The organism is Lentzea sp. JNUCC 0626 (assembly GCF_043632865.1).
Taxonomy (GTDB): Bacteria; Actinomycetota; Actinomycetes; order Mycobacteriales; family Pseudonocardiaceae; genus Lentzea.
Window position 1 is genome coordinate 9,000,816 of record NZ_CP171635.1, and the last position, 56,167, is coordinate 9,056,982.

56 protein-coding genes and 1 riboswitch (2 of these 57 only partly in view) are annotated in these 56,167 nt (G+C 68.9%); of the genes, 35 read left to right on the forward strand and 21 right to left on the reverse strand.

What is annotated here, in order from left to right:
* The 5 genes from ispG to map all read left to right on the forward strand — a co-directional run.
* On the forward strand, positions 1-680 hold the 3' portion of the coding sequence (gene ispG, locus JNUCC0626_RS42210; protein ID WP_189154492.1) for a flavodoxin-dependent (E)-4-hydroxy-3-methylbut-2-enyl-diphosphate synthase. Its footprint begins 451 nt before the window's first position; 680 of the gene's 1,131 nt are visible here — the last part of the coding sequence; its start codon lies beyond the left edge, outside the window; the stop codon is at positions 678-680.
* A gap of 481 nt (positions 681-1,161) precedes the next feature.
* On the forward strand, positions 1,162-2,013 hold the full coding sequence (locus tag JNUCC0626_RS42215; protein WP_394616229.1) for a GNAT family N-acetyltransferase: 852 nt from the start codon (positions 1,162-1,164) through the stop codon (positions 2,011-2,013).
* 18 nt (positions 2,014-2,031) lie between these two features.
* Entirely contained in the window at positions 2,032-3,822 is a 1,791-nt protein-coding gene (locus JNUCC0626_RS42220; RefSeq protein WP_394616230.1) for a penicillin-binding transpeptidase domain-containing protein, read from the forward strand.
* Positions 3,822-3,950: a hypothetical protein gene (locus tag JNUCC0626_RS42225; RefSeq protein ID WP_394616231.1), complete on the forward strand. Its 129-nt coding sequence runs from the start codon at positions 3,822-3,824 to the stop codon at positions 3,948-3,950. The genes JNUCC0626_RS42220 and JNUCC0626_RS42225 overlap by 1 nt, the downstream gene beginning before the upstream one ends.
* Positions 3,951-3,960: 10 nt before the next feature.
* A complete protein-coding gene (gene map, locus JNUCC0626_RS42230) occupies positions 3,961-4,818 on the forward strand; it encodes a type I methionyl aminopeptidase (protein ID WP_394616232.1) in 858 nt (285 codons plus the stop codon).
* On the opposite strand, the gene JNUCC0626_RS42235 is transcribed toward map, so the two are convergent.
* Positions 4,805-5,485, reverse strand: a complete 681-nt coding sequence (locus JNUCC0626_RS42235) for an alpha/beta fold hydrolase (RefSeq protein ID WP_394616233.1) — start codon at positions 5,483-5,485, stop codon at positions 4,805-4,807. The two genes, map and JNUCC0626_RS42235, sit on opposite strands and share 14 nt — an antisense overlap.
* A gap of 28 nt (positions 5,486-5,513) precedes the next feature.
* Between JNUCC0626_RS42235 and JNUCC0626_RS42240 the strand changes: the two genes are divergently transcribed.
* On the forward strand, positions 5,514-7,016 hold the full coding sequence (locus JNUCC0626_RS42240) for a cobyric acid synthase (RefSeq protein ID WP_394622219.1): 1,503 nt from the start codon (positions 5,514-5,516) through the stop codon (positions 7,014-7,016).
* Here JNUCC0626_RS42240 and JNUCC0626_RS42245 read toward each other — a convergent pair.
* Positions 6,940-7,833, reverse strand: coding sequence for an EamA family transporter (locus tag JNUCC0626_RS42245; protein ID WP_394616234.1), 894 nt, complete (start codon positions 7,831-7,833; stop codon positions 6,940-6,942). The two genes, JNUCC0626_RS42240 and JNUCC0626_RS42245, sit on opposite strands and share 77 nt — an antisense overlap.
* A gap of 73 nt (positions 7,834-7,906) precedes the next feature.
* On the opposite strand from JNUCC0626_RS42245, the gene JNUCC0626_RS42250 reads away from it, so the two are divergent.
* A complete protein-coding gene (locus JNUCC0626_RS42250) occupies positions 7,907-8,794 on the forward strand; it encodes a LysR family transcriptional regulator (RefSeq protein WP_394616235.1) in 888 nt (295 codons plus the stop codon).
* Here the strand turns inward: JNUCC0626_RS42250 and JNUCC0626_RS42255 are convergent.
* From JNUCC0626_RS42255 to JNUCC0626_RS42265, 3 genes are read right to left on the reverse strand one after another with little or no spacing between them, the layout of a single operon-like run.
* Positions 8,791-9,882 (reverse strand): winged helix DNA-binding domain-containing protein, encoded by a 1,092-nt coding sequence (locus tag JNUCC0626_RS42255; RefSeq protein ID WP_394616236.1) that lies wholly within the window; start codon positions 9,880-9,882, stop codon positions 8,791-8,793. The genes JNUCC0626_RS42250 and JNUCC0626_RS42255 overlap by 4 nt on opposite strands.
* Positions 9,879-10,982: an epoxide hydrolase family protein gene (locus JNUCC0626_RS42260; protein ID WP_394616237.1), complete on the reverse strand. Its 1,104-nt coding sequence runs from the start codon at positions 10,980-10,982 to the stop codon at positions 9,879-9,881. Before JNUCC0626_RS42260 ends, JNUCC0626_RS42255 begins: the two co-directional genes overlap by 4 nt.
* 52 nt (positions 10,983-11,034) lie before the next feature.
* Entirely contained in the window at positions 11,035-11,706 is a 672-nt protein-coding gene (locus JNUCC0626_RS42265) for a FadR/GntR family transcriptional regulator (RefSeq protein ID WP_394616238.1), read from the reverse strand.
* Positions 11,707-11,823: 117 nt separating this feature from the next.
* Here JNUCC0626_RS42265 and JNUCC0626_RS42270 point away from each other — a divergent pair, with 117 nt between their 5' ends.
* Together JNUCC0626_RS42270 and JNUCC0626_RS42275 are read left to right on the forward strand one after the other, a co-directional pair.
* The gene (locus tag JNUCC0626_RS42270; RefSeq protein ID WP_394616239.1) at positions 11,824-12,999 is read left to right on the forward strand and encodes a CynX/NimT family MFS transporter; all 1,176 of its coding nucleotides are present in this window, start codon (positions 11,824-11,826) and stop codon (positions 12,997-12,999) included.
* A gap of 55 nt (positions 13,000-13,054) precedes the next feature.
* Positions 13,055-13,459 (forward strand): VOC family protein, encoded by a 405-nt coding sequence (locus JNUCC0626_RS42275; protein WP_394616240.1) that lies wholly within the window; start codon positions 13,055-13,057, stop codon positions 13,457-13,459.
* A 6-nt stretch (positions 13,460-13,465) separates the two neighbouring features.
* Here the strand turns inward: JNUCC0626_RS42275 and JNUCC0626_RS42280 are convergent, their stop codons facing one another.
* The 3 genes from JNUCC0626_RS42280 to JNUCC0626_RS42290 all read right to left on the reverse strand — a co-directional run bounded on the left by JNUCC0626_RS42280 (position 13,466) and on the right by JNUCC0626_RS42290 (position 16,227).
* Complete coding sequence (locus JNUCC0626_RS42280) at positions 13,466-13,879, reverse strand: hypothetical protein (RefSeq protein WP_394616241.1); 414 nt, start codon at positions 13,877-13,879, stop codon at positions 13,466-13,468.
* Between the two features lie 64 nt (positions 13,880-13,943).
* Positions 13,944-15,317, reverse strand: coding sequence for a mycothione reductase (locus tag JNUCC0626_RS42285; protein ID WP_394616242.1), 1,374 nt, complete (start codon positions 15,315-15,317; stop codon positions 13,944-13,946).
* 382 nt (positions 15,318-15,699) lie between these two features.
* Positions 15,700-16,227 carry a YbhB/YbcL family Raf kinase inhibitor-like protein gene (locus JNUCC0626_RS42290; protein WP_394616243.1) on the reverse strand — a complete coding sequence of 176 codons (528 nt, stop codon included), beginning with the start codon at positions 16,225-16,227 and terminating at the stop codon, positions 15,700-15,702.
* Between the two features lie 178 nt (positions 16,228-16,405).
* On the opposite strand from JNUCC0626_RS42290, the gene JNUCC0626_RS42295 reads away from it, so the two are divergent.
* From JNUCC0626_RS42295 to JNUCC0626_RS42310, 4 genes are all read left to right on the forward strand, one after another.
* A complete protein-coding gene (locus tag JNUCC0626_RS42295; protein WP_394616244.1) occupies positions 16,406-17,086 on the forward strand; it encodes a polysaccharide deacetylase family protein in 681 nt (226 codons plus the stop codon).
* A gap of 66 nt (positions 17,087-17,152) precedes the next feature.
* Positions 17,153-17,602 (forward strand): AMIN-like domain-containing (lipo)protein, encoded by a 450-nt coding sequence (locus tag JNUCC0626_RS42300; protein ID WP_394616245.1) that lies wholly within the window; start codon positions 17,153-17,155, stop codon positions 17,600-17,602.
* Between the two features lie 12 nt (positions 17,603-17,614).
* Positions 17,615-18,085: an AMIN-like domain-containing (lipo)protein gene (locus JNUCC0626_RS42305; RefSeq protein WP_394616246.1), complete on the forward strand. Its 471-nt coding sequence runs from the start codon at positions 17,615-17,617 to the stop codon at positions 18,083-18,085.
* Positions 18,086-18,148: 63 nt separating this feature from the next.
* Complete coding sequence (locus tag JNUCC0626_RS42310) at positions 18,149-18,625, forward strand: AMIN-like domain-containing (lipo)protein (RefSeq protein ID WP_394616247.1); 477 nt, start codon at positions 18,149-18,151, stop codon at positions 18,623-18,625.
* 70 nt (positions 18,626-18,695) lie between these two features.
* Here JNUCC0626_RS42310 and lon read toward each other — a convergent pair whose 3' ends face one another.
* Positions 18,696-21,044, reverse strand: a complete 2,349-nt coding sequence (lon, locus tag JNUCC0626_RS42315; RefSeq protein WP_394616248.1) for an endopeptidase La — start codon at positions 21,042-21,044, stop codon at positions 18,696-18,698.
* A 76-nt stretch (positions 21,045-21,120) separates the two neighbouring features.
* Entirely contained in the window at positions 21,121-21,831 is a 711-nt protein-coding gene (locus JNUCC0626_RS42320; RefSeq protein WP_394616249.1) for a hypothetical protein, read from the reverse strand.
* 82 nt (positions 21,832-21,913) lie between these two features.
* Here JNUCC0626_RS42320 and JNUCC0626_RS42325 point away from each other — a divergent pair, with 82 nt between their 5' ends.
* On the forward strand, positions 21,914-22,714 hold the full coding sequence (locus tag JNUCC0626_RS42325; RefSeq protein ID WP_394616250.1) for an SAM-dependent methyltransferase: 801 nt from the start codon (positions 21,914-21,916) through the stop codon (positions 22,712-22,714).
* Here JNUCC0626_RS42325 and JNUCC0626_RS42330 read toward each other — a convergent pair.
* A complete protein-coding gene (locus tag JNUCC0626_RS42330) occupies positions 22,687-23,715 on the reverse strand; it encodes a hypothetical protein (RefSeq protein ID WP_394616251.1) in 1,029 nt (342 codons plus the stop codon). The genes JNUCC0626_RS42325 and JNUCC0626_RS42330 overlap by 28 nt on opposite strands.
* A 121-nt stretch (positions 23,716-23,836) precedes the next feature.
* Positions 23,837-25,717, reverse strand: a complete 1,881-nt coding sequence (locus JNUCC0626_RS42335) for a patatin (protein ID WP_394616252.1) — start codon at positions 25,715-25,717, stop codon at positions 23,837-23,839.
* 79 nt (positions 25,718-25,796) lie between these two features.
* Between JNUCC0626_RS42335 and JNUCC0626_RS42340 the strand changes: the two genes are divergently transcribed.
* Entirely contained in the window at positions 25,797-26,369 is a 573-nt protein-coding gene (locus JNUCC0626_RS42340; RefSeq protein ID WP_394616253.1) for a hypothetical protein, read from the forward strand.
* Positions 26,370-26,409: 40 nt separating this feature from the next.
* Here the strand turns inward: JNUCC0626_RS42340 and JNUCC0626_RS42345 are convergent, their stop codons facing one another.
* From JNUCC0626_RS42345 to JNUCC0626_RS42360, 4 genes are all read right to left on the reverse strand, one after another.
* Positions 26,410-26,652, reverse strand: coding sequence for a hypothetical protein (locus tag JNUCC0626_RS42345; RefSeq protein WP_394616254.1), 243 nt, complete (start codon positions 26,650-26,652; stop codon positions 26,410-26,412).
* A 79-nt stretch (positions 26,653-26,731) separates the two neighbouring features.
* Positions 26,732-27,367 carry a CatB-related O-acetyltransferase gene (locus JNUCC0626_RS42350; RefSeq protein ID WP_394616255.1) on the reverse strand — a complete coding sequence of 212 codons (636 nt, stop codon included), beginning with the start codon at positions 27,365-27,367 and terminating at the stop codon, positions 26,732-26,734.
* Positions 27,364-29,238 carry an ABC transporter ATP-binding protein gene (locus tag JNUCC0626_RS42355; protein ID WP_394616256.1) on the reverse strand — a complete coding sequence of 625 codons (1,875 nt, stop codon included), beginning with the start codon at positions 29,236-29,238 and terminating at the stop codon, positions 27,364-27,366. The genes JNUCC0626_RS42350 and JNUCC0626_RS42355 overlap by 4 nt, the downstream gene beginning before the upstream one ends.
* A 34-nt stretch (positions 29,239-29,272) precedes the next feature.
* A complete protein-coding gene (locus JNUCC0626_RS42360) occupies positions 29,273-30,169 on the reverse strand; it encodes an alpha/beta hydrolase (RefSeq protein WP_394616257.1) in 897 nt (298 codons plus the stop codon).
* 70 nt (positions 30,170-30,239) lie between these two features.
* Here JNUCC0626_RS42360 and JNUCC0626_RS42365 point away from each other — a divergent pair, with 70 nt between their 5' ends.
* From JNUCC0626_RS42365 to JNUCC0626_RS42375, 3 genes are read left to right on the forward strand one after another with little or no spacing between them, the layout of a single operon-like run.
* Complete coding sequence (locus JNUCC0626_RS42365; RefSeq protein ID WP_394616258.1) at positions 30,240-31,262, forward strand: M48 family metallopeptidase; 1,023 nt, start codon at positions 30,240-30,242, stop codon at positions 31,260-31,262.
* 15 nt (positions 31,263-31,277) lie between these two features.
* A complete protein-coding gene (locus JNUCC0626_RS42370) occupies positions 31,278-32,054 on the forward strand; it encodes a S1 family peptidase (protein WP_394616259.1) in 777 nt (258 codons plus the stop codon).
* Between the two features lie 22 nt (positions 32,055-32,076).
* Positions 32,077-32,799 (forward strand): S1 family peptidase, encoded by a 723-nt coding sequence (locus JNUCC0626_RS42375; RefSeq protein WP_394616260.1) that lies wholly within the window; start codon positions 32,077-32,079, stop codon positions 32,797-32,799.
* A 374-nt stretch (positions 32,800-33,173) separates the two neighbouring features.
* Here JNUCC0626_RS42375 and JNUCC0626_RS42380 read toward each other — a convergent pair whose 3' ends face one another.
* A complete protein-coding gene (locus JNUCC0626_RS42380; protein WP_394616261.1) occupies positions 33,174-33,782 on the reverse strand; it encodes a LysE family translocator in 609 nt (202 codons plus the stop codon).
* 148 nt (positions 33,783-33,930) lie between these two features.
* Here JNUCC0626_RS42380 and JNUCC0626_RS42385 point away from each other — a divergent pair, with 148 nt between their 5' ends.
* Positions 33,931-34,665 (forward strand): serine protease, encoded by a 735-nt coding sequence (locus tag JNUCC0626_RS42385; RefSeq protein ID WP_394616262.1) that lies wholly within the window; start codon positions 33,931-33,933, stop codon positions 34,663-34,665.
* A 13-nt stretch (positions 34,666-34,678) separates the two neighbouring features.
* Positions 34,679-35,137 (forward strand): GNAT family N-acetyltransferase, encoded by a 459-nt coding sequence (locus tag JNUCC0626_RS42390; protein ID WP_285638774.1) that lies wholly within the window; start codon positions 34,679-34,681, stop codon positions 35,135-35,137.
* Here the strand turns inward: JNUCC0626_RS42390 and JNUCC0626_RS42395 are convergent.
* Complete coding sequence (locus tag JNUCC0626_RS42395) at positions 35,091-36,284, reverse strand: 8-amino-7-oxononanoate synthase (RefSeq protein ID WP_394616263.1); 1,194 nt, start codon at positions 36,282-36,284, stop codon at positions 35,091-35,093. The two genes, JNUCC0626_RS42390 and JNUCC0626_RS42395, sit on opposite strands and share 47 nt — an antisense overlap.
* Before the next feature lie 43 nt (positions 36,285-36,327).
* On the opposite strand from JNUCC0626_RS42395, the gene JNUCC0626_RS42400 reads away from it, so the two are divergent.
* From JNUCC0626_RS42400 to JNUCC0626_RS42470, 15 genes are all read left to right on the forward strand, one after another.
* Positions 36,328-37,389, forward strand: coding sequence for a hypothetical protein (locus tag JNUCC0626_RS42400; protein ID WP_394616264.1), 1,062 nt, complete (start codon positions 36,328-36,330; stop codon positions 37,387-37,389).
* A 22-nt stretch (positions 37,390-37,411) separates the two neighbouring features.
* The gene (locus JNUCC0626_RS42405) at positions 37,412-38,371 is read left to right on the forward strand and encodes a threonine aldolase family protein (RefSeq protein WP_394616265.1); all 960 of its coding nucleotides are present in this window, start codon (positions 37,412-37,414) and stop codon (positions 38,369-38,371) included.
* 28 nt (positions 38,372-38,399) lie between these two features.
* Positions 38,400-38,532: riboswitch (cobalamin riboswitch) on the forward strand.
* 37 nt (positions 38,533-38,569) lie between these two features.
* Positions 38,570-40,477: a putative cobaltochelatase gene (locus JNUCC0626_RS42410; RefSeq protein ID WP_394616266.1), complete on the forward strand. Its 1,908-nt coding sequence runs from the start codon at positions 38,570-38,572 to the stop codon at positions 40,475-40,477.
* Between the two features lie 65 nt (positions 40,478-40,542).
* Complete coding sequence (cobO, locus tag JNUCC0626_RS42415; protein ID WP_394616267.1) at positions 40,543-41,157, forward strand: cob(I)yrinic acid a,c-diamide adenosyltransferase; 615 nt, start codon at positions 40,543-40,545, stop codon at positions 41,155-41,157.
* A complete protein-coding gene (locus JNUCC0626_RS42420; RefSeq protein ID WP_394616268.1) occupies positions 41,154-42,527 on the forward strand; it encodes a cobyrinate a,c-diamide synthase in 1,374 nt (457 codons plus the stop codon). The genes cobO and JNUCC0626_RS42420 overlap by 4 nt, the downstream gene beginning before the upstream one ends.
* Before the next feature lie 30 nt (positions 42,528-42,557).
* Positions 42,558-43,595, forward strand: coding sequence for a cobalt-precorrin-4/precorrin-4 C(11)-methyltransferase (locus JNUCC0626_RS42425; RefSeq protein ID WP_394616269.1), 1,038 nt, complete (start codon positions 42,558-42,560; stop codon positions 43,593-43,595).
* Positions 43,595-44,416 carry a hypothetical protein gene (locus JNUCC0626_RS42430; RefSeq protein WP_394616270.1) on the forward strand — a complete coding sequence of 274 codons (822 nt, stop codon included), beginning with the start codon at positions 43,595-43,597 and terminating at the stop codon, positions 44,414-44,416. The genes JNUCC0626_RS42425 and JNUCC0626_RS42430 overlap by 1 nt, the downstream gene beginning before the upstream one ends.
* Before the next feature lie 43 nt (positions 44,417-44,459).
* Entirely contained in the window at positions 44,460-45,716 is a 1,257-nt protein-coding gene (locus JNUCC0626_RS42435) for a cobalamin biosynthesis protein (RefSeq protein ID WP_394616271.1), read from the forward strand.
* 107 nt (positions 45,717-45,823) lie between these two features.
* Positions 45,824-47,191, forward strand: a complete 1,368-nt coding sequence (locus JNUCC0626_RS42440; RefSeq protein WP_394616272.1) for a M4 family metallopeptidase — start codon at positions 45,824-45,826, stop codon at positions 47,189-47,191.
* A 122-nt stretch (positions 47,192-47,313) separates the two neighbouring features.
* A complete protein-coding gene (locus tag JNUCC0626_RS42445; protein ID WP_394616273.1) occupies positions 47,314-48,090 on the forward strand; it encodes a S1 family peptidase in 777 nt (258 codons plus the stop codon).
* 52 nt (positions 48,091-48,142) lie between these two features.
* Positions 48,143-48,856 (forward strand): PIG-L deacetylase family protein, encoded by a 714-nt coding sequence (locus tag JNUCC0626_RS42450; protein ID WP_394616274.1) that lies wholly within the window; start codon positions 48,143-48,145, stop codon positions 48,854-48,856.
* Positions 48,857-48,907: 51 nt separating this feature from the next.
* Positions 48,908-50,116 (forward strand): uroporphyrinogen-III C-methyltransferase, encoded by a 1,209-nt coding sequence (gene cobA, locus JNUCC0626_RS42455; RefSeq protein WP_394616275.1) that lies wholly within the window; start codon positions 48,908-48,910, stop codon positions 50,114-50,116.
* Positions 50,117-50,198: 82 nt separating this feature from the next.
* Positions 50,199-51,119 carry a ricin-type beta-trefoil lectin domain protein gene (locus tag JNUCC0626_RS42460; RefSeq protein WP_394616276.1) on the forward strand — a complete coding sequence of 307 codons (921 nt, stop codon included), beginning with the start codon at positions 50,199-50,201 and terminating at the stop codon, positions 51,117-51,119.
* A 225-nt stretch (positions 51,120-51,344) separates the two neighbouring features.
* The gene (locus JNUCC0626_RS42465) at positions 51,345-53,075 is read left to right on the forward strand and encodes an ABC transporter ATP-binding protein (protein ID WP_394622220.1); all 1,731 of its coding nucleotides are present in this window, start codon (positions 51,345-51,347) and stop codon (positions 53,073-53,075) included.
* Positions 53,072-54,904 (forward strand): ABC transporter ATP-binding protein, encoded by a 1,833-nt coding sequence (locus tag JNUCC0626_RS42470; protein WP_394616277.1) that lies wholly within the window; start codon positions 53,072-53,074, stop codon positions 54,902-54,904. Before JNUCC0626_RS42465 ends, JNUCC0626_RS42470 begins: the two co-directional genes overlap by 4 nt.
* Before the next feature lie 242 nt (positions 54,905-55,146).
* On the opposite strand, the gene JNUCC0626_RS42475 is transcribed toward JNUCC0626_RS42470, so the two are convergent.
* From JNUCC0626_RS42475 to JNUCC0626_RS42485, 3 genes are all read right to left on the reverse strand, one after another.
* Positions 55,147-55,389, reverse strand: coding sequence for a hypothetical protein (locus JNUCC0626_RS42475; protein WP_394616278.1), 243 nt, complete (start codon positions 55,387-55,389; stop codon positions 55,147-55,149).
* A gap of 39 nt (positions 55,390-55,428) precedes the next feature.
* Positions 55,429-56,016 carry an MFS transporter gene (locus JNUCC0626_RS42480; protein ID WP_394616279.1) on the reverse strand — a complete coding sequence of 196 codons (588 nt, stop codon included), beginning with the start codon at positions 56,014-56,016 and terminating at the stop codon, positions 55,429-55,431.
* Positions 56,017-56,112: 96 nt separating this feature from the next.
* A protein-coding gene (locus tag JNUCC0626_RS42485; protein WP_394616280.1) for a DEAD/DEAH box helicase crosses the window boundary here: on the reverse strand, positions 56,113-56,167 show its end. It continues 1,496 nt past the right edge of the window; only the last 55 of its 1,551 coding nucleotides appear in the window; the start codon falls outside the window, past its right edge; its stop codon occupies positions 56,113-56,115.

The window sequence follows — 56,167 nt, forward strand, 5'->3', positions numbered from 1 at the left end:
CCAAGTACGGCAAGGCCACGCCCGAGGCGCTGGCCGAGTCGGCCATGTGGGAGGCGTCGCTCTTCGCCGAGCACGACTTCCACGACATCAAGATCTCCGTCAAGCACAACGACCCGGTCGTCATGGTGCGCGCGTACGAACTGCTGGCCGAGCAGTGCGACTACCCGCTGCACCTGGGCGTCACCGAGGCCGGCCCCGCTTTCCAGGGCACCATCAAGTCGGCCGTGGCCTTCGGTGCTCTGCTGCGGCAGGGCATCGGCGACACCATCCGGGTGTCGTTGTCCGCGCCGCCGGTCGAGGAGATCAAGGTCGGCCACCAGATCCTGCAGTCCCTGAACCTGCGCCCGCGCAAGCTGGAGATCGTCTCCTGCCCGTCGTGCGGCCGCGCCCAGGTCGACGTGTACACGCTCGCCGAGCAGGTCACGGCCGGTCTGGAGGGCATGGAGGTGCCGCTGCGCGTCGCCGTCATGGGCTGCGTCGTCAACGGGCCTGGTGAGGCTCGCGAGGCCGATCTGGGTGTTGCCTCCGGCAATGGCAAGGGGCAGATCTTCGTGAAGGGCAAGGTCATCAAGACCGTGCCGGAGCACGCGATCGTGGAGACGCTGATCGAGGAGGCCATGCGCCTCGCCGAGGAGATGGAGCCGGTCGAGGGCGAGTCCCCGGCCGTCACCGTCGGCTGATCCACATCGAACATCTGAGGGCCGTCTCCGCTTCGCGGGGGCGGCCCTCAGGCGTGTTTGGGCGTGGCGTCGCTAGGGCCGGGCGCCGTGGGCGGAGGGCATCATGTGCGGCGTGCGCCGTGTGTGTGGCGTGTGTGTGGCGCACTCTGTGTGTGGAGAGCAGAGGCCGCGCCCTGCGCGCCGCCGCTTGCCGTGCGTTCCGCACGGCACCACCACCCGCACGTGACCGCTCGCACGTGACCGCCACCGTGTGCCGCCGTCTCGCCGTGAATCCGCACTCCGCCGCCAGCACGCCCTCGCCGCCAGCACACCCCACCGCCGCGCATCCCCGCCGCCCGCGCATACCCCTACCGTGCGATGCCGTGGTCACCCGTCCCAGCCCTCCGGAGACGTGCGCGAACGCGATGATCACCGTGTGTCTGGGCACAGGCGCACTGTTGGCTGATGTCACCGGGACGTTTCATCTGGCACGCTAGGTGACGTGCTGAGGCTGGCCGGAGCGCGCGTTCTCGACGAACGCGACCTGATCGACGTGCGCGGGGTGTTCGACGCCGACCCCGTGGCGGCGTGCATGGTCGCGGCCAGGGTCGAAGTCGCCGGCCTCGACCCGTGGCGTCTGGGCGGCGAGATGTGGGGGTCGGACTCCAAGCCGATCCGCGGCAAGATCGAGGGTCTCTGCTTCTCCGGTCCCAACCTGATCCCGCTCAAGGGCAGCGCCGCGGCCATGCGGATGTTCGCCGACCGGGCCCGCCGCAGGGGCCGCATGTGTTCCAGCCTGGTGGGGCCGGCCGAGCAGGTGCTGACGTTGTGGGACGAGCTCCAACCGGACTGGGGACCGGCGCGTGAGGTGCGCGGCGACCAGCCGTTGATGGCCATCTCGGGCACGCCGAAGATCACCCCGGACCCGTTGGTCCGGCAGGTTCGGCCCAGCGAGATCGGGCGGTACCTGCCCGCCGCCATCTCGATGTTCATCGAGGAGGTCGGCATCGACCCGTGCGGTGAGGACGGCGGCGCGGGCTACCGGGCTCGGGTCAGCGAGCTCATCGCGGCCGGGCGGGCGTTCGCGCGGTTCGAGCACGGTGAGGTCGTGTTCAAGGCCGAGATCGGGGCCATGTCGTCCAAGGTCGGGCAGATCCAGGGGGTCTGGGTGCGGCCTGACCGGCGGGGCGAGGGCATCGGCACGGCGGGCACGGCGGCGGTGGCGGACCGGCTGACGCGGGTGCTGAACAGGACGGCGAGCCTTTACGTCAACGGCTACAACCACGTGGCGCAGGCCGCGTACCGCCGAATCGGTTTCGAACAAGTCGGGCAATACGCCACTGTCCTCTTCTGAACGGGCATACTCGCGCGAGTGCGCCTTCTCGCGACGATCACGGTTCTGCTGGTGACGGTGAGCGGCTGTGGGCTGTTCAAGTCGGAGCCCGGGCCTCCGGAGATCACCAACGACTTCCTGGCGAAGCTCGCGTCCGGTGACGTGGCCGGTGCCGCCGGGATGACCGACAACCCGAACGACGCCAAGGAGACCCTCGAGAAGTTCCGGGGTGCGCTCAAGCCGGAGGGGTTGAGCAGCAAGGTCGACCAGATCCGCAAGAACGGCGAGCTGGCGTCGGAGGCCTCGGTCACGCTCGACTGGAACCTCGGCAAGAACCGCCACTGGACGTACCCGACCAAGTTCGACGTGCGCCAGGAAGGCGACACGTGGAAGGTGCACTGGGCGTCGTCGGTGGCGCACCCGAAGCTCGCGCCTCAGCAGACCATCAAGCTCACCGAGCTCACACCCGACCCCGCGCCGGTGCTGGACCGCGACGGCACGCCGTTGCTCGCCCCCGAACGCGTCGTGTCGGTGCTGCTGGTCGCGAAGGAGGCCGGTGACCTCGGAACCGTCACCAAGGCGCTCGCCGACGCGCTGAACCCGCTCGACCAGGCCATCACCCAGCAGACCATCACCGACGGCGTGGGCAAGACGCCGGAGGGGCAGGCCTACCAGGTGGCCGCGTTGCGCGACGCCGACTACCAGTCGGTGAAGCCGAAGATCTACGAACTGCCCGGCGTGCGGTTCAGCTCGCAGACGTCGTTGCTCGCGCCCAGCCGCAACTTCGGCTCCCAGGTGCTGCCCGCCGTCCGCAAGCTGATGGAGAACGACATCGCGGGCAACGCGGGCTTCCGCGTCAGCACCGTCGACGCGCAGGGCAGCGAGGTCGAGGAACTGCACTCGAAGGCCGCCGAACCCGCGAAGGCCGTCAACGTCGCGCTGTCCCGGATCGTCCAGGCCGCCGCCGAGGACGCCGTCGAACCCGAGAAGCTGCCCACGATCCTGGTGGCGATCCAGCCGTCCACCGGCGACATCCTGGCCGTGGCGCAGAACGACCCGGCCGACGCCCAGGGCGCCCTCGCGCTGACGGGTCGCTTCCCGCCGGGCTCCACGATGAAGGCCGTCTCGGCGCTCGCCGCGCTCCAGTCCGGCAAGGTCAACGCCGACACCCCGCTGCCGTGCCCCGGCAAGACCACCATCGACGGCCGCCGGATCGTGCCCAACTCCAACGAGTTCGACAAGGGCACCATCCCGCTGCACTCGGCGTTCGCGTTCTCCTGCAACACGACCTTCGCCCAGCTCGCCGTCGACATGCCGCCGGACCTGCTGCCCAGCGCCGCCCTGTCGCTCGGCCTCGGCGTCGACTTCGACATCCCCGGCCTCACCACGATCACCGGCTCCGTGCCGCCCGCCACCGACGTGGTGGAACGGGCAGAGGACGCGTTCGGTCAGGGCAAGGTGCTGGCGTCGCCGTTCGGCATGGCGCTGGTGTCGGCGTCCATCGCCAAGGGCTCCATGCCGATGCCACAACTGGTGCGGGGCAAGGAGACCAAAGCAGACAAACAGCCCACCGCACCTGCCGCGGCGGTCCTGGATCCGGTGCGCGCCATGATGCGCGAGGTCGTCGAGGCGGGCACTGCACCGCAACTCAAGCCGTTCGGTGACGTGCGCGGCAAGACTGGTACCGCACAGTTCGGTGACGGCGTGCACTCACACGGGTGGTTCATGGGCTACCGAGGCGATCTGGCGTTCGCGACTTTGGTGCTCAGCGGAGAAACTTCGACTCCAGCCGTGGACGTGGCGGCGAGGTTCCTCAAGGCGGTGCCGTGATGAGCAAGACCAAGGAGTTGACGTTGCGCGAGCGCCTGATCCGGGCGGGCGTGCTGCTACCCGCGCCGCGGCTGCCGGAGCCGCGGGCGGAGGACCAGGTTCAGAGCGCGGACCGACTGCAAGGCTAATGTGGAGCTCATGGCTGTTCGTGCTCCTCTGCAACCCGGTGTGCAATCCCCGCGTCGTCAGGTGCCCTCGCGCATCGTGCGTCCCGAGTACGTGGACAGGCCCGCGCCGCAGAAGAGCACCGACCCGTGGGTGCAGACGCCCGAGATCATCGAGGCCATGCGCGTCGCCGGCCGCCTCGCCGCCCAGGCGTTGCAGGAGGCCGGCAAGGTCGTCGTCCCCGGCGTGACGACGGACGAGATCGACGCGGTCGCGCACGAGTTCCTGTGCGACAACGGCGCCTACCCGTCGACACTCGGCTACCGGGGCTTCCCGAAGTCGTGCTGCACCTCGCTCAACGAGGTCATCTGCCACGGCATCCCGGACAGCACGGTCGTCGAGGACGGCGACATCGTGAACATCGACGTGACGGCGTTCATCGGCGGCGTGCACGGCGACACGAACGCGACGTTCTTCGCGGGCAACGTCTCCGAGGAGGCCAAGCTCCTCGTCGAGCGCACCCACGAGGCGACCATGCGCGCCATCAAGGCCGTGAAGCCCGGCCGTGAGCTCAACGTCGTCGGCCGCGTCATCGAGGCGTACGCCAAGCGGTTCGGCTACGGCGTGGTGCGCGACTTCACGGGGCACGGCATCGGCCGCACGTTCCACAGCGGGCTCGTGGTGCTGCACTACGACGAGCCGTCGGTGAAGACCGTGCTGGAGCCCGGCATGACGTTCACGATCGAGCCGATGATCACCCTCGGGGACTACGAGGGCGAGATGTGGGACGACAACTGGACCGTCACCACCAAGGACAAGCGCTGGACCGCGCAGTTCGAGCACACCATCGTCGTGACCGAGACGGGCTCGGAGATCCTCACAGTCTGTTGATGACGGACCGCAGTGCGGCCGCGACCGTCGAGGGCGACGTCGCGGCCGCCAGGTGATGCGACTCGACGCGCTCGACCGGCCAGCCCAGCGACTCGGCGCGGGCGGCGGCCTCCTCGTAGAACGGCGACAGCAGCACGTACCCGCACGCCCCGGTCCACTCGACGCTCGGGCGCTGCTCCTTCATGAACTCCCAGGGCACCTCGGGTGCCTCGTCGCGCATCTCCTCACGCAGCTCGGCGGGCACCAGGCGCAGCGGATCCGAGTCGAACCAGCGGTCCCAGCGCGGCAGGCGGCCGTCCCGCACCGACGCCTTGACCTGGCGCACCAGCACCGGATCGACGGTCTCGCGCCAGGCGAGCCCCGGCGTCGGCAGGTCGGAGTCGAGGAACACCAGGCCCGCCACGTCGAGTTCCAGCGCGTCCGCGAAGCCCGGCAGCAACGGGCCCGCGCCGCTGTGGCCGACGAGCACGAGCGGTCCCTCGACGCCGGAGTCCTCCAGGGCGTCGGCGAACGCGCCGATCAGGCGCTGGTGCACGGGTGCCTCGTTGATCGTCATCTGCAGGTCGACGAGCAGGACGGTCGCGCCGTCGGAGGCCAGTTCGTCGGCTAGCGGGCGCATGCTCGAAGGGCCGAGAAACGGGCTGTGCATGAGCACGACGGAGACCATGGGGGTGATGATGGCAGCATTGGCGTCCATGCGAGGCGCGATGTTGATCTGTGGGACGACCTCGGACGCGGGCAAGAGCGTCCTGGTCGCCGGTCTGTGCCGCTTCTTGGCACGCCAGGGCGTCGACGTCGTGCCGTTCAAGGCCCAGAACATGTCGAACAACTCGTTCGTCACACTCGACGGCGGCGAGATCGGGCGCGCGCAGGCCCTTCAGGCGCGGGCGGCGTTCAAGGAGCCGAGCGTGCGCTTCAACCCCGTGCTGCTCAAGCCCGGCAGCGACCGCACGTCCCAGGTCGTGGTGCTCGGCCAGGCGGTCGGCACCGTGTCGGCGATGAGCTACCGGGAACGCAAGCAGAAGCTGCTCGACACGGTCCTGTCCACTTTGGATGGTTTGCGGCGCGACCACGAGGTCGTGATCTGCGAGGGCGCGGGCTCGCCGGCCGAGATCAACCTGCGCCCCAACGACATCGCGAACATGGGTCTGGCCACCAGAGCGAACCTGCCCACGCTGGTCATCGGGGACATCGACCGCGGCGGGGTGTTCGCGCACCTCTTCGGCACGGTCGCGGTGCTCGACGCGGCCGACCAGGCGTTGATCTCCGGCTTCGTGGTCAACAAGTTCCGCGGGGACGCCAGACTCCTCGAACCAGGCCTCAAGCAGATCGAACAACTCACGGGTCGTCCGGTGCTCGGCGTGCTGCCGTGGCGCGAGGAGTTGTGGCTCGATGCCGAGGACTCGTTGTCCTACAACGCGGACGGCGTCGTGGGCAGGCCGCGACCGCCGATCAGGGACTGGCTGCGGGTCGCCGTGATCCGCCTGCCGCGCATCTCGAACGCCACCGACGTCGAGGCGCTCGCCTGCGAACCCGGTGTGTCCGTGCGGTTCGTGACGGAGCCGTCCCGCCTCGAGGACGCCGACCTGGTCGTGCTCCCGGGCTCGAAGGCGACCGTCGACGACCTCGCGTGGCTGCGCGAAACCGGCCTGGCACAAGCGATCCAGCGCTTCGACGGCCCGATCCTCGGCATCTGCGGCGGCTTCCAGATGCTGGCGAAGCGCATCGAGGACGACGTGGAGTCCAAACAGGGCAGCACAGCAGGCCTCGGCCTGCTCGACGTCGACATCCGCTTCAACTCGAAGAAAACCCTCGCCACTCCGGAAGGAGAGGCCTGGGGCGAGCCCGTCACCGGCTACGAGATCCACCACGGCCAGGTCGTGCGCAGCACCGAACGCCCGGTGATCGGCGACGAGGGAGCGCAGACCGACCGGATCGTCGGCACGCACTGGCACGGCCTGCTGGAGAACGACGCCTTCCGCCGCAAGTTCGTCGGCTGGGCCGCGGCCGTCGCGGGCCGGGACTTCGAACCGGCGCCCGACGTGAGCTTCCAGGCCGCCCGCGAGGCCCAGCTGGACCTGCTGGGCGACCTGGTCGCCGATCACCTCGACACGAAGGCCGTCATCGACCTGCTGGAACGAGGGGCTCCGGCAGGACTGCCGTTCGTGCCGCCCGGCGCCCCAGCAGCTGCGGAATAGCGAGCCCGGCCAGCACGAGCCCACCGGCCCCGAGCTGCACCGCGCTCATCTGCTCGCCGAGGATCGCCCAGGCCGAGAACATCCCGAACACCGGCACCAGCAACGAGAACGGCGCCACGACCGACGACTCGTACTGGCGCAGCAGGAATCCCCAGATGCCGAACCCGAGCAGCGTCGAGATCCACGCGACGTACCCGACGGTGGCGACGCCGGACCAGTCGAGGCGGCCGAGCGCGCTCATGTCCTCGGTCAACGCCGACAGCGCGAACAGCGGCACCACCGCCACGGCGCTCACCCACACCATGAACCGCAGCGTGTCGGTCGGCCTCGCGTAGCGCATGAGCACGTTCGACACGCCCCAGCACGCCGCCGCCAGGATCACCAGCGCGAAGCCGAGCAACGGCGACGAGGCCCCGTAGTCCCACGCGATCAGGCCGATGCCCGCGATCGCCAGCGCGATCCCGGCGACCTGCACGGACTTCGGCCGCTCGTGCAGCACGACCGCCGCGATCGCGGTCGTGAAGATCACCTGGCTCTGCAGCACCAACGAGCCCAGGCCCGCCGGCATCCCCACCTTCAGGCCGATGAACAGGAAGCTGAACTTCGCCACGCCGAGCACCAGTCCGACCGCGATGATCCAGCGCCACGGCACCGAAGGCCGTCCGACGAAGAAGATCGCGGGCACGGCGGCGGCGAGGAACCGCAGGGCCGAGAACAGGATCGGCGGGAACTCGTCGAGACCGACCTTGAGCACCACGAAGTTGAAGCCCCAGATGGCGGCCACCAGCACAGCGAGCAGGACGTGACGTGGACTCATGCGGTCAAGCTTGCGCGCGCTAACTATTTAGCACCAGTTCCGCTTTCTAAGGTGATGGGTTTAGCATCGCTACATGCTCGACCTCGGCAGGCTGAAGGCACTGCACGCCATCGCGACCCACGGCACGGTCGGCGCCGCCGCCGAAGTGCTCGGCTACACCCCGTCCGCGGTCTCGCAGCAGATCGCCAAGCTCGAACGCGAGACCCGCACCACGCTGCTGGAACGCAACGGCAGGGGCGTCCGCCTCACCGACGCCGCCCGCCTGCTCGCCGAGACCGCGGACCAGGTGCTGAAGCTCGTCGAGGAGGCCGAGGTCGCGCTGGAGGAACAACGCGGCACCGCGATCGGCCGGCTCTGCATCGGCGCGTTCGCCACGGCCTCGCGCGGTCTGCTGCCGGACGTCCTGGTGAGCCTCGGCGAGCAGCACCCGGCGCTGGACGTGCGCCTCACGGAGATCGACCCGCCCTACGCCACCGAGGCCGTCGCACGCGGCGAGTTGGATCTGGCGATCGTGCACGACTGGGCCAACACGCCGTTGCCGGTGCCGGAATCGCTGTCCCGCGAGTTCATCGGCGAGGACGTGGCCGAGGTGCTGGTGCCCGAGTCGAACCCGTTGTCGCGCAAGGAGTTCCTCGAACCGATCGACCTCGCCGGGGAACGCTGGATCTGCCAGGTCGAGGGGTCGATCTGCTTCGACTGGCTGGAGCGGACGTTCCACGGCGCGGGCATCGAACCAGTGGTGGCGTACCGGATCAGCGAGTACCACACGCAGATGGCGTTGCTGACCAAGGGAATCGGCGTCGCGCTGATCCCGCGGCTCGGCAGGGGAGAGGTGCCGGGCAACGTGAAGATCGTGCCGCTGCGGCCCACTCCCACCCGCCGGCTGTACGCGGTGTGGCGGACCCAGGCCTCGCGCAGGCCCGCCATCACGGCGACGTTGGACGTGATCAGGAGCCGTTAGGGCGCGATGATCACGTGCGGCTTCTTCGGCGACATCACCTTCAGCACCGCCTTGGCCTCGCGGATCACCCCGGCCATGTCCTTCTTCGTGGTCTTCACGTAGGGCTCGATCGTCAACGTCGCCGAGTCCTTGTTCTCCACGACGTTCCAGGTGCCACGCAGGAACCCGTCCACGAGGAACGTCGGCGGGAACACGCCGTTGCGCACCGCCCCCCACCGCGACCGGGCGTCCTCGCTCATGATCCGCTGCCGGTCCGCGTGCCCGAGCAGGACGTTGTCGAACGCGGGCAGCAGCCGGGCGGGCGCCGGCGCGTCCTCGGACACGATCAGGCCGTCCGGCACGTCCAGCAGCACCTTGCCGGCCTCGTTCTTGTACTCCACGAGGTCGAGATCAGCCGCGTGGGCCTTCAACCCGATGAGCCGCGACCACGCCTGCATGTCCGCGAGGGTCGCCGGTCCAAACGCCCGCAGGTACCGCTTGATCAGCTCCGGCACGGCCGCTTCCGAGGGCAGCTCACGCCCGAGCCACGACGCCATCGCGACGTTCTGCGGCACCCCGCCCACGCCCCAGATCCCGCGCGGCGGCACCTGGATCATCGGCACCAGCATCTGCGCCTGCGTGGACATCTCGCGCGCCTTGGCCTCGGGGAAGTGCTCCTCGAGGTGCGCGCCGATCTCCGCGACCGTGCGCGGTTCGGCGTCGATGTACTCGCGGGTGATGCGCGCCAGCTTCTCCAGGTCGATCTCGACGCGGGTGGCGGGCGGCATCACGATCTTCGCCCACTTGTTCAGCTCCGGCTGCAACGCCGTGCGCATCAAGTACACGTCGTTGGCGGAGATGAGGTGCAAGGTGCCGCGCCACAACGTCATCCGCACCAGCGAGCGGTCGATGATCAGCTTGCTCAGCGCGTCGACCTTGTACGGCTTGAGCCGTGTCCACAGGGCGAGGTACGGAGGGATGGGGGCCTGGGCCTGGAGGCCGCCGAGGTGTTCGACGGCGTCCACGATCGGCATGGACGTCCGCTCCAGCAACAACTGCCGCGCGAGCAGCGTGCGGTTGAGGGTGCGGTTCGAGAGTGTTGTGCTCACAGCGATTTGAAGAACTTCCTGATGTCTTGGACCAGCAGGTCCGGCTCCTCCATCGCGGCGAAGTGACCGCCGCGGTCGAACTCGGTCCAGTGCACGATCGTCGGGATCATCTTCTCCGCGAGCGATCGCACCGGCAGGCTCAGGTCGTGCGGGAAGACCGCGACGCCGGTCGGCACCGTCGACGGCTGCTGGTTGCCCCAGTTCGCCGACTGCTCCTTGTACAACGCCGCCGACGAGCCCGCCGTGCCGGTGAACCAGTAGATCGACACGTTGGTCAGCATCTGGTCGCGGTCCACCGCGTCCTCGGGCGCGCCCTCGTTGTCGGTCCAGTCGTGGAACTTCTCCGCGATCCACGCGAGCTGCCCGACGGGGCTGTCGGTGAGCGCGTAGGACAGCGTGCGCGGCCGGCTGCGTTGCAGGTGCATGTAGCCGGAGAGTTCCTTCTGGTAGTGGTCGAGCGATTCCAGCGCGCGCAGTTCCTCGTCGCTCAGGTCGTTGACGCCCTGCGGCCGGAACGTCTGCAGCATGTTCACGTGCACGCCGATGACCTGCTCCGGGAACACCCGGCCGATCTCCTGCGCGATGCCCGAACCCCAGTCGCCGCCCTGCGTGCCGTAGCGGTCGTAGCCGAGGCCCTCCATGAGCTTCGCGAACGCCCACGAGACGCGCAGGACGTTCCAGCCGGGCTTCTTCGTGTGACCCGAGAAGCCGAAGCCGGGGATCGACGGGATGACGAGGTGGAAGTCCTCGGACAGCGGCTCGATGACGTTGAGGAACTCGACGAACGAGCCCGGCCAGCCGTGGATCAGCAGCAACGGCGTGGCGTCCGGGTTCTGCGAGCGGACGTGCAGGAAGTGGATGCGCTGCCCGCTGATCTCCGTTGTGAACTGCGGGTAGGAGTTCAGCCGTTCTTCCTGCGCCCGCCAGTCGAACCCGTCTCGCCAGTAGTCGGCCAACGGGCGCAGGTAGCTCAGCGGGATGCCGTACGACCAGCCGACGCCCGGCAGGTCGTCCTCGGGCCACCGCGCGTTCGCCAGGCGGGCACGAAGGTCGTCGACCTCGGCCTGCGGGATCTCGATGCGGAACGGCGTGATCTCCATGGCCCCCACGCTATGAGCTCATGCGGACGGTTTCGGTCCGCGTTCGTCCGTGTCAGCAGAACTTCTCGATCAGCTCCTCGAAGAAACCGCCTGCCTCGATCGCCGCCTTCTCCTGGTCACCGTCGCGGACCGCGTGCAGCAGCCCGGTGTGCGACACCTGGTCCTGACCAGGCTGGCTGGTGTCGACAGAGGCCGCCACCGAAGCTTTGACGGCCTCGGTCAAGCCCTGGTAGAGCTCCGCTAGAAGCGCGTTGTGCGAGCACTGGACGAGCAGCACGTGGAACGCGGTGTCGTGCTCGATCACCTCGGCCCACTGCTCGTTCTCCATGGCCGCGTCGCGCTTGGCCAGCACGTCGGTGAGGCGCGCGAGTTCGGCCTCGGTGCGGTGCTTGGCGGCCAGGCGGGCGCCCTCCATCTCGAGGGTGCGACGGACCTGGAGCACTTCCTTGAGCTCCGTTCCGCACATGCGGCGGACCGCGCCGGAGAGTTCGCTGGTGGCGCGGACGAACGTGCCGTCGCCCTGCCGCACCTCCAGCAGTCCGGCGTGGGAGAGCGCGCGCACGGCCTCGCGGACCGTGTTCCTGCCCACCCCGAGCGCGGTGACCAGCTCGGGCTCGGGCGGGATGCGCTGCCCGACGGGCCATTCACCAGTCGTGATCGCGCCCCGCATCTGCTCGATCACCTGGTCGACCAGGCCCGCCCGTCGGGTAGTGGCCAACGGCACAGCGTCGTCCTTTCATCCGAACATCCTACGTCTGCGATAGTGAAGCGCGTGACGATGAAGCAGACGACTCTTGCCGCACAGACTGCCACCGATCCGGGTCGCAGGGTGACGGTCGTCATGAATCGTCACGTTCCGCTGGTCGGGTCCGCGTTGCTCGCGATCGGGGTCGCCCTCGCTGCCGCGAATCTCCGTCCGGCGGTGACCAGTCTGGCCTCGGTGCTCGGTGATGTCCGCGCCGCCCTTGGGGTTTCGGCCGCATGGACCAGTGCGCTGACGGCCGTTCCGGTGCTTTGTTTCGGCTTCGCGGCGTTTGCCGCGCCCTGGCTGGGTCGCCGCCTCGGCATGGCCCGCGCGATCGGACTTTCCCTGGGGGTGCTCACGCTCGGCCTGGTGCTGCGCGTGATCGACGGTCCGTGGGTCGTGCTGGGCGGCACCTTCATCGCGTGCGCCGGCATCGCGGTGTCGAACGTGCTGATCCCGGTCGTCGTGAAGGCGTCGTTCCCCGATCGCGTGGGGCTGATCACCGGTGTGTACACCGGCGCCTTGTCGGCCGGTGCGGCTCTGGCGGCTGCTCTGACGCCGCGGCTGGAGGACTGGCTCGGGTCGTGGCGGCTCGCCGTCGGCGCCTGGGCGTTGCTGTCGCTCGGGGCTGTGGTGGTCTGGTTCGCGGGGGCGCGCCACGGTTCGGCGGCCTCGGTCGTGCGGTCGGCCGCTCCTGTCGCGCAGCGCTCGTTGCTGCGCAGCCCGCTGGCGTGGGTGATCACGGTGTTCTTCGGGCTGCAGTCGCTGTTCGCCTACACCGTCATGGGCTGGCTGCCAGCGATGCTCGTCGACTCCGGCGTGGACCGGAACACCGCCGGGATGCTGCTCGCCGTCTCGATGCTGCTGAGCGTGCCGGTGAGCCTGTTCGTGCCGCCGATCGCCGCGCGGTTCTCCAGTCAGGCGCCGGTGGTGCTGGTGCTCGGCGTGCTGTCGTTCGCCGGCATGCTGGGGATGCTCGTGGCGCCTTCCGCCGCTCCCGGGCTGTGGGTGGTGCTGATCGGGTTCGGGATGGGCATGTTCCCGCTCGCGCTGCTGATCATGTCGTTGCGCACCAAGTCCACTTCGGACACCGCTCGGCTGTCGGCGATGGCGCAGAGCATCGGGTACCTGATCGCGGCTTCCGGGCCGTTCGCGTTCGGGGTGCTGCGGGAGGCGACCGGGACCTGGACGGTGTCGTTGACGGTGCAGCTGGTGTTGCTGGCGGCGTTGACCGTGCTGGGCATGATGGCCGGTCGTCCGCGGTACGTCTGAGTGTTGGTCAGGAATCGAGAAGCCTGGCGTTCTCGCAGGTCCTAGCGTTGTCGGCATGGACATCACGATTCACGCCACGTTCCTGCCGCACACCGATCCCGACGCCTCGCTGGCGTTCTACCGCGACCTGCTCGGCTGGGAGGTCCGCGCGGACGTCGGCAAGGGCACGATGCGGTGGATCACCGTCGCGCCCATCGGCGCCGCGTCGTCCGTTGTTTTGGAGCCGCCTGCCATGGCGGACGGGTTGACGGAGGTTCAGCGGACCGCCATTGCCGAGATGATCTCGAACGGCTCGTACGCGTTCATCAACCTGGCCACGCCTGATCTGGAGGGGGCGTTCGACAAGCTCCAGGCCGGTGGCGCGGACGTCGTGCAGGAGCCGACCGACCAGCCGTGGGGCGTGCGGGACTGCGTGTTCCGGGATCCGGCGGGCAACACCGTCCGGATCCAGCAGGCCTGAGGGTTTCTAGTTCGACGCGAAACCGCGGTGCAGGACGGTCAGCTGGTCGGCGAGGTAGCGGGCCCAGGCCTTGGCGCGGTCCCAGTCGGGGGCCGCGCCGCCGAAGCTGATCGGGCCGCTCGCACCCAGTTTGCGGATCATGCGCGTGACGTCGTTGGGCACCGGTGGCGTGCCGCGGTGGAACAGCCACAGGGGCGTGCTCTTGAGGGATACCTTGTGCCGCTTGACGAACCGTTGCGCGTCGCGGGTGGCCGCGTCACCCATGATCACGGCACCGAACCCGTCGAGCGTCTCGGCTGCGGCGATGGAGAGCACGGTGACTCTCAACCCGCAGCCCGCGAGTTCGGTGCCGATGATTTCGGCGATCTCATCTGTGGCGGCGATCGTCGAGGTGTAGGCGACGAGGACTCTGTCAGTCATCGCTGCATCGTTGTTGGTTCGCGTTGTTTTCGGCAGCGGCGGAAGTCCCTGTCGTTTAAGGCCTTCAGTCCAGCGGGAGGCTCAGGAGAGCGTTCTCGACCAGTTCCGGCATCGCCGGGTGGATCCAGTACTGCCCGCGTGCCATGGTCTTCGCGTCCAGCCCGAAGCTCATCGCCTGGATCAACGGCTGGATCACCGACGACGCCTGCGGGCCGATGATGTGCGCGCCGAGGATCTGACCGGTGGCCGGGTCGGCCAGCAGTTTGGCGAAGCCGGTCGTGTCCTCCATGGCCCAGCCGTACGCGATGGAGGCGTAGGCCTGGGTGGCGGTCACGTACCGGATGCCCTTTTCCTTGGCCTGCTCCTCGGTGAGCCCGACACTGGCGATCTGCGGGCTGGAGAACACGGCGGCCGGGACGAAGCGGTGGTCGGACTTGATCTGGTCGTCCGGGTGCTCCAGGTTGTGCCGCACGACCTTGGCCTCGTGGTTCGCGACGTGCTTGAGCTGGTACTCCGAGCTGATGTCGCCCATCGCGAAGATGTGCGGCTGGTTGGTCTTCTGGAACTCGTCGACCTTGATGCGGCCGTCCGCGTGGGTGTCGAGGCCGGCGTTGTCGACGTGGAGCAGGTCGGTGTTCGGCTGCCTGCCGACCGCGATGAGGAGCTGTTGCGCCTCAACGGTTTCCTCGCCGTTCGGGCCCTCCAGGTGGAGCCTGACGCCGGTTGCGGTCTTCTCGGCGCGGGTGGTCTTGCGGTTGAGCAGGACGTTCCACTTGGTCTGCGCGATCTCGGTGAAGCGTTCGGCGATGTCGAGGTCCTCGTGGCGGAGGAGGAGGTTCGAGCGGGCGATCAAGGTGACCTTGACGCCGAAGCTGCTGAAGACGTGCGCGAACTCCGAGGCGATGAAGCCGCTGCCGATGATGATCAGGCTTTCCGGGAGCTCGTCAAGGCGCATGATCGTGTCGCTGGTGTGGTAGCCGGTGGTGTCCAGGTCGGCGATGGCCGGGATGGTGGGGCGGCTGCCGGCTGCCAGGACGATTCGGTCCGCGGTGATGGTCTCGCCGGTGCCCGTGTCGATGGTGTGGGCGTCGATGAAGTGGGCGGTGCCTTCGTAGACCGTGACGTTCGCGTTCTCGTTGGCTCGCCAGTTGCGGCCGCCTTCGGCGATCGGGTCGATCCGGTTGAAGATCCGGTCCCGGATTTCTGGCCAGTGGACTGTGTCGGTGTGTGCGTCCACGCCCAGTTTCTTGGCGTTGGCCGGGGCTGCGGCCTGGTCTGCGGTGTGGACGAACATCTTGGTGGGGATGCAGCCCACGTTCAGGCAGGTGCCGCCGAAGGTGCCCTTTTCCAGGATGGCGATTTGCCAGCCTGCCATGGCTTCCGTCGGGATGCTGTTGCCGGAGCCGGTGCCGATGATGACCAGGTCGAAGTGCCTCACGTGTGGATCCAACCATTTCTGGGGTGGTTGTGTTCCTGGGCGGGGATTACGTGGGGCTTACGGACGCGTGGGGTCCGTAGGTGGTCTTGTTGCGTTGGCGGGTTCGCGTTGCGTGCGTTCCCTGGGGCTCTGCCCCAGACCCCGGCAATCTGATCAGGGGGCCAGCGCTGCGAGCGGGTTGATGGCACGCCTGTTTGTGTTGGGCGGCTGCCTGTTGCGTTGTTGGTTGCGTTGGCGGTGGGGTCCCATCACAAGTCGAGCCAAGAGCGGTGCAGCAAGAGCTATGGCGCGACTCGTGATGGGACCCCACCGCCGAAGCCTCGCGCTCAGTGCGGCTGAAGGACTGCTCGCCTTCGGCTTCGCGTTCTGTCCGGCGTGCCTCTCAGTGCTGGTAGGTCGGGGTGATGATGGCCCTTGCCAGCGTGTGGAAGGCCAGGTTGAAGCTCACCACTGCGGCTGAGGCGTTCTCGTCCACTTCCAGCTTGTCCACGTCTACCGCGTGCACCACGAAGTAGTAGCGGTGGGGCTGGTCGCCCTTCGGTGGGGCCGCGCCGCCGAACGCTCGGGTGCTGTAGTCGGAGCGGACGTGGAAGGCGTCACCCGGAAGTGTGTCATCGGAGGTGCCTGCTCCGGTGTCCAATTGGGTGGTGGTTGCCGGGAGGTTGACGGCTACCCAGTGCCAGAAGCCTGAGGGGGTGGGGGCGTCCGGGTCGTAGCAGGTGACGGTGAAGCTGCGGGTTTCCGCTGGGAAGTCGGACCAGGCGAGTTGGGGTGAGGTGTTGCCGCCTTCGAAGACTTGGGCGTCGGGGAGCTGTTCGCCGTCGCGCACGTCCGTCGAGGTGACGGTGAAGGTGCCCACCTCGGGGAGCAGCAGGTAGGGGTCTGGTGCGACTGGGCGCTCAAGGCTCATGGAGTCCTCCTCTTGTGATCAGTTCGACCCTATCCCCGTGCAACCGGCGGGGGCTGCGCGACGTCCTCCGGGTGGAGGGGGAATTGTGATGTCCAGGTTGCGGCTTTTTGCTGCCTTTTTGCTGGTTGCCGGGGTGGTGTCGTGTGCCGACGCGCCTGGGGTGCAGGGTGGGGCGCCGGTGTTGACGACGTCCAACGCGCCGGTCACCACCACTACGTCTGAGCGGCTGAAGCGCATGTTCGAGCCGCCCTATCCGTACGGGACGGTGCAGGCGAAGGCGCCGGCTGTGGTGGACGGGATGGTGCCTGTCGTCACGCGGATTGAGACGGACAAGCCGTACGTGTTCATCACGATCGACGACGGTGCGGTGCAGCATCCGAAGGCTCGGGAGCTGATGATCGAGGCCGGGGTGTGGCCTTCGGTGTTCCTCAACACGAAGTACGCCGAGGGGCACAAGGACTACTTCAAGCAGTTGCCGGTGACGGTGCACAGCCACACGAGCAACCACCCCAACCTGCAAGGGAAGGGGTTCGAGTTCCAGAAGAACGAGATCTGCGGCAACGCCGACTTCCTGGCGGGGGACTACGGGAAGCGACCCACGTTGTTCCGGCCGCCGTTCGGGAACTACGACGCGACTACTCGGCACGCTGCGGCCAGTTGTGGCTTCAAGGCGCTGGTCAACTGGACTGCCGCCGTCAACGACGGGCGGGTGCAGTTTCAGCAGGGGGACAAGCTCAACAAGGGCGACATCGTGTTGATGCACTTCCGGACGACGTTCGTGGAGGACTTCACGGCGTTTTTGAACCGGGCGAAGCAGGACGGGCTGACGCCGGTGCCGCTGGAGGACTTTCTGGGGTGAACAGGCAACCAGGGGACAGGGGTATCGCGTGTCGTACGCGGGAGTCTTCTGGGTAGAGGGGGAGAGATGAAGCGAGTTGCAGCAGCAGTGCTCGTCGTCGCGGGGATGGCGGCGGGTGTCGGGTCGGCGGGGGCGGCCGAGGGGAACGAGCTGACAGCCATCCGGACCGGGCAGCACGCGACGTTCGACCGGGTCGTGTTCGAGTTCAACGGGGCTCGGCCGACCGTCACGCACGGGCGGACTTCGCAGTTGGTCCACTGCGCGTCCGGCAAGGACATCGAGGCGAACGGTGACGAGTTCGTCGAGATCACCATGCAGCCGGCCAACGCGCACAACTACACCGGGGCGCGCAGGTTCGACACGCCTGGCCTCAAGAAGGTCCGCAGCGTCTCGAACACCTGCGACTTCGAGGCGCACCTGAGCTTCGGGATCGGCTACGTGGGCACGGGACGGGCGTACACGGTCTCGTTCCTGGACAACCCGAGCCGTGTCGTCATCGACTTCAACAACAGCTGACGGGGGAGACGCGTGAAGAAGCGACTGGGAGCGGTGCTGCTTGCGGTGGCCGCTGTGTTCACGGTGGTGCCGGTGGCGTCGGCGAGCGGGCACGCGGAGCTGACGAACATCCGCACGGGCAAGCACGAGAACTTCGAGCGGATCGTGCTCGACATGAACGGGCTGCCGAGCAACTCGCTGTCCCGCGAGACCAACGAGGTGTCGAACTGCGGCTCCGGGAATCCGGTTCCGGTGGGCGGCAACGAGATCCTGGAGACGATGTTCCACGGGGCCGCGTCCTACGACGAGAACTTCCAGCTGACGTACCCGGGACCGCGCAACTTCGTGCCGCAGGGGCTCACCAACGTCAAGGGCATCGCGATCACGTGTGACTTCGAGGCGACGCTCGGCATCGCCGTCGGGTACAACGACGCGAACTCGTGGCACAAGGTGTTCACGCTGACCAACCCGGACCGGGTCGTCATCGACATCTACTCGTACTAAAGCAACTGTGGTCTAGCTCACACGTCTTCAGGGTGTCGCAAGAGCCCTGAGAGGGGGCCGAAGATGAACAGACGTCTTGTCGCACTGCTCGTGGCGGTGCTGGCCGTGTTCACGCTGGCGCCGGTGGCGTCGGCGCAGGGCACGCCCACGCTGTCGAACATCCGGACCGGGCAGCACGTGGGGTTCAGCCGCGTGGTGCTCGACCTGTCCGGGCTGCCGTCGGAGCACCGGGTCAGCGAGGTCACCAGCGTGTCGCACTGCGCGTCGGGGAACCCGATCGCCATCGCGGCTCCTGGCGTCAACGAGATCCTGTCGGTCACGTTGATCGGTGCGGCCGCGCACGACGACAACGGGAACCTGACATACACCGGGTCGCAGAACTTCGCGACGCCCGGCTTGAGTCACGTCCGCGGAGTCGCGCTCACCTGTGACTTCGAGGCCACGCTCGGGGTCGCTGTCGGCTACAGCAACCCCTACTCGTGGCACCGGGTGTTCACGCTGACGAACCCGAACCGGCTCGTCATCGACGTTGGTCTGTAGAAACGAAAAAGCCTCGTGGGGGCAGCAGTCGCCGCTACTGCCCCCACGAGGGGTCTAAACGAGGAAGCCGTTACGCCGCAACGGTCGCGACGGTCTCCTTCGAGAGTGCGTGCTCCAGCACCTGGGCCACGTCCGAGACGAAGTGCACCGTCAGCTGCTCACGCACCGACTCCGGCACATCATCGAGGTCCGGCTCGTTGCGCTGGGGCAGCAGCACGGTCGTGATGCCCGCACGGTGAGCGGCCAGCAGCTTCTGCTTCACGCCACCGATCGGCAGCACCCGGCCGGTCAGCGAGATCTCGCCCGTCATCGCCACGTCGGAACGCACCGGGCGGCCCGAGAGCAGCGACGCCAGCGCCGTCGTCATCGTGACGCCGGCCGACGGTCCGTCCTTCGGCACCGCACCCGCCGGGACGTGGATGTGCACGCCTCGGTCGGCCAGTGCCGCGGCCCTCTCGTCGTGCGATCGCAGGTAGGACAACGCGATCTGCGCCGACTCCTTCATCACGTCGCCGAGTTGGCCGGTGAGCGTGACGCCGGTCGAGCCGGTGTCCTTCGGGGCCAGCGAGGCCTCGATGAACAGCACGTCGCCGCCGACACCCGTGACGGCCAGACCCGTTGCCACGCCTGGGACAGCCGTGCGTTCCGCTGACTCCGGCGTGTTCTTCGGGCTGCCGATGTAGCCTTTGAGCGACGGCTGGTCGACCACGATGGGCAGTTCCTGCTCGCCCAGCGCGACCTTGGCGGTCACCTTGCGCAGGATTCGCGCGAGGGCCCGTTCCAACTGCCGCACACCGGCTTCCCGCGTGTACTCGCTCGCGAGCTGGTGCAGCGCGGGCTTCTCGAACGTGACGTCCTCAGGCGTGAGGCCGGCGCGTTCGATCTGGCGGGGCAGCAGGTGGCCACTGGCGATCGTGACCTTCTCGTCCTCGGTGTAGCCGTCCAGTTGGACGAGCTCCATGCGGTCGAGCAACGGCGCCGGGATCGACTCCAGGACGTTCGCGGTCGCGAGGAACACCACGTCCGACAGGTCGAGCTCGACCTCCAGGTAGTGGTCGCGGAACGTGTGGTTCTGCGCCGGGTCCAGCACCTCGAGCAACGCCGCCGTCGGGTCGCCGCGGTAGTCCGAACCGACCTTGTCGATCTCGTCGAGCAGCACGACCGGGTTCATCGAACCGGCCTCGCTGATCGCCCGGACGATCCGGCCCGGCAACGCGCCGACGTACGTGCGGCGGTGACCGCGGATCTCGGCCTCGTCGCGCACGCCGCCCAGGGCGACCCGCACGAACTTGCGGCCCATCGCGCGGGCCACGGACTCGCCGAGCGACGTCTTGCCGACGCCGGGAGGGCCCGTCAGCGCGAGCACGGCGCCGGAACGACGTCCGCCCACCACGCCCATGCCGCGGTCGGCACGACGCTTGCGCACGGCCAGGTACTCCGTGATGCGCTGCTTCACGTCGTCGAGGCCCGCGTGGTCGGCGTCGAGGACCTCGCGTGCCGCCTTGATGTCGTAAGAGTCCTCGGTCCGCTCGTTCCACGGCATCTCGAGGACGGTGTCGAGCCACGTCCGGATCCAGCCCACCTCGGGCGACTGCTCGGAGGTGCGCTCCAGCTTGTCGACCTCGGCGAGGGCCGCCTTCGCGACCTTCTCCGGCAGGTCCGCCGCCTCGACGCGGGCGCGGTAGTCGTCCTGCTCGGTCGCGGGCTTGCCGTCGAGCTCGGCCAGCTCCTTGCGGATCGCGGCCATCTGCTGGCGCAGCAGGAACTCCCGCTGCTGCTTCTCGACGCCTTCCTTGACGTCCTTCGCGATCGTCTCGTTCACGTCGAGCTCGGTCAGGTGCGCCTGGCCCCACTCGACGAGCTTCTCCAGCCGGGTGGTGACGTCGGACGTCTCCAGCAGCCAGATCTTCTGCTGATCGTCGAGGTACGGGGCGTAGCCCGCGAGGTCCGCGAGCGCCGACGGGTCGGTGATCTGCTGCACCGAGTCGACCATCTGCCACGCGCCGCGCGTCTGCAGGATGTTCGTCACGATCGCGCGGTACTCACGAGCGAGCTCGCGGGTCCGGTCGGTGATCACGGAGTCGTCCGCGACCGTCGCGTTCACCCACAGCGCCGCGCCCGGCCCCGTGGTGCCCGTGCCGATGCGCACGCGCTTGGTGCCGCGCACGACGGCGGCGCGTTCGCCACCGGGCAGCCGGCCGACCTGTTCGATCTCGGCCAGTGTGCCCACTGCCGCGTACTTCCCGTCCAGCCGTGGGACGAGGAGCACTTGATGATTTGCTGCGGTCGTGGCGGCGTCTACCGCCGCGCGGGCCTCGGAGCTCGCTTCCGCACCGGAGATGCGGATCGGCACCACCATGCCGGGCAGCACCACGACGTCGTCCAGCGGCAGTACCGGCAGGGCCAGCGTTTCGCCCATCTCGTCATCCTCCAAAGTTGAGTCTGTACCGCTCAACCAACTGGAGTCTGCTGGTGTTCCCCCGGGGTGTTCGCTCTCAGCGAGCAGTGGCCTTCAGGCGTCTGACCAGCGCAATCTCGCCGGTGACGCGGGCGAGCGCCGTGCTCGTGGGGCACGAGGAAAGCACTCCCACGGGCTTGCGTCGCAGGTCGAGACGGTCGCCGCCGGGAAATTTCACCGAGCACCGGTTGGCCGCCGCGACGAACGGCAGGAGCGTCTCGCCCGCTTCGACCGTACGCCCGCTCAGCACCACGGCGCGGGGCGTCCGGCGGGCGGGAGCGATCGGGATCGGGGTGTCGAACCGCAGCAGTTCCTCGACGGCGTCCTTGGTGAGTTCGGGGGAGTTGCGGAGCAGCGTCGCCTGATCGGGGTGGTCTTGGAGGGCGCGCAAGGCGTTGGTGAGGAACGCCTGGGTGGTCGCGAGGGCCGTCGCCGCGAACGCCTCCACGCCGTGCGCGAGCGTGAACGCCTCGGCCGCCGTGGCCGCGACGGACTCGGCGAACGCGGTGTCGTCGGCGTCGAGCATCTCGAGCGCGCTCAGCGTGATCACCGGCCTGGCGAGCTTCACGGCGTGCGCGATAGCCCGTCTGGGTAACGGTTCCGGGGCGTCGGACTCCAGGTCGAGCACTGTGAGTACGTCGTCGTAACGGGTGATGCACCAGCCACCGATATCGGCGTCGAAGTGCACCGGCGAGCGTTCCCTGAGGTGGCGGAACCTCGCGTGGCGTTCAGCGGTGCTGGAGTGCATGGTTCCTAGCACGGGAGCGGAACCGATCCGGTTCGGATGTGTGGCGGTGGACACCCGTGCGGCGACAACGGAGGATGCGGGCGTGAAGGAAGAGCTGAAGTGGGTCCCGTCGACCGTCGACGTCACGCGCCCGAGCGTCGCGCGGATGTACGACTACTACCTGGGTGGCTCGCACAACTTCGAGGCCGACCGAGCCGCAGCCAAGCAGGTGGAGCAGATCTTCCCCGGCGTCGCCCAGAGCGCGCAGGCGAACCGCTCGTTCCTGCGCCGGGTCGTCCGCCACCTGCTGGCGCAGGGCGTCGACCAGTTCCTCGACCTCGGCTCGGGCATCCCGACCGTGGGCAACGTGCACGAGATCGCCCAGCACGACAACCCGAACGCCCGCGTGGTGTACGTCGACTTCGAACCGGTCGCCGTCTCCCACAGCAACGCGCTGCTGGCCGACAACCCCAACGCGTCCGCGCTGCTGGCCGACCTGCGCGCCACCTCGACGGTGCTCGCCGGCGCCCGCGAGGTCCTCGACTTCAGCCGCCCGGTCGGCGTGCTGATCATCGCCGCGCTGCACTTCATCCAGGACACCGACAGCCCGTACGAGGCCGTCGCCGAGTACATGTCCGGGCTGCCGTCCGGCTCGCACCTCGCGATCACCCACGCCACCTGGGACACGCTCTCCGCCGAGGAGAAGGCCGAGGCGGCGGAGATCGCCAAGATCTACAGCAACTCCGACAACCAACTCAAGATGCGCACGCACGCCGAGGTCACGAAGTTCTTCGACGGCATGGAACTGCTGGAGCCGGGCGTCGTCGCGGTCAACGACTGGCGCCCGGACTCCTTCGACGAGGCCCACGTGGGCATCTACGGCGCCGTCGCCCGCAAGCCCTGAAGCAACCTGTCCCTGATCTCGTTGGTCTCGCGGTCGGTGAGGGTGCGTTCCGGCGCCCTCATCGTCACGCGGATGAGCACGTTCTTCTGGCCTGGCTCAGCGTTCAGCCGTTCCCGGACGTGATCGGGTAGCTGGGCGGTCGGCGTTTCGCTGAGGATTTGGATTTCCTCTACTACGTCCTCCGGTACCAGCGCGCGGATGCGGTCGCCGAGGGTTTCGACGTCGTCGTGCTCGCCGGCCATGATCGAGATGTCCCGGATCGCGGCCGGGTGCCTGGAGATCGGCCGGTAGGGAGTCAGGTCGAGCATCTGGACCGCGATGCGCGGGTCCTCGTTGCGCAGCAGGCGGATGTCCGGGATCTCCTTGCGCAGCATGAGGATCCGGTCCAGGCCGAGGCCCATCGCGAGGCCGTGCGGGTGGTGCTTCAGGACGTGCCGCGCGGCCCTTCCGCACTCGCCGATCTCGACCCATTCGTTCTGGTGTTCCACATCGATCTGCTTGCCGTGCGTGGTGTACGGGTGTTCTGCGTCGATCGTGCGATAACGCTTGCCGGGCAACAGGGTCGTGACGACGCAGTCGATGAGGTCGTCGAGTGGTTCCTCGTTCGTGCTGACGCGCCAGACGTCGAGTTGGTGCGGGGTGCCGGTGTGCAGGCGGTCGACGGTGTCGCGGCGGTAGACGACGCCGGGGCAGACCAGCGTGACGTCCGGGGCGGCGTGCCTCAGCGCGGGCGGGATCATCGCCGACGTGTGGCTGCGCAGCATGCACGTCTCGCTGACGTACCTGGTGTAGCGGGCTTCCCTGGTGACGGCGTCCGCCGGGTAGCCGAGGAGTTCGTAGTTGTGCTCCACCGGCACGACCGGGTGGTGGCGGACGATCTGCGGGTTGCGCAGGACACCGGTCAGGTCGTCGATCAGGAGTTGGAGCGCGTGCGGGCCCTGCGCGGGATCGGTGAGGTCGCGGACGTTCAGGGCGTGCAGGAGTTCTTCGGTGCGGTACATGAGGATTCCCGTTCTGGTCGGTGTGGGGTGCGGAGTCCCCCGACCGACGGGAAGTTCAGGCGCGCGCCACCCACGCAGGTCGGGGGTGGCTAAATCGCGTCACGGGACCAGGCTAGCGCGGCTACTCCGGCGGTGTCAGCCGCAAATCCGGGTCCACCGGCGGCACCCCGTCGAACGGCCCGTCGTCCTTCAGCCGTCCGACGTGGTCGAGCGCCACCTCGATGTCCGCGCGGAACGGGTCACCGTCGGTCGGTGGCGTGCGGAACCAGTCGTGCAGCTCGGCCGGGATCTGGAACCGCGCGAGCAGGTCGTCGTACAGGGCCTCGCGGTCGGCGGCCTGCACGCCCAGTTCCTGGTACTCGCGCAGGGCCATGCGCAGCCGGATCCACCGGTAGCGGTCGGTGTTCTGCTGCTGCTCGAACCGTTCGCGCAGCAGGTCGCCCGCCTTCTGGCCGCGCTCCGCCAGCCGCTTGATCGTGTCGGGCGGCATGAACAGGTTCGAGCCGCCCTCGTCGTCGGACTGGCGGACGTGCGCGATGCGGCCGCGGTAACCGGGCAGCGCGGACTGCATGGTGTCGCGCCAGTCCAGGAAGGTGTCCAAGATGGACACCAGGAAGCGCGGCATCGAGTTCAGCGCCGCGTAGTGCGTGCCCGAGGCCGAGGCGTCCTGCTCCGGCAGCCACACGTCGGTCGTGTCGCCCGCCGGGTAGGGCTGGAGGCTCAGGCCGAACGTGGGCCAGCGCGGCAGCAGCGCGTCGAAGAAGTGGATCGGGAAGTTGCTGGTGATGCCGCCGTCGGAGAACCAGTGCACGCGGCCGCCGCGGCACAGCGGCACGGCGGCGATCAGGCCGGGGAACGACAGCGACATCCGCACGGCGAGCACGACCGGCAGTCGGTCGCGTTCGGGCAACGCGCGCAACGGCATGTGCTCGTGCAGCGGGCACTTGTCGAAGGTGACCGACCCGTCCAGCTGCTCGACGACCCGCGCCGGCAGCACGTACCCGAGACACTCCTCGCAGTACTGCCACTCCTCCTTGAACGGCAACCGGTACGGCCGCCCCTCGGACAGGTCCGTGGTCATCAGCACGAGGTTGATGTCGCCGAGGTCGCCGAACGTCAACGCCTCGTCGGTGCCCGCCAGGTCGTCCAACTGGTCCGCGATCCAGTCGGCCAGCGGCGGCACGCCCGTCGACCGCGGCACGCCCGCCATCCGGTCGAGCCACGACGGCCGGTAGTCGCCGGTGCCGGGCACGAGTCCGAAGTGGATGGACCGCGCGTTGTCCTTGAGGAACCGCTGCATCGCGTACCCGTACGTGACGATCAAAGCGCTCACCGCCGCCAGCGTCAGCACCAGCCACACCAGCACGACGATCGCCGCCGTCGCGTAGTGCCTGCTGAACGCCAGCCCGAGCACCAACGGCACCAGCGCGAAAACCGCCGCGGGCCAAGGCAAACTCGACCGCAACGGCCACACCACGATCACCAGGCACGCCAGCGCGACCACGCTCACCGCCACCGCGAGCCACCCCGGATAACCCGCCGGCGCGAGCCAGCCCGAGTACAGCACCGGCCCGCCGAGCCACAGCAACGCCATCAGCCCGAGCACGGCCTTCGCCCGCAACCCGACCGCACCGAGCAACGCGAAGAACAGGCACGTGATCGCGCTGCGTCCGGTCGTCTCGCGCTTCTGCATGGACGCCACCACGATCCGGTACAGCGCTCGCGTCTTCTCGGCGGGCTGGAACAGCTGCGCCATCCGCCACCGCTCGGCACCGGACCCGGACGTGAACCAGTCGATCAACCCGGCGAGCTTGTCGAACCCACCGGCTGCGCGCCCTCTCTCCGCCGCCGCGGTGAACCCTGCCGCGATCGCCCCGGCGGACGCGCCACCGATCTGCTTGAACTCGTAGTGGCGGGCCAGCGAGGCGACCGCGAGCGGGTACACGACGCCGCTGGTCGTGCCGCCCCGCATGGTCAGGTCGCAGTAGCGGTCGTACTCCATGCGCTGATGATCGCGCGCTCGGACGCATTCGTCAGCGAAGTTCACTCGGACGCCGACGATCACTGCTTGGATGAGCTCCATGACCGCGTACGACCTCGCCCGCAGCCTGCCCGCGATCCCGGAGTTGCGCGCGCGATGCCGTGCGCTGGCCGCGATGGACGCCGTCATGGACCCGGACGACGACTACCGCTACTACCAGTACGACGCGGACTGGGCGCCTGGCGAGGAGATGGCGTCCATGCAGGACGGTTCGGGCAACGAGTACTCGATCACGTTCACGGCTGCGGGCGCGTTCGTGCGCGGGTTCGACCACGAGTCGGACATGAGCCCGTACGCCACCGATGACGGCGAGCCGTGGCCCGGTGTCGTCGACTCCGTGCCCGAGGTGTTCCGCGCTTGTCTGGAGGAACCGGCGTTCTGCGACGAGGAGACGCCGCGCATCACGGTGTGCCTGTGGCGCGAGCACGGCGACACGGCGTGGAGGCACGGCGAGATCGACTTCCCGGAGAACGGTGACGACGGCGCCGGCTGGATGTTCGCCCTGCTGACCGACGGGACGCCCGAGGCGTACCGGAAGTGGGCGCAGGAGTACTACGAGACCTCAGTCGACCTCGCCGTCGTGCGACGCGTCTTCGCTCAGTTCGCCGGCTGACGCTCCACCGTCAGCCACCACGAGGGCAGTTCGTGAAGTTCTAGGACGCCTTTGGGCGATGCCCACGTTCGTGGTCGGCCATCCGATCGTGGATGACGTCCTCGCCGAGCATGGCCAGGAACGTCCTGCCCTGCTGGAAGCAGCGCTGGCAGAAGGTCGCGCAGGCGTACCGCACCCTCGTGAAAGGCGCCGTCTCCTCGGGGTAGAACGGACGGACTTCCAGAACCAGGTCGGCGGAGCTCCCGCAGCACTCGCACCGATCAGCCTTCGGACATGACCACATTCATCTCTCCTCCGCCGGCGCCCAGCCTGCCCTGATGTCAGGGGACCGGTCCCGCCCGCCGGCGACGTCCTCCAGAGCTCTACGAGGCGACCTCAGCCAGGTCGGCGGGCGTGCCGGACATGATCACGCGGACGTGCTCCGTCACCTTCTCCACCGGCCAGTCCCACCACGCGATGCGTTCCAGCAACTCGACATCGGCGTCGGAGTAGCGCTTCTTGATCAGCGACGCCGGGTTGCCGCCGACGATGCCGTACGCCGGAACGTCCGACACCACAACGGATCCGGCCGCGACGATCGCGCCGTTGCCGATGTGCACGCCCGGCATGATCAGCGCGTTGTAGCCGATCCAGACGTCGTTGCCCACCACCGTGTCGCCCCGCGAAGGCGCCCCCAGAGCGATGTCCAGCGTCTTCTCGCCCCAGACGCCGCCGAAGATCGTGAACGGGAACGTCGACACGCCCGCCATGCTGTGGTTGGCGCCGGACATGATGAACCGCACGCCCTCGGCCAGTGCGCAGTAACGGCCGATGACCAGCTTCTCGGTGCCGTAGTTGTAGAGGACGTTGCGCTGCTCGAACTCCGTGGCGTGGTGTGGATCGTCGTAGTAGGTGTACTCGCCGACCTCGATCTGCGGGTTCTTCACCAACGGCTTGAGCAACACCGTGCGCGCGTAGTCCGGCAACGGGTAGAGGTTGTCGGGCGAGGGAATCGTCACGGTGCTCCGATCGGCTCTTCGCTGAACTGAGTGCGGTACAGCTTGGCGTAGTGGCCTTCCTTGGCCAGCAACACTTCATGCGTACCACGTTCAACGATCCGACCGGCGTCGACGACGAGGATCTGGTTCGCCGCGCGGATGGTCGAGAGCCGGTGCGCGATCACCAGCGACGTTCGCCCGGCCAGCGCCTCGACCAGTGCCTCCTGCACCGCCGCCTCCGACCGCGAGTCCAGGTGCGCGGTGGCCTCGTCCAGGATCACCACGCGCGGTTTGGCCAGCAGCAGCCGCGCGATCGTCAGCCGTTGCCGTTCACCGCCGGAAAGACGGTAACCGCGTTCGCCGACGACGGTGTCCAACTGATCCGGCAACGACGCCACCAGGTCCGCGAGCCGGGCACGCCCCAAAGCGTCCCAGATCTCCTCGTCGGTGGCCGTGGGAGCCGCCAGTCGCAGGTTCGCTCCGATCGACTCGTGGAACAGGTGCCCGTCCTGCGTCACCATGCCCACGGTCTCGCGGATCGAGTCGAACGACAGGTCGCGAACGTCCACACCGGACAGCCGGACCGTGCCGGAGTCGGTGTCGTACAACCGGGGCACCAGCGACGCGATCGTCGACTTGCCCGCACCCGACGCGCCGACCAGCGCGATCAGCGACCCCGGCGCGGCCGTGAAGGACACCCCGCCGAGGATCTCCTCGCCGCCGCGGGTGTCGAGCGAGGCGACCTCCTCCAGCGACGCGATCGAGACCTTGTCCGCGGACGGGTAGGCGAACTTCACGTCCGCGAACTCGACCTCCACCGGACCGTCCGGCACGGCCACCGGTTCGGGCTTCTCCTTGATCAACGGCGGCAGGTCCAGCACCTCGAAGACCCGCTCGAACGACACCAGCGCCGTCATCACGTCCACCCGTGCGCCGGCCAACGCCGTCAACGGCGCGTACAACCGCGTCAGCAGCAGCGCCAGCGTCACGATCGTGCCCGGCGCCATCTGGCCCTGGAACACGAACCAGCCACCCAGCCCGTAGACCAAAGCCAGCGCCAACGACGACACGAGCGTCAACGCCACGAGGAACAACCACTGCGCCACGGCCGTCCGCACGCCGATGTCCCGCACGCGTCGAGCGCGCGCACCGAACTCCGCGCTCTCCAACGCCGGACGACCGAACAGCTTGATCAACGTGGCACCGGGGGCGGAGAACCGTTCGGTCATCTGAGTGGTCATCGCCGAGTCGAGGTTCGCGGCCTCGCGGTGCATCGATGCCAAACGCTTGCCCATCCGCCGCGCCGGGATCAGGAAGATCGGCAGCAGCACCATCGCCAGCACCGTGACCTGCCACGACAGCGTCAGCATCACGGCCAGGGTCAGCACGAGGGCGATCACGTTCGTGACCACCCCGGAGATCGTCTCGGAGAACGCCCGCTGCGCCGCGATCACGTCGTTGTTCAGGCGGGAGACCAACGCGCCGGTGCGCGTGCGGGTGAAGAACGCGATCGGCATCCGCTGCACGTGGTCGAAGACCGCCTGCCGCAGCCGCAGGATCAGGTCCTCGCCGACCCGCGACGACTGCCACCGCTCGACCAGGGAGAACCCGGCCTCCAGCACCGCGACGCCGGCGATCGCCAGCGCCAGCCACACGACCAGCCCGAAGTCCTGGCCCGCGATGATCGTGTCGACCACCCGTCCGGCGAGCACCGGCGACGCCACCGCGAGCACCGCGGCGACCGAGGACGTGGCCAGAAGTCCGTACACGGCACGGCGTTGCGGGCGCGCGAACCGGGCGACACGCTTCAACGTCGCCCGGCTCACGCGGCGGCTCTTCTCGTCTTGCATCGCGCTTTCGAGCGCGTACCAGGCGTTGAAGTCGATGTTCATGACGACCAGTCTCGAACCTCGACCTACAACGAGGTCAAGCCGTTTTCAGGAACTCGTCCACCTCGGCGAAGACCGCCGCACGCACTGGCGCAGGCGACAGGAACAGGTCGTGCATGCCCGCCTTGATCTCCACGACCTTGACCGATGATCCGATCTTCGGGCCCCACTTGCGCATGCCCTCGACGTCGAGCACGGCGTCGGCCTTCGAGACGTCCTCGCTCCACTCCTTGGCGTTCAACATGCTCCTGTCCGAGTGCAGCACCAGGACGGGCACCCGCACGTCGAGTCCCTTGTGGACCTTCTCCTGGCCCAGCAGCACGGCCCGGATCCACCCGGCGAGCACCGGGAAGCCCGCGAGCGGCTTCCACTTCAGGTCGAAGTCCCACTCGCCGTTGCGCGAGTTGTGGATCGCCGCCCCGTACGCCTCGCCGAGGTTCGCGCGGATCTTCACCTTCGGCGCGACACCGCCGAGCACCTTCACGATCTGCCGCACGAGCGGCGGTTCGACGACGTCGAGCCACGGGCTGTTGAGCACCAACGCGTCGATGAGGTCGCCGGCCCGCCGTTCGTGCGCCCACAACGACGTGGTGAGGCCACCCGTCGAGTGCCCCATGAGCACCACACGTGAGTGCTCTTCGCGAATGGCCGCGATCGCCGCGTCGATCTCCTCGAAGTAGACGGAGATGTCGGTGGTGTAGTTCGGCAGCTCGCCCTCGCGCAGCGACCGTCCGTAACCGCGCAGGTCCACGGCGTAGAAGTCGTAGCCCTGGGCCGTGTAGTGCTCGGCCACGTGCTCCTGGAAGAAGTAGTCCGCGAAACCGTGCACGTAGAGGATCGCGCCGCGGTCGTTGGCCACCGCCCGCCGGCGGACCAGGGTCGCTGAGGCGCCGCCGCGCAGGGGCAGAACCGTGGTGTCTTCGTCGCTGCTCACCGCGCAAGTTTGCAACGGTCTGGAGCCGATTCCGTGCAGCCTTGTCCGGATCGTGTCTAACCTGGATGGTGTGACGGGGGATATTGAGCAGTCATCGAGGGTGCGGTTCCCGGGCATCAGCCCACGCGCCTATGAGCATCCTGCCGACCGAGGCGCCCTCGCGGTGCTGAGGGCGGTGCCCGCTGTGGCACCGATCCTCAAGGCGGTCGCCGGGGCCTTCACCGAACGCGGGGAGCGCCTGCTTCAGGTCGCGTCCTCCGTCCGGGTGGGTCCCAAGCAGTACCCGCAGCTCGACCGCATCCGCAACGAGGTGGCGGCGACGTTCGACCTCGCCGAGGTGCCCGAGCTCTTCGTCGAGCGCAACGCGCAGGCGACCGGCTACACCTACGGCATCGACAAGCCGTTCATCGTGATCAGCACGGGCGCGGTCGACCTGCTCGACAACGAGTCGCTGCGCTTCCTGATCGGCCACGAGATGGGCCACGCGATGTCGGGCCACGCGCTCTACAACACGCTGCTGCGCCGGCTCATCGACCTGACCACGTCGTTCGCGTGGGTGCCCGCGGGTGCCATCGCGATGCGCGCGGTCATCGCGGCGTTGCGCGAGTGGCAGCGCAAGACCGAGCTCTCCTGCGACCGGGCGGGCCTGCTGGCCTGCCAGGACCCGCAGGCCGCGTTGCGCACGCACCTCGCGCTCGCGGGCGACCTCGGCGGCCAGGTCGACATCGCGTCGTTCCTCGCCCAGGCGAAGGAGTACGAGGAGGTCGAGGACATCCGCGACAGCCTCCTCAAGCTCCTGCACACCGAGCACCGCACGCATCCGCTGGTAGTGGTGCGGGCAGCGGAGCTGCAGCGCTGGTCGGCCAGCGAGGAGTACCGCGAGATCCTGACCGGCACGTACGCGCGCCGCGAGGACGACCGGCCGACGAACAACCTGACCGACGACATCAAGGGCGCAGCCCGGTCGTACCGCGAGTCCATGAACAACTCCGCCGACCCGCTGATCAAGACGATCAACGACATCGGCGAGTCCGTCATGGGCGCGGCGGGCAAGCTCTGGAGCAAGGTTGCTCCGAACGGCTCAGCGGAGTAGCTACCATCTGGAGTCATGAGACGACTCCTGGTGTTGGTTCTCTCCGCTTTGCTCGCCTCAACGGGCACCGCCGCCGCCGACGAGCAGGTCGTCGGCGGCGAGCGGGCGTCCATCGAAGCCAACCCGTGGGCCGTCTACCTGATCGACGACCGCGGGGCCCAGTTCTGCGGCGGCACGATCGTCGCCCCCACGAAGGTCCTCACCGCGGCCCACTGCGCCCTCGGCCGCGCACCCCGCGAACTCCAGGTCGTAGCCGGCCGCGAGGACAAGCAGGACCGCCAGTCCGGCGTGGTCGCCGACGTGACCAAGATCTGGATCCACAAGCAGTACGTGTCGGCCGACCAGGGCGAGGACCTGGCCGTCCTGACCCTGAAGGACGAGCTCCCGTACACCCCGCTCCCGCTCGCCGAACTGACCGATCGGGCGCTCTACCAGCCGGGCACCTCGTTGCGCGCCCTCGGCTGGGGCCGCACGGCCGAGAACGGCAAGACCTCCCGCTTCCTCATGGAAGCCACCGTCCCGGTCCTGCCCGACACCTTCTGCGTCGACACCTACCCGCAGTTCGTGAAGACCGACATGTTCTGCGCGGGCTTCGAGGGCGGCAAGGTCGACACCTGCCAGGGCGACTCCGGCGGCCCGATCGTGGCGGACGGCAAACTCGTCGGCGTCACCTCCTGGGGCGAAGGCTGCGCCCGCAAGAACAAGCCGGGCGTCTACGTCCGCATCTCCCGCTACGCCAAGGATCTTCACTCAGTGGTGGACGCTTTGCCGCCAACGGTTGTAGAGCCGTAGTCCACTCTGTACTCCTGAAGCCATGCGACTGCCGGCGATTCTGGCCCTGCTCGTGCTGACGGCAACCCCGGCGCACAGCGCCCCCAGAATCGTCGGCGGCGTCGCAGTGGACAACCCGGCAGAAGCCCCGTGGGTGGTGGCCTTGACGACCGCGTCGGGCACCCAGTTCTGCGGCGGCGCACTCCTGACTCCAACCCAGGTGGCCACGGCAGCGCACTGCGTCCAGGGCCGCGACCCCGCCTCGATCACGGTCGTAGGCGGACGGCTCGACCTCCGCACTGACGTCGGCACCACGTCCGCCGGTGCGTCGTACCAACTCGTCGACGGGTATGTGACTCCCTCGCGGGGCAAGGACATCGCGCTACTGACACTCGCGAAACCGTTGCCGTACCAGCCAATCCCGGTAGCCGACCCCAGCGTGTACATGCCAGGCGCAGTCGGCCTCGTCTACGGCTGGGGCAGGCAGGCGGAGAACGACACGAACAAGAGCCCGTTGCTGCACAAGGCTCAAGTCCCGATCTGGCCGGACACCCAGTGCGCCGCCACCTACGCGCGCTACGACGCGCAGTCGATGTTCTGCGCGGGCTACCCCGACGGCGGCATCGACGCGTGCGTCGACGACTCCGGCGGTCCCTACGTGGTGAACGGCCGATTGGCGGGCATCGTCTCGTGGGGCATCGGCTGCGCCAGGCCGAACGCGCCAGGCGTGTACACCCGAGTCACGACCTACTTGACCGCGAACTGATCGGCGTCAGCCGCAGTCGCCAACGCAAGGCGACCACCGCCCAAGCCCGGCGCGCGCACGCAACCGGCGGCCACCAACGCAAGCCCACCACCTACGAGTCCTGGCGTGCGATGCGAAGCGAGCCCGAACGGGCTGATCAGCTCTGGGTAGCGGTTGCGTCGTTCTTGGCGATTGGGGCTTGACCTTGAGGGGCTGGATGCCAACCTGTTCGGTCCGGCCGGGGTGTACTACTCCCCGGCTTTTGAGGCCGCGAATGCATCCAGCTAGAGGCTCAAGGTCAAGCCCCAATCGCAACCCCGCTCTTCGTCACTGCCTGATGGACCACCCTCGCAACCGCAGCCCGACCAACAGAACGCGACCAACCCCGCTGGAACTCAGACGACCAGCCCAACCGACATCGTCAAGAACACCGCAGCACAAACCGCATCAAGCGCAGTGGTGACCCCAGGCCGCTTCAACCGCCCAGCAACCCGAGAAGCCGCCAACACGATCATCAACTCCCACACCGCCGCCAGCCCCAAAAACACCACGGCAAGCATCCCGAGCTGAGGCGCCGGTTCACCCGATCCGATGAACTGCGGCAGGAACGCCAACGAGAACAGGATCATCTTCGGGTTCGTGATGTTGGTCAGGAACCCCTGCCGGAACGGCCGCGCGCTCATGACCTCCTCCGGCTGTTCCCCGGACCGCTTCACCAGCCCCCGCGCAATGGAAACCGCCAGGTAAAGCAGGTACCCGGCCCCAATCCACCGCAGCGCCGTCAACACCATCGGGTACCGAGCGAGCACCACCCCGAGCCCGGAGATCACCAGCCCGACCTGAACGGCGGCAGCCGTGTGGATCCCGCCCAGCGCGAGCAGCCCCGCCCGCGTCCCCGACCGCAGTGACGTGCGCAGGAGCAGGAACGCGTCCACGCCGGGGGTCACGATGACGACCGCGCACGCGATGAGGAAGGCCGGAACCTGGCCGAAGTCGAACAACACCGTCAATACCCCCGTGATCTACGCCACTGACCGCAAAATCTCCGGCCAAACGAAAAACTAGCACAAGAATCTCCGGTTTTGACGCCGTCCTAGCGCGATCGCTACCGTTGGTGACCGATCGTCCACCTGGCGCAACGAGGAGTGGTCCGTGAGGGGTAAGCGGTTTGCCGTGCTGGTAGCGGTGATCGCGCTGGTCAGCGGCGGTACGTCGGCCGATGCGATCGTTGGGGGGACACCCGCGCGGGTGGCGGACACCCCGTGGGTTGTGGCGATCACCACCACGGACGGTCAGCTGATCTGCGGTGGCGCGCTCGTCGCCGAGAACAAGGTCATGACGGCCGCGCACTGCGTCACGCTCAAGGGCGTGCTCGGCAAGAACCAGCGCCCGCCGGAGCAGCTCAGGGTGGTCGCCGGTCGCACGGACCTAAGAGAAAAAACCGAGGGCGTGGACGCGGCCGTGAGCGGCGTGTGGCGGCACCCGGACTACGTCGAGGTCACCAAGGGCGACGACGTGGCGATCCTGACGCTCGCGCAGCCGGTGCCGTACCGCACGATCGCGCTCGGCGAGGTCGGGGACGACGGCGTGGTGCTCGGCTGGGGCCGCACCGCCGAGAACGTCCCGCCCGCGATGTCGCTGCGCAAGGTGACGGTGCCGATCCTGTCCGACTCCGAGTGCCTGCTCAAGGAGCCCGACTACCGGCCGGGCGCGATGCTGTGCGCCGGGCGGGGTGGCCGGGACGCCTGCACGGGCGACTCGGGCGGGCCGCTGGTCGTGCGCGGCAGGCTCGCGGGCGTCGTGTCGTTCGGCCGAGGCTGCGCACGGGCAGATGAACCTGGCGTCTACACCCGGCTCGCGAACTACCGGCAGACGCTGGGCTTCTGATATCCACGATCAGGTGCGAACCACACAGTTTCCCGCCACCCTGCGGCGGCAGTGGGGCCTCGACCTGAGCCCCGACCAGCTCTACGCGATCCTGCGGCTGCGGCAGGACGTCTTCGTCGTGGAGCAGAACTGCGTCTACGCCGACGTCGACGGCCGCGACCTGGAGCAGGGCACCCGGCACTTCTGGCTGGAAGCGGAGGGCTCGCACGAGCCGCTCGCTTACCTGCGGCTGCTCGAGGAACCCGACGGCACGTTCCGGATCGGCCGCGTCGCCACCGCGCGCATGGCCCGCGGCCGCGGGTACAGCCGCCGGCTCATGCAGGCCGCGCTCGCGGACGTCGGCAGCACGCCGTCAGTGCTCGACGCGCAGACGTACGTCGCCGACTTCTACGCGTCGTTCGGGTTCGTGGCCGAAGGGGCCGAGTTCATCGAGGACGGGATTCCACACCTGCGGATGCGGCGCTCTCCCTGATCACGCGCACCGCGCGCTCGATGTCGGCCTCGGTCAGATCGGCGCGCGCGGTGAGCCGCAGCCTGCTGATCTGGTCCGGCACCGACGGCGGCCGGAAGCAGCCGACGACGACACCGCTCGCGCGGCACGTCTCCGCCCACCGGAACGCCTGCTCGGGCCCCGGTGCCCGCACGCTCACGACCGCCGCCGTGGGCGTGCTGACCTGGAAACCGGCTTCCTTCAGGCGGTTGCTCAGGTCGTGCGCCACGGTCAGCGCCCGCTCGGGACGGTCCGGCTCCTCGCGCAGGATCCTGATCGCCGCGAGGGCCGCCGCCGCGCTGCTCGGCGCGAGGCCGGTGTCGAAGATGAACGGCCGCGCGGTGTCGATCAAGTGCTTGATCACGCGCGACGGGCCGAGCACCGCGCCGCCCATGGCGCCCAGCGACTTGCTCAACGTCAGCGTGGTGATCACGTCCGGCTGCTTGATGAGGCCCGCTTCCGCGACCGCCCCACGGCCGCCCGGTCCGACGACGCCCAGGCCGTGCGCGTCGTCCACCACCAGCGCCGATCCGTTCGCGCGGCAGACCTCGTGCAGTTCGTTCAGCGGGGCGATGTCGCCGTCGACGCTGAACACCGAGTCCGTGACGACGATCGCGCGCCGCTTGCCGCGGGTCTCCAGCGCGTGCCGGACCTTGCCCACGTCGCAGTGGTCCGCGACGACGACGTCGGCCTTCGACAGCCGCGTGCCGTCGATCAGCGACGCGTGGATGTGCTGGTCCGCGACGATCGCCGTGCCGGGACCCGACAACGCCGTGACCGCGGCGAGGTTCGCCATGTAACCGCTGCTGAACACCAGCGCGGACTGCGAGCCGCAGAAGTTCGCGAGCTCGAACTCCAGCTCGGCGTGCAGCTCGGTCGAGCCCGTGACCAGGCGCGATCCCGTGGACCCCGCGCCCCACTTCAACGTGGCGGCCGCGGCGGCACCGGCGACGCGCTTGTCCTTGGCGAGCCCGAGGTAGTCGTTGCTCGCGAGGTCGAGATCCGTCGAGTCCGACGTGCGCGGCCGCAGTCGCCGGGTCAGACCGGCCTTGGCTCGCGCTTCAGAGCGGACGTCGATCCAGTCGAACGTCGCCTCACCAGGACTGGAAATCGCCTCAGTTGTGCTCACGGTCACCGCCTGAGTCTCCCATCCGGCCGCTAGCGTGCCGCTCGTGGACCTGTTCACCTTCACGCGCGCCGAACTCACCTCGCCGGTGCAGTTCCTCGGCGGCCGCTGGGTGGTGTCCTCGTACGACGACGTGCGCGCCGTGTTGGCCGATCCCGTCACGTACCTGCCCGACAACGCGCTGACCGCCGTGACGCCGGTGGCTCCGGCGGCGTTGCGATCACTGGTCCGCGCCCGCTTCTCGCTCCCGCCGACGCTCGCGAACAACGGGTCCGAGTCACACGCTGACCTGCGGCGACTCGTGGCGTCGTTCTTCACGGCCGCGCGCGTTGCCGCTGCGGAGCCTCGCATCGAAGCCCTCGTTCTGGAACGCCTGGGTGGCACGGATCTCGTGCGGGACCTCGCCTGGGACCTGCCCGCGATCGTGCTGATGGACATCCTCGGACTGCCCAACGTCGACATCCCGACGCTGAAGCGGTGGAGCTCCGGGTCGCTGGAGTTCTTCTGGGGCGACATCACCCGCGAACGTCAGCTGGAGCTGGTCGGCGACGTCGGCGACTTCCACCAATGGCTGATCAAGCGCTATCACGCCCGCGACGGCGACTTGTTCTGCGCGCTGGCCGACGCCGGTGTGTCCGCCGAGGACTCCGCGGGCCTCTGCTACTTCCTGCTGATCGCCGGCCAGGAGACGACGACCCAGTTGCTGTCCACGGCGTTGCGGCGCGCGTTGCAGGACCGTTCGCTGTGGGCGCGGCTGCCCGAACCCGGCGTCGCGGAGGCGTTCGTCGAGGACGTGCTGCGGACCGAAACGCCCGTGGTGACGTGGCGGCGGCTGACCGCGCGTGAGGTCGTTCTGTCCGGTGTGCACGTTCCGGCCGGTGCGGAGCTCGTGTTGTTGTTGAGCGGTAAGGAAACCGACTCGCGCCACCTGGCGTTCGGGTACGGCCGCCACTTCTGCCTGGGCGCGGGGCTCGCCCGGCTGGAGGCCGCCGTGACGTTGCGCACGGTGGCGGCGCACGAACCGTCGTTGCACCTGGTCGGACCACGACCGGAGTGGCTGAACCTGCTGTCGTTCCGCGCGCCGAAGTCGGTGGCTGTGAGCCGTTGACCTGAGGTTTGATGCTGGGGTGATGAACCGTCAGCTCTCGGGAGTCCGCAAGAAGACGCTGCTGGAGACGCTCGGCCCGGTGCCGGACGTCGACCCCGACCGGTACGGCGACGGCGGCCCGGTGGGTGCGCTGGAGGAGCGGGTCGCCGCGTTGCTCGGCACCGAGGCCGCGTTGTTCGTGCCGACCGGGACGATGGCGCAGCAGATCGCGTTGCGGTGCTGGGCCGACCGCACGCACAACCCGATCGTCGCGATGCACCCGCAGGCGCACCCGCTGCACCACGAGGACGACGCGCTGACCGTGCTGTCCGGGCTGCGGCCGATCAAGGTGCGCAACGCCGACGTCGGGACGTGCCCCGAGCCGTTCGGGACGCTGCTGCTGGAGGTGCCGGACCGCGAGGCCGGGTTCGTCCTCCCGACCTGGGACGAGCTGACCGCGACGGTCGACCTGGCCCGCGAACGGGACGCGGTCGTGCACCTCGACGGCGCGCGGCTGTGGGAGAGCACGCACGGCCTGGGCAAGCCGTTGCCCGAGATCGCGGGGCTGTTCGACTCGGTCTACGTGTCGTTCTACAAGTCCCTCGAAGGCATCTCCGGGGCGGCGCTGGCCGGGTCGCGGGACTTCGTCGAGCAGGCACGGGTCTGGCGGCACCGGTACGGCGGCATGCTGTTCCAGCAGTGGCCCGCCGCGCTGTCGGCGTTGCACGGCCTGGACACGGTCCTGCCGAAGCTCGGCGAGTACGTCGCGCACGCCAAGGTCGTCGCTCAGGCGATGGACCAGCCCGAACCGCACACCCACCAGTTCGCGCTGCACCTGCCCGGCGACCCGGCCCGGCTCAAGGAGTTGAGCGGCAAGTTCCTCGGCGGGTTCTGGCAGGACGGGCCGCTGGCCAAGACCGAGGTGACCGTGGCCGGCCCCGCGCTGGAGTGGACGGCGGACGAGGTCAGGGCAACGTGGCAGGAGTTCCTCGGGCTGATCTAGCGACGTCGCTCACCTGGCTGTTGGACCCGGCCGTGCGAAGTGCGACGATGCCGGGGCTGTGAGGGGAACGCGAGGAAGCCGGTGGAACTCCGGCGCCGTCCCGCGACTGTGACCGGTTTTGGACGCCGGAAGTCAGGAACTCGTCCCCCTCTTCACCTCACCGCGGGCGTGGACACCCGAGGAAGGACTTCGCTGAGCATGTTCCCGTTTTCGGCTGTCGTCGGCCATGACGACCTCCGGCTCGCCCTGCTGCTGAACGCCGTGCACCCCGGCATCGGCGGCGTTCTCGTCCGAGGCGAGAAGGGGACCGCGAAGTCGACCATCGTGCGTGCGCTGGCCGCGTTGCTGCCGGAGCTCGACGTCTCGGCGGGCTGCCGGTTCGGGTGCGCGCCCGGGACCACCGACTGCCCCGACGCACCGCACGACGGCGTGGAGCGGCGCCCAGCCCGGCTCGTCGAACTGCCCGTCGGTGCCACCGAGGACCGCCTGGTCGGGTCGCTCGACCTGGAGAAAGCGCTGACCGAGGGCAAGCGCGCGTTCCAGCCCGGCCTGCTGGCCGCCGCGCACCGGGGCGTGCTCTACGTCGACGAGGTCAACCTGCTGCACGACCACCTGGTCGACCTGCTGCTCGACGCCGCCGCGATGGGGCGTGCGCACGTCGAACGCGAGGGCGTGTCGGTGTCGCACCCGTCGCAGTTCCTGCTGGTCGGCACGATGAACCCCGAGGAAGGTGAGCTGCGGCCGCAGCTGCTCGACCGGTTCGGGCTGACCGTGGCCGTGAAGGCCGCGCGGGACGTCGCCGTGCGCACCGAGGTCATCCGTCGCCGGCTCGCCTACGAGGCCGACCCGGTCGGGTTCGCCGCTCGCTGGGCCGATGAGGACGTGCAGCTGAAGCAGCAGATCACCGACGCCCGGTCGCGGTTGGCCGGAGTGTCCCTTCCGGACGGTGAGCTGCGCCGGATCGCCGCTGTCTGCGCGGCTTTCGAGGTCGACGGCATGCGCGCGGACCTCGTGGTCGCCCGTGCCGCCGTCGCGCACGCAGCGTGGCGCGGGGTCGGCGCGGTCGAGGAGATCGACGTCGAGACCGCCGTCCGGCTCGCGCTGCCGCACCGGCGCCGCCGCGACCCGTTCGACGAGCCCGGCATCGAGGAGCAGCAGCTCGAGGACGCCATGAAGCAGGCGGCCGAGCACGCCGAAGAGCCTTCGGACGAGGGTCCGGACGACGACGGCCCCGGCGGTGGCGAGCTGCCCGAACCGCAGGAAGGCCCGAAGGGCAACGGGAACGCGCCTGCCGACCGTCCGGCACCGGAACCCTCGCCCGCGTTCAAGGCGCGGCTGCTGGAGGTTCCCGGCGTCGGGGAAGGTGCGCCGGGCAAGCGTTCCCGGGCCCGTGCCCGCACCGGCCGGATCGTTCGTTCGTCCACTGTGGACGGCAGTGGGCTGCACCTGGTCGACACGCTGACGACCGCCGCGCCGCACCAGGCCGCGCGGGGCCGCAGCGGTCCCGGACTGCTGCTCACCGCCGCCGACCTGCGCAAGGCCGTGCGGGAGGGCAAGGAGTCGAACCTCGTGTTGTTCGTCGTCGACGCCTCCGGCTCGATGGCCGCGCAGAAGCGGATGTCGGCGGTCAGCGGCGCGGTGATCTCGTTGCTGCGCGACGCCTACCAGCGCCGCGACAAGGTGGGTGTGGTGACGTTCCGGGGCCAGACCGCCGAGGTCGCCCTGCCGCCCACGACTTCCGTGGACGCCGCCGCGACGCGGTTGAAGAAGATGCGCACCGGCGGCCGCACGCCGTTGGCGGACGGTCTGCTGAAGGCCCACCGCGTGCTGGAGATCGAACGGCTGCGGGACCCGCGCAAGCGTCCGCTGGTGGTGCTGCTGACGGACGGCCGGGCTACGTCGAGTGGCCTCGGCGGCGACCCGACCAAGGACGCGCTGAAGGCCGCCGGACTGCTGGAGCAGACCGCCGTCGTGGTCGTCGACTGCGAACAGGGCCACGTCCGCCTCGGGCTCGCCGCGAAGATCGCCGAGGCGTTGCAGGGCACCTGCGTCCGGCTCGAGCAGCTGTCCGCCGACCACCTCGCCGGCGTCGTCCGGGCCGCGTGAGTTCGCTTCCCGGCGAACTCACCGGAGTCTGCGGAGCAGCGACCAACGAGCAAGGAGAAACCCCTGTGCCCCAAGGACAACCCACCGAGGTTCCGAAGGACGGCCTGACCACCCGGCAGCGCCGCAACCGCCCGTTGCTGATGCTGCACACCGGCGAGATGAAGGGGAAGTCGACGTCGGCGTTCGGCATGGCGCTGCGCGGCTGGAACCAGGGCTGGGACATCGGCGTGTTCCAGTTCGTGAAGTCCGCCAAGTGGAAGGTGGGCGAGGAGTCCGCGTTCAAGGCGCTCGGCCGGCTGCACGACGAGACCGGCGAGGGCGGTGCCGTCGAGTGGCACAAGATGGGCGAGGGCTGGTCCTGGACCCGCAAGCAGGGCACCGAGGACGACCACGCCGCCGCCGCACGTGAAGGCTGGGCGGAGATCGCGCGCCGCCTTCAGAGCGAACGGCACGGGTTCTACGTGCTGGACGAGTTCACGTACCCGCTGCACTGGGGCTGGATCGACGTGGACGAGGTGGTGGACGCGCTGGCTTCCCGGCCCGGTCACCAGCACGTGGTGATCACCGGGCGGCACGCGCCGCAGAAGCTGATCGACGCGGCGGACCTCGTGGTGGAGATGACGAAGGTCAAGCACCCGATGGACGCCGGGCAGAAGGGGCAACGGGGGATCGAGTGGTGAACAGGCTGGTCATCGCCGCCCCCGCGTCCGGCAGCGGCAAGACCACCGTGGCCACCGGCCTGATGGCGGCGTTGCGCCGCACCGGTTCCCGGGTCGCGCCGTTCAAGGTCGGCCCCGACTACATCGACCCCGGCTACCACTCGCTCGCCACCGGCCGTCCCGGTCGCAACCTCGATCCGGTCATGGTCGGCGAACATCGTGTCCCGGGCCTGTTCGCGCACGGCTCGAAGGGCTGCGACATCGCTGTCGTCGAGGGCGTCATGGGGCTCTTCGACGGCCGCATCGACACCGCCGGCATCGGTTCGACCGCGCACGTCGCCAAGCTGATCAACGCCCCCGTGCTGTTCGTCGTGGACGCGCGCGGGCAGAGCCGGTCGCTCGCGGCGTTGCTGCACGGCTTCCGCGGCTACGACCCCACGGTCCGGCTGGGTGGCGTGATCCTCAACCAGGTCGGTTCCGAACGCCACGAGCAGGTGCTGCGGTCGGCGTGCGACGAGGTCGGTCTCGACGTGCTCGGGGTGTTGCCGCGCGATCCGCAGTTCTCCTTGCCCTCACGGCATTTGGGGCTCGTGACGGCGGCCGAGCACGGCGCCGAGGCCGTGGCCGCCGTGGACGCGATCACCGCCGCCGTGGCCAAGCACGTCGACCTCGACGGGGTGCGCAGGCTCGCGTCGGTGCCCGCGATGGCGGTCGCGCCGTGGGAGCCGCAGGTCGAGCGGGTGTCTTCGGAACCGGTCGTGGCGGTCGCGGGTGGGGCGGCGTTCACGTTCGGGTACGCCGAGCACGTCGAGGTGCTGAAGGCGGCGGGCGCGGCCGTGGCGGTGCTTGATCCGTTGAAGGACGAAGAACTGCCGGAGGGCACGGCGGGGCTGGTGTTGCCGGGCGGATTTCCCGAGCAGCACGCGGAAGCGCTGTCGGCCAACGCCCCGTTGCGCGCGGCGGTGGCTCGGTTCGCTCGATCGGGTGCGCCGGTGCACGCCGAGTGCGGAGGGTTGCTGTACCTCGCGCGGTCGCTCGACGGGCACCCGATGTGCGGGGTGCTCGACGCCGAGGGGTTCATGACGCCCAAGTTGACCTTGGGTTATCGGGACGCGGTGGCGTCCGCGGGGTCGCCGCTGCACGCGCCCGGCAGCCGCGTGACCGGCCACGAGTTCCACCGCACGCAGCTGTCCACACCGCACTCCGACCCGCCCGCGTGGCATTGGCGCGGCGTCGATTCACGGCCTGTAGCCGAGGGATTCGTCGTGGGCGGCGTGCACGCGTCGTACCTGCACACGCACCCCGCCGGTGATCCGGAAGCAGTGGCCCGGTTCGTGCGGGCCTGCCACCCGTTCGTGGCCGGAGTGGCAGACGGTACGGTCGTCGTCTAACTCTCTCCCCAAACCCCCTGTGGAGCTGTCGTGACGACGACCGGTCGGGTCTCCTTCGTCGGCGCCGGTCCCGGTGCCGCCGACCTCATCACTGTCCGAGGCGCGCGCCGCATCGCGGAAGCCGACGTCGTCATCTGGGCTCCGAGCGCCGTGGACGCCGAGTGCGTCCGCGAGCACGCGAAGGCCGAGGCCGACCTGGTCGACTTCTCGCGCGTCACGCAGGAGGAGATCACCGACCTGTACCGCCGCGCCGCCGCGTCGCGCCAGGTCGTCGTGCGCCTGCATGCGGGTGACGCCGCGACCGGCGGGGGCGTGCAGGAGCAGCACGACCTGTGCGTGCGCCTCGGCCTCGAGGTGGAGGTCGTGCCGGGCGTGTCCGTCGTCGCCGCCGCGGCCGCCAAGATCGGCCGCGAACTCACCACGACCGAGGCGTCCTCGACCGTGCTGATCTCGCCGGAGAGCAGCGAGCGCGTGCAGGAGTTCGCGGCGCTGCAGACCACGATGGCCGCCACGGTCTCGGGTGCGCGCACCGGCCAGTTCGTGGAGAAGCTCCTGGCGGGCGGGTACACCGAGGACACCCCGGTCGTCGTCGCGTACAAGGTGAGTCAGGCCGACGAGGTCGTCGTGCACACCACGGTCGGCGCCCTGGAGTCGGTCGTGAAGCAGCACAAGCTGTACCGCCCGACCCTGTTCCTCGTCGGCACGGCCGTGAAGGCCCCGACCCGCCGGGTCTCGGCCACGGCCACCGCGTCCGTCGACGAACCGCTGCGTGCCGCCCGCCCGACCCGCTGGTCGCGCCGCGCCGCCTCGCGCATCGCCACGCGCACCGACGAGCCGATCCCGGCCGCGGTTCCGTCCGCTGCTGTTCCGGCCGCCGCTGAGTCGAACCCCGCGTGGACGGCGGTCGAGGAAATACAGCAGTCCGTCCGCAAGCCCGTGGAAGAGCCGGCCCCGAAGCCGAAACTGGTCGTCGTGGCGGCCGACAAGCCGAAGCCGCCGACGGTCAACGCCTCCACGGCCACGCCGCGCAAGAGGCAGGCCCGCAAGGCCAAGCGGTCAGCTGACTGATGTCGTTCGAGAAGCTGCAGGCCGCAGCCGCCCGCCCCGCCGAGATCGTCGACGCGGCGGACGGCCTGCGTCCGGCGCTGAACGTGTGCCGCTCCCACTCCACCGTCATCGTGAAACTCGCCGACGGCATCGGCCCCGCCGAGATAGGCGCGGGCCTCGCGGGCTGGCGCAGGAGCTTGACCGTCCAGGACGGCGACGAGCTGATCCCGATCGACCCGCGCGACGCCGTGACCCGCCGCTGGACCGCCCCGACCGCCGTGCTGTGCCTGGCGGACAACGAGTTCCTCCAGTCCCGCGACGGCTGGGCCCTGCCCGACGACTCGTTCGCGACCCGCACCCACGTGCTCGGCGCCGAGGTCCGCGCCTTCGTGCTGGCCCGCCTCGCCCCGCGCCCCGGCGTGCTGGTGTGGGACGTCCTGGCGGGCTCCGGCGCGGTGGCCGTCGAGTGCGCCCGGCTGGGTGCTGCCGTGATCGCGGTCGAACCGGACCCCGTGCAGTGCGTGCGGATCATCGCGAACGCCTCGGCGCACGGCGTCGACGTCCGGGTCGAGGAGTCCGAGTTGGACGCGCCCTCGTTGCCTCGGCCGGATGCGGTGTTCGTCGGGCGGGGGAACCTGAGCGCGGTCAAGGCTTCGGCTGCGGTGTCGGCCAAGCGGGTCGTGGTGGCGACGGAGAGCGTGGACGAGATCGTGCCGGCGCGGGATGCGTTGGCGGCGGCCGGGTACGAGGTGGAGGGGGTCCACTGGACCGCTTCGCGCCTGCTGGACTCGGGGTTCGCGCCCGCCGTGCCGGTGACGGTGTTGTGGGGAACCAAGAAGTGATCGGTGACCTGGCTGGTCCCTTCCAGCCGCTGGGAGCACGCGCGTGATCGGAGTGTTCGCCGGACCCGCCCAGCGCGGTGACGCCGCCGACCTGGCCGGCCTCCTCGGCGCCGACGCCGTCGTCCCCGACGGCCCGGTCAAGCCCGCCGTCCGCAGCCTCTGGCCCCGCCTCGGCGCCGTCGTGCTGTTCCTCGACGCCGCCACCGCCGTCCGTCTCGTAGCGCCCCTCCTGCGGGACAAGCGATCCGACCCGGCCGTGGTGTGCGTCGACCAGCACTTCGTCGTGGCGCTGGCCGGTGACGCCGACGTCTTCACCAGGCACGTCGCCGACCTGCTCAACCGCACCGCCGTGGTGACCACCGGCCCGTCCATCGACTCCATGCTGGACGAGCTCGTCGAGCAGCTCGACGCCACCGCCGACGGTGACGTCGCGGCCTGCACCGCCGCCATCGAGGCCGGCGAGAAGGTCGTGTTGCGCAACCCGTTGAACTTTCCGCTGCCCGCGTTGCCGCCGAACGTCGTGCCGGGTGGCGAGGACGCCACCTGGGTGGTCGTCGTGGACGACAAGGCCGCGGCCAGCAAGGAGAACGTGCTGCGGATCGTGCCGCGTACGCTCGTGGTCGGGGTGGGGTCGACGCGGGGTGCGTCGGCCACCAGCGTCGGGGCGGCACTGTCCGAACTGGACGCCACCGGTGGCTTGGATCTGCGGGCCATCAAGGCTTTCGCGACGGCCGACTCCAAGGCGGACGAACCCGGCATCGTGGACGCCGTGGAGGACTGGGGTTTCTGGCACGGCGACACCGCCGAGTTGCTGACGTTCCCGACCGAGGAACTGGCGGAGATCCCGGTTCCCAACCCGAGTTCGGTCGTGCGGAACTCGATGGGCACGGCGAGCGTCGCCGAGGCGGCCGCGATCAAGGGCGCGCAGAGTCTCGGGTACGGCGGGCCGGTCGAGTTGGCGGCCGAGAAGTTCAAGCGGGACAACGTGACCGTGGCTGCGGCGCGGGTGTTGCCGCGCGGCCGGCTCGCGTTGGTCGGGCTCGGGCCCGGGGCGGCGCAGGAACGGACACCGCGGGCCGAGGCGGAAATCCGGCGCGCCGCGTTCGTGGTCGGGACGAAAGAGGCGATCGACGCGGTGAGCCCGCTTTTGCGTCCGGGTACGGAAATTCGGCACGAGGGCGCGTGCGATTTGGCCGCTCAGGGTGCGGCCGTCGCGTTCGTCGCATTCGGAACCGGGCCAACGCTGGACATTCCGGTCGAAGCCGACGTAATTGTTGTTCCCGGAGTCTGGGAAAGCTGATGTTTTTCCTTCTTTCGTAGGGTCAGCAACGAAGTTTTCTTGATTAGCGTCGCCATGCACACGGCCCCACTCCCTGCACACAGGGGCCCGAAGCACTGGAGACCGGCATGAGAGCCCGTCGTCTTGTTGCTGTCGCCTGCACCGCCGGCGTCGCACTGTCCCTGCTGACGATCAACGCCCAGGCCGCCGCGCCGAAGGAAGGCCTGCGTCTGCTGACCGTGCGCGACTCGCTGACCGCCACGCACACCTGGTACGAGCAGACGTTCGACGGAAAACCCGTGCTGGGCGCCTATTACGTCGAGCACGTCGACAAGGCGACCGGCGTGAAGACCGTGGACGACGGCCGCCTGCAGGTCGGCACGGTCGACGTCACGCCCGCCATCACGGCCGAAGACGCCAAGTCCAAGACGAACGCACCCGAGGGCGCGAACCTCAAGGTGCTGCCCGGCACCGGGCTCGTCTACGAGGTGATCTCCGACCACGGCAAGGGATCCGAGCGCACGCTGGTGCACGCGGAGTCCGGCGCGGTCGTGAAGACCGAGAGCCTGGTCAAGCACGCCAACGGCACCGGCAAGGTGTTCAGCCCGAACCCCGTGTCGTCGCAGCAGAACCAGAACCTCAAGGACAGCAACGACGCCGACTCGGCCGTTCCCGCCGCAGCGTACAAGTCGGTCACGCTGTCCAACCTGGACGGTTCCGGCTACCTCAAGGGCACCTACGCCCAGCTGACCGGCACCAAGAACAAGCTGGCGTACAACAAGAGCAACCAGTTCAACTACACCCGCAACAACGACTTCTTCGAGCAGGTCAACGCCTACTGGGGCGTGACCGAGGCGCAGAAGTACATCCAGGGCCTCGGCTTCACGAACATCAACAACGAGGCCCAGAAGATCACCACGCTCGGCCTCACCGAGGACAACTCGTTCTACGACCCGAGCAAGGACCAGATCACGTTCGGCACCGGCGGTGTCGACGACGCCGAGGACGTCGAGGTCGTCTGGCACGAACTCGGCCACGCCATCCAGGACGCCCAGGTACCGGGCTTCGGCTCGTCGCTCGACGGCGGCTCGATCGGCGAGGGCTTCGGCGACTGGTGGGCGTTGATCATGTCCTCTCGCGACGCCCAGGACACCGCCAAGACCCCGCTCGCGTGCATCATGGACTGGGACGCCACGGCGTACACCACCGAGACGCCGCACTGCCTGCGCCGCACCGACACGGACCTGACGGTCAGCCAGCGCCAGAACGAGGTCCACTTCGACGGCCAGATCTGGTCGCGTGCCCTGTTCGACGTCTACAAGGCGTTCGGTCGGGACAAGGCGGCGAAGATCGTGCTGGAGGCGCAGTTCTCGTACACGCCTTCGACCACGTTCGCCCAGGCTGCCGCCGCGACGGTCGCCACCGCCAAGAAGCTCTACGGCGACGCGGACGCCGCCACGGTCAAGGCCGCGTTCACGGCCCGTGGCATCGCCTGAGTCAACGGTGAAGTCGGACATGTCCGACTAATGGCGGTTCCGCCGCCGAATCTCCGACCCTGACGCTGTGTGTGCCGTGCTTCACACCCTGCACACACAGCGTCAAGGGAAGGACTGGCACCATGGCGAAAACCCTGCATCGCCTGCTCATGTCCGTTTTGGTGACCGGACTCGCGAGCATCTTCTTCGTCGCCCCTCCGGCTAGCGCGACCGACGTCTCGCCGATGATCGTCGGTGGCACGCGGGCCAGCACCGCGACCTATCCGTGGGCCGTCTACCTGGCGTCGACCTCCGGCTCGCAGTTCTGCGGCGGCACGCTGGTGAAGGCCAACAAGGTCGTCACCGCCGCGCACTGCGTCTCGGGCCGTTCCGCCGCCAGCACGCGCGTCGTGCACGGGCGTGACGACAAGCAGAGCACTGCGGGCACGGTCGCGAGCGTCACCCGGATCTGGGTGCACCCGAGCTACCGCACCGCGACCTCCGGCTTCGACGTGGCCGTGCTGACGCTCGACCGCAACATCAGCTCGGCGACCCTGCCGCTCGCCACGCCGGCCGACACCGCGCTCTACGCGGCCGGCAACTCCGCCCTGATCCTCGGCTGGGGCACCACCTCTTCGGGTGGTTCCGCGTCGCGCTACCTGCTCAAGGCGAACGTGCCGCTGACCTCGGACGCGACCTGCCGGACCGCGTACCCGCAGTACAGCAACACCTCCATGGTGTGCGCGGGCTTCCCGCAGGGCGGCACCGACACGTGCCAGGGCGACTCCGGTGGCCCGCTGGTCTACGGCGGCAAGCTCATCGGCGCCACGTCCTGGGGCCGCGGCTGTGCCGGCGCGGGCTACCCCGGTGTGTACGCGCGGATCGCGCCGTACAACTCGGTGATCACCGCTCAGCTGTAAGCAGTCATTCGTCAGTTGCAGGGTGCGTGCCGCGGCGCGCACCCTGCTTCTCATGGCTGATCTGGAACCCGTGCCCGAGGACTGGTCGAGTGCACTGGTCGTCGTCGCTCACCCCGATGACATGGAGTACGGCGGTGCGGGCGCAATCGCGCGTTGGACCGCCCAAGGCAAGAACATCACGTACCTGCTCGCGTGCCGCGGCGAGAACGGCATCGACTCGATGGACCCGGCCACCTGCGCGCCGTTGCGGGTCGAGGAGCAGATCGCGTCCTGTGCCGCCGTCGGCGTCACCGAGGTCGAGTTCCTGGACCACCCGGACGGCACGATCGAGTACGGAGTCCCGTTGCGGCGCGACATCACCGCCGCCCTCCGCCGGCACCGGCCCGAAGTCGTGATCACCGGGAACTACCGCGAGACCTGGCCCGCCGGTGGCCTGAACATGGCCGACCACATCGCCGTCGGACGCGCCGCCGTGGACGCCGTGCGGGACGCGGGCAACCGGTGGATCTTCCCGGAACTCGGGCTGCCGAAGTGGCAGGGCGTCAAGTACGTGCTGGCCGCCTCCTCACCGTTGTCGACGCACGGCGTGGACATCACCGACTCGTTCGACGCCTCTGTGGCCTCCCTGCGCGCGCACAAGGCGTATCTGGACGAGCTGGGCGGCGACATGGCGAACCCGGAGCCGTTCCTCCGTTCGATGGCAGAAGCCGCGGGAAAGCGCTTCGGAGGGGTGCTGGCCACCTCTTTCGAGCTGCTGCGGCTGTGACCATGTTCCCTTCGGCTGGACACGGCGTGTCCGGTGTGGATGCTTCTACGCATGCCCTTTGAACAGCACTACCTGGCCGGCCTCGACCTCCGGGGCCGGCGCGTCCTCGTGGTCGGCGGTGGCACGGTCGCGCAGCGCCGCCTGCCCCGCCTGATCGCGTCCGGCGCCGCCGTCGAGCTCGTGTCGCCGTCCGTCACCCCCGCCGTGCAGGGCATGGTCGACGCGGGGGAGTTGGTGTGGCACGAACGGCGGTTCGAGGCCGGTGACGTCGAGGGCGCCTGGTACGTGGTGGCGTGCACGTCCAACATCGAGGTGAACACGCAGATCGGTGAGGAAGCCCTGTCTGCCCGTGTGTTCTGCGTGCGCGCGGACATCGCCGTCGAGGGCACGGCCGTGACGCCCGCGACCGGCACGCACGACGGCATGCTGATCGGTGTGCTGGCCGGGGGTGAGCACCGCCGGTCGGCGTCCGTGCGCGACGGGCTCGTGGCGGCGTTGCGCGACGGCCGCATCGCGGACCAGGCCGCACCGCCCGTCGGCGTGGCACTGGTCGGCGGCGGTCCCGGCGACCCGGAGCTGATCACGGTGCAGGGCAAGCGTTTGCTGGCGCACGCGGACGTCGTGGTGGCGGACCGGTTGGCACCGCGCGAACTGCTGGAGGAACTGCCCGCGCACGTCGAGGTCGTGGACGCGGCGAAGATCCCGTACGGGCGCGCGGCGTCGCAGGAGTTCATCAACCAGACGCTGATCGACCGCGCCAAGGAGGGGAAGTTCGTCGTCCGGCTCAAGGGCGGCGACCCGTACGTCTTCGGGCGCGGCTTCGAGGAGCTGCTGGCGTGCGCGGAGGCCGGGATCCCGGTGACCGTGGTGCCGGGCGTGACGTCGGCGTTCGGTGTGCCCGCGTTGGCCGGAGTGCCTGTCACGCACCGAGGTGTGGCGCACGAGGTCGTCGTCGTCTCCGGGCACGTGGCACCGGATGACCCGCGCTCGCTCGTCGACTGGCCTGCGATCGCACGCCTCAACGGCACCGTCGTGCTGATGATGGCGGTCGAACGCGCTGGTGCGTTCGCCACGGCGTTGATGGAGGGGCGTCCGGGCTCGACGCCCGTCGCCGTCATCCAGGAGGGCAGCACCGCTTCTCAGCGCGTGCTGAAGTCCACTTTGGACGCTCTCGGCGCCGACGTGAAGGCTCATGAGATTCGTCCTCCGGCGATCATCGTGGTCGGTCCGGTCACGGACATTGCTTCCGCAAATAGTTAGATAAGTTTCTTTACAAAAGCCGCGCACCCGGTGGACTCTGCTTTCACGCCGCCTATGTCCACCGGTTTGTGCGGAGGCACGCATGAAACGCGCCCTGTCTTTGGCGGCAGGTATTTTGCTCGCGATGTCCGGTTTGTTCGCTTCATTCGCTTCGGCACCCGCGATGGCGGCACCGGCGTCCCAGCAGGTCTTCTGGACGTTCTACGGCTGGTGGGACAACACGCCCCCCGGCGGTGACATCGCTTATCCGGGGCTGCACGACACGGCCGGCGGAAAGGGCACGTGGAACGACCCGATCACGTTCGCCACGTCCAGCAAAGAGGCCAAACCGGGCACGAAGATCTATTTCCCCCGGGTCAAGAAGTACTTCATCATGGAGGACTCCTGTTCCTCCTGTGAGCAGGACTGGAGCGGCAACGGCCCCAACGGCGGCCCGAAGCTGTGGCACTTCGACGCGTGGGTCGGCGGCAAGGGTGGCAACGCCATGGCCGCGATCGACTGCGAGGACGCGCTGACGAACTACCACGACGACGGCAAGCCGGTGCTCGAAGAGACGATCATCAACCCGCCGTCGAACCTGACCGTGGACTCGACGCCGATCTTCAACACCTCGACCGGTGAGTGCTACGGCGGCGCGAAGCCCAAGACCACCAACGGCGAGTACAAGAACGTCTCGACCGGCAAGTGCCTGCAGGGCGGCGCGTCCGGCGCGCAGCTCACCACGGCCACCTGCACCGGCGCGGCGAACCAGCAGTTCAAGTTCCACGGCGCGTTCATGGAGCAGGGTTCGCCCCAGCTGTGCACCGCGCTCTCGTCCGGCAAGGTCATCTTGAAGAAGTGCGACGGCGGACCGGCCCAGCAGTGGTCGATCAACCCGAACAAGACCATTTCGGACATGCAGTACAACACCAAGTGCTACCGGGACGCGGCCGGCAAGGTGACGGCGGCGTCCTGCTCCGGCAGTGCCGCGCAGTGGAACTTCAAGGCGGCGGCCAAGAAGTAGCTCGCTGACCTGGGTAAGAAGGCCGTTCCCTCGCGTTGGGGGAGCGGCCTTCGTCGTCGCGGCGTCACCTGATTTAGTAATAAATCTTGACTATCACGATTCTTGTCGATTTACTGGAGGGGCACCGACCTCGACCCGGAGGAGCTCCCCGTGTCCGCCCAGACCGTCGCGGCGCCCAGCCGCCCCGACCCCGGTGCGCCACCCGCGCGTTCGGGAGAGGACCGGGTGCTCACCCGGCTGCTGACCACGTACCTCCGACCGTACAAGCGCGAGCTGACCATCGTCGTCGTGCTCCAGCTCATCGGCACGATCGCCTCGCTGTACCTGCCCAGTCTCAACGCCGACATCATCGACAACGGCGTCGCGCGAGGCGACACGTCCTACATCGTCGAGCTGGGCGGCTGGATGCTCGCCGTCTCGCTGGTGCAGATCGCGTGTTCGATTGTGGCGGTCCGGTACGGAACGCGCACCGCGATGGCGTTCGGGCGGGACGTGCGGTCGGGCGTGTTCCACCGGGTCGGCTCGTTCTCCGCGCAGGAGGTCGCGCGCTTCGGGGCGCCGTCGCTGATCACCCGCACCACCAACGACGTGCAGCAGGTGCAGGTCCTGGTCGTGATGCTGACGACGATGTTCGTCGCCGCGCCGATCATGTCCGTCGCCGGCGTGGTGATGGCGTTGCGCGAGGACGTCGGGCTGTCGTGGCTGCTGCTGGTCTGCGTGCCGGTGCTGGCGATCGCCGTCTCGCTGATCACGCTGCGGATGGTGCCGTTGTTCCGCCGCCAGCAGGAGCGCGTCGACCACGTCAACCGGGTGCTGCGCGAACAGCTCACCGGCGTGCGCGTGGTGCGGGCGTTCGTGCGGGAGAAGTCCGAGACCGCGCGGTTCGCCGACGCCAACGCGCAGCTCACGGACATCGCGCTGCGGGCGGGCCGGTTGCAGGTGATGATCTTCCCGACGGTCACGCTGATCTTCAACATCTCGAGCGTCGCGGTGCTGTGGTTCGGGGCGCACCGCGTCGCGGACGGCGAGATGCAGGTCGGCGCGCTGACGGCGTTCCTCGCCTATCTGTTGCAGATCCTGATGTCCGTGATGATGGCGTCGTTCATCTCGACGATGGTGCCCCGTGCGGCCGTCAGCGCCGGGCGGATCATGGAGGTCATCGAGACCGAACCGTCGGTGCACGCGCCCGTCGAGCCCGTCGCGGCTGCTCCTGGTCGTGGTTCGGTTTCCTTTGAGAGCGTGGAGTTCCGGTACCCCGGGGCGGACGCGCCGGTGCTGCCGAACGTGTCGTTCTCCGTCGGCGCCGGGCAGACCACGGCGATCATCGGCAGCACCGGGTCGGGCAAGACGACGCTGATGAGCCTGATCCCGCGGTTGATCGACGTGACGGCGGGGGAGGTGCGAGTCGGCGGCGTGGACGTCCGGGCGCAGGACCCCGAGGCGTTGCGGTCGCGGATCGGCCTTGTGCCACAACAGTCCTACCTCTTCACCGGCACCGTGCGGTCGAACCTGCTGCACGGCGACCAGAACGCCTCGGACGACCAGTTGTGGGCGGCGCTGGACATCGCGCAGGCCACCGGCTTCGTGACCGCGATGGGCGGCCTCGACTCGGTGATCGCGCAGGGCGGCACGAACCTGTCCGGCGGCCAGCGGCAACGGCTCTCCATCGCGCGCGCACTCGTCCGCCGTCCGGACGTCTACCTGTTCGACGACTCGTTCTCCGCGCTCGACCTCGCCACCGACGCGGCGTTGCGCGCGGCCCTGCGACCCTACACGCGCGACGCGGCCGTGATCGTCGTGGCGCAGCGGGTGTCCACAGTGGCCGAAGCCGACCAGATCCTGGTGCTGGAGAAGGGCGAGATCGTCGGCCGCGGCACGCACACCGAGCTGATGGCCGGCTGTCCCACGTACCTGGAGATCGTCCACTCCCAGCTCACGCCGGAGGAAGCGTCATGACCACCCGCGAGCAGCAGCAGCGACCGGCGACCGGACCCGCCGCGCGGTTCGGGATGCAGGCCCCGGTCAGCAAGGCGTCGAACTTCGGCGCGTCCGCCCGGCGCGTGGCCAGCCTGATGAAGCCCGAGCGCGTCACGTTCGTTCTTGTCGTCGCACTGGGCGTGCTCGGCATCGCGTTCACCGTGGTGGGGCCGAAGATCCTCGGTGACGCGACCGACATCATCTTCAACGGCCTGCGCGGCTCCGGCATCGACTTCAGCGCGCTGGCGGGCGTTCTCGGGTTCGCACTGGCCCTGTTCGTGTTCTCCTCGCTGTTCAGCTGGATGCAGGGGCGGCTGCTGAACAACGTCGTGCAGCGCGTGGTCTACCGGCTGCGCGAGAGCGTCGAGGAGAAGCTGCACCGCCTGCCGCTGAAGTACTTCGACGGCCAGCCGCGCGGTGAGCTGCTCTCCCGCGTCACCAACGACATCGACAACATCTCGACGACCCTGCAACAGACCATGAGCCAGCTGCTCACCGCCCTGCTCACGCTCCTCGGCGTGACCGTGATGATGTTCGTGATCTCGCCGCTGCTGGCCGCGATCATGATGCTGGTCATCCCGCTCTCCGTGGTGCTGACGGGCATGATCGGCAAGCGCGCGCAGAAGCAGTTCGTGGCGCAGTGGAAGCACACCGGCGAACTCAACGCGCACATCGAGGAGGCGTTCAGCGGCCACCAGCTCGTGACCGCGTTCGGGCGCCAGGCCGAGTCGGAGGCGGAGTTCCGCCGCCGCAACGCCCAACTCTACGAAGCCGCGGCGGGCGCGCAGTTCGTCTCGGGCCTGATCATGCCGTCGATGATGTTCCTGTCGAACCTCAGCTACGTCGCGATCGCGGTGATCGGCGGCGTGCGCATCACGACTGGTTCGATGACCCTGGGCGAGGTCACGGCGTTCATCCAGTACTCGCGCCAGTTCACCCAGCCCCTCACCCAGGCCGCCTCGCTGTCGAACCTGCTGCAGTCCGGCGTCGCCTCCGCCGAGCGCGTCTTCGAACTGCTCGACGCCCCCGAACAACTCCCGGACCCGGCTGATGCTGTTGCGCCCCCGTGGCGTTGCGGCAAGGTCGAGTTCGAGAACGTGTCCTTCTCCTATGACCCTGCCAAGCCGTTGATCGAGAACCTCTCGCTCGTAGCCGAACCGGGCCAGATGATCGCCATCGTCGGCCCCACCGGCGCCGGCAAGACCACCCTGGTCAACCTGATCATGCGGTTCTACGAACTCAGCGGCGGCCGCATCACGTTGGACGACGTCGACATCACCTCGCTGAGCCGCTCCGACCTCCGCTCGCAGGCGAGCATGGTGCTCCAGGAAACCTGGCTGTTCGGCGGCACGATCCGCGACAACATCGCCTACGGCAAACCGGGCGCCACCGAGGAAGAGATCATGGCCGCGGCCCGCGCGACCTACGTGGACCGCTTCGTGCGCTGCCTCCCCGAGGGCTACGACACCGTGATCGACGAGGAGGGCTCGAACGTCTCGGCGGGCGAGAAGCAGCTGCTGACCATCGCCCGCGCCTTCCTCTCCGACCCGACCCTGCTGATCCTCGACGAGGCCACCAGCTCCGTCGACACGCGCACCGAATCCTCGGTCCAACACGCGATGGCGGCCCTGCGCTCGTCCCGCACGTCGTTCGTCATCGCCCACCGCCTCTCGACGATCCGCGACGCCGACCTGATCCTCGTGATGGAGGCGGGCCACATCGTCGAACAGGGCACGCACGACGAACTCCTGGCTAGGGAAGGCGCCTACCACCGGCTGTACTCAGCTCAGTTCGCCGCAGCGGTCTGAGACTGGCCATCGGGCCGCTGCGCACGAGGCGGAGCGGCCCGCCAAGGCACGCGAGCAGGCCGAAGGACGCGCGTTCGGCCCCGCCCACCCAGGGGGCTGACCACCCACACCTCAGGTCCTTCGAATTTAGCGGCGCTGCTGCCTTGTCAACCCACCGTTCGGCGATCTGTGGACAACTCGCCGCCGCCGCGCCACCCCGCCCGCCTCGCACATCGAGCTCACCACCGCGGGCACCACATCGCTCAGATCGCCTGCGGCGACGACAATTCCCGCCACGACAACGGGATCAGCGCGACGGTCGCTGCGGTCGTGTGCCGGAGCCGGGTGAGCAGCCTTTCGGCCTGCAGCCCGCCCGCCACGCTTCTGCGGACGAGCGTTGCCAGGAGCGCGCTGAAGCCCGCGCCGGTGAGCCCGAGGCGTTGCTGGGCGAACAACTCTGTCGTCGCCACAGGCATCGGCGTGCACAGGTTAGTCGTCTCCGACACGACCGTGATGGTCCGCAAAGCCTTGTGTCGTAGTAGCCATCAGAGGCCTTCGCGGACCTTCGGTCTGATGGCCGATGATTGGTGACTGCGCATTCCCGTGACCAACGCGGCCGCGACGGCGAACGTCAGCGCGTTGACCCAGAACGGCGCCGGGATCGTCATCGCGAACAGAAGTCCGCCGAGCGGCGGTCCCACGAACTGCAACGCCACCGCCTGCGAGGCGAACAACCGGCCGTTCGCCCGCTCCAGCAGGTGGTCTTCGACGGTGGCCTTGATGAGCGGCTGACCCACGGCCTTCGGGACGGTCTCGGCCGCACCGATCAGAAACGCCATGCCATAAAGGAAAACGATGTGTGCACTGTGGAACACGGCCAGCACGGCCATGAGTGCACATTGCACCCAGAGTGCGGTGAGGAGCAGGCGTCTGCCGTCGTACCGGTCGGCGGCTGCGCCGGCGGAGAGGGAGACCAGGAGCCAGGGGAGGGTGCCGAAGAAGCTCACTCCGGCGATCAGCTTCGGATCTTGGGTGAGGGTGGCGGCGAGCAACGGCAGTGCCGCCAGGAAGATCCCGTCGCCGAGCGCCGAGATCGCGTTGCCGCTCCACAGCAGGTACCAGTTCCGCCCCATGGGCCACCGTATCCGGCCGTGCCCGCGGACCCCGGACACGGCTGAGGCCGCCTCCCCGAGAAGGGGAAGCGGCCTCAGCGGTCGATCAGATCAAGCTCAGTGCTGCGGTGCCCGGCGCGGACGACCCGCGCTGCTGCCCCGCTCCGTGCGG

What these genes read in the sequence shown, in the direction of transcription:
- JNUCC0626_RS42225 (WP_394616231.1), top strand. Translation starts at nt 3,822, where the DNA reads ATGAGCAAGACCAAGGAGTTGACGTTGCGCGAGCGCCTGATCCGGGCG.
- map (WP_394616232.1), top strand. Translation starts at nt 3,961, where the DNA reads ATGGCTGTTCGTGCTCCTCTGCAACCCGGTGTGCAATCCCCGCGTCGT.
- JNUCC0626_RS42235 (WP_394616233.1), bottom strand. Translation starts at nt 5,485, where the DNA reads ATGGTCTCCGTCGTGCTCATGCACAGCCCGTTTCTCGGCCCTTCGAGC.
- JNUCC0626_RS42240 (WP_394622219.1), top strand. Translation starts at nt 5,514, where the DNA reads ATGCGAGGCGCGATGTTGATCTGTGGGACGACCTCGGACGCGGGCAAG.
- JNUCC0626_RS42245 (WP_394616234.1), bottom strand. Translation starts at nt 7,833, where the DNA reads ATGAGTCCACGTCACGTCCTGCTCGCTGTGCTGGTGGCCGCCATCTGG.
- JNUCC0626_RS42250 (WP_394616235.1), top strand. Translation starts at nt 7,907, where the DNA reads ATGCTCGACCTCGGCAGGCTGAAGGCACTGCACGCCATCGCGACCCAC.
- JNUCC0626_RS42260 (WP_394616237.1), bottom strand. Translation starts at nt 10,982, where the DNA reads ATGGAGATCACGCCGTTCCGCATCGAGATCCCGCAGGCCGAGGTCGAC.
- JNUCC0626_RS42270 (WP_394616239.1), top strand. Translation starts at nt 11,824, where the DNA reads ATGAATCGTCACGTTCCGCTGGTCGGGTCCGCGTTGCTCGCGATCGGG.
- JNUCC0626_RS42275 (WP_394616240.1), top strand. Translation starts at nt 13,055, where the DNA reads ATGGACATCACGATTCACGCCACGTTCCTGCCGCACACCGATCCCGAC.
- JNUCC0626_RS42280 (WP_394616241.1), bottom strand. Translation starts at nt 13,879, where the DNA reads ATGACTGACAGAGTCCTCGTCGCCTACACCTCGACGATCGCCGCCACA.
- JNUCC0626_RS42290 (WP_394616243.1), bottom strand. Translation starts at nt 16,227, where the DNA reads ATGAGCCTTGAGCGCCCAGTCGCACCAGACCCCTACCTGCTGCTCCCC.
- JNUCC0626_RS42300 (WP_394616245.1), top strand. Translation starts at nt 17,153, where the DNA reads ATGAAGCGAGTTGCAGCAGCAGTGCTCGTCGTCGCGGGGATGGCGGCG.
- JNUCC0626_RS42310 (WP_394616247.1), top strand. Translation starts at nt 18,149, where the DNA reads ATGAACAGACGTCTTGTCGCACTGCTCGTGGCGGTGCTGGCCGTGTTC.
- lon (WP_394616248.1), bottom strand. Translation starts at nt 21,044, where the DNA reads ATGGGCGAAACGCTGGCCCTGCCGGTACTGCCGCTGGACGACGTCGTG.
- JNUCC0626_RS42320 (WP_394616249.1), bottom strand. Translation starts at nt 21,831, where the DNA reads ATGCACTCCAGCACCGCTGAACGCCACGCGAGGTTCCGCCACCTCAGG.
- JNUCC0626_RS42330 (WP_394616251.1), bottom strand. Translation starts at nt 23,715, where the DNA reads ATGTACCGCACCGAAGAACTCCTGCACGCCCTGAACGTCCGCGACCTC.
- JNUCC0626_RS42335 (WP_394616252.1), bottom strand. Translation starts at nt 25,717, where the DNA reads ATGGAGTACGACCGCTACTGCGACCTGACCATGCGGGGCGGCACGACC.
- JNUCC0626_RS42340 (WP_394616253.1), top strand. Translation starts at nt 25,797, where the DNA reads ATGACCGCGTACGACCTCGCCCGCAGCCTGCCCGCGATCCCGGAGTTG.
- JNUCC0626_RS42345 (WP_394616254.1), bottom strand. Translation starts at nt 26,652, where the DNA reads ATGTGGTCATGTCCGAAGGCTGATCGGTGCGAGTGCTGCGGGAGCTCC.
- JNUCC0626_RS42355 (WP_394616256.1), bottom strand. Translation starts at nt 29,238, where the DNA reads ATGAACATCGACTTCAACGCCTGGTACGCGCTCGAAAGCGCGATGCAA.
- JNUCC0626_RS42370 (WP_394616259.1), top strand. Translation starts at nt 31,278, where the DNA reads ATGAGACGACTCCTGGTGTTGGTTCTCTCCGCTTTGCTCGCCTCAACG.
- JNUCC0626_RS42375 (WP_394616260.1), top strand. Translation starts at nt 32,077, where the DNA reads ATGCGACTGCCGGCGATTCTGGCCCTGCTCGTGCTGACGGCAACCCCG.
- JNUCC0626_RS42405 (WP_394616265.1), top strand. Translation starts at nt 37,412, where the DNA reads ATGAACCGTCAGCTCTCGGGAGTCCGCAAGAAGACGCTGCTGGAGACG.
- JNUCC0626_RS42410 (WP_394616266.1), top strand. Translation starts at nt 38,570, where the DNA reads ATGTTCCCGTTTTCGGCTGTCGTCGGCCATGACGACCTCCGGCTCGCC.
- JNUCC0626_RS42430 (WP_394616270.1), top strand. Translation starts at nt 43,595, where the DNA reads ATGTCGTTCGAGAAGCTGCAGGCCGCAGCCGCCCGCCCCGCCGAGATC.
- JNUCC0626_RS42440 (WP_394616272.1), top strand. Translation starts at nt 45,824, where the DNA reads ATGAGAGCCCGTCGTCTTGTTGCTGTCGCCTGCACCGCCGGCGTCGCA.
- JNUCC0626_RS42445 (WP_394616273.1), top strand. Translation starts at nt 47,314, where the DNA reads ATGGCGAAAACCCTGCATCGCCTGCTCATGTCCGTTTTGGTGACCGGA.
- JNUCC0626_RS42450 (WP_394616274.1), top strand. Translation starts at nt 48,143, where the DNA reads ATGGCTGATCTGGAACCCGTGCCCGAGGACTGGTCGAGTGCACTGGTC.
- cobA (WP_394616275.1), top strand. Translation starts at nt 48,908, where the DNA reads ATGCCCTTTGAACAGCACTACCTGGCCGGCCTCGACCTCCGGGGCCGG.
- JNUCC0626_RS42460 (WP_394616276.1), top strand. Translation starts at nt 50,199, where the DNA reads ATGAAACGCGCCCTGTCTTTGGCGGCAGGTATTTTGCTCGCGATGTCC.
- JNUCC0626_RS42470 (WP_394616277.1), top strand. Translation starts at nt 53,072, where the DNA reads ATGACCACCCGCGAGCAGCAGCAGCGACCGGCGACCGGACCCGCCGCG.
- JNUCC0626_RS42480 (WP_394616279.1), bottom strand. Translation starts at nt 56,016, where the DNA reads ATGGGGCGGAACTGGTACCTGCTGTGGAGCGGCAACGCGATCTCGGCG.